Raw genomic sequence first — 55,168 nt, 5'->3', positions numbered from 1 at the left:
CGCCGGCCGCCTGTCGGTGACCGGTCCGGAGGTGTTCGCGGAGGATCCGACCAAGCTGTTGATCCTGTTCCGGATCGCCGACGACCACGATCTGGATCTGCATCCCGACGCCTTTTCGGCGGTCAGCCGGTCCTTGCCGCTGGTGACGCCGTCGCTGCGCCGCGATCCGGTCGCCGCGCGCGCCTTTCTCGACATCCTCGCCGAAGGGCAGAGGCCCTATCGCGTGCTGTCGATGATGAACGAGACCGGCCTGCTGGGGCGCTTCCTGCCGGAATGGGGGCGGATCGTCGGCCAGACCCAGTTCAACATGTACCACGCCTATACGGTCGACGAGCACACCTTGCAGGCCATCGGCCTGATCAACGACATCTGGCGGGGCAAGCTCAAGGCGGAGCACCCCAACGCCAGCGAGATCGTCCACCGCATCGACGATTTCGAGGCCTTGATGCTGGCCATGATGCTGCACGACGTCGGCAAGGGCGGCGACCGGGGCCAGCTCGAGGATGGCGCCATTGCGGCCCGCCGCGCCTGTGAAAGGCTCGGCCTCGACCCGCGCCGGATCGAGTTCGTGGTCTGGCTGGTGCGCAACCATCTGGCGCTCAGCGACTACGCCCAGAAGCGCGACGTGTCGGACCCGGAGACGGTGCGGGCCTTCACCGAACTGGTCGGCGATCCCGAGCGGCTGCGCACCCTGCTGATCCTCACCGTCGCCGACATCCGCGCCGTCGGCCCCGGGGTGTGGAACGCCTGGAAGGGGCAGCTGATCCGCGACCTCTACCAGCAGACCGAGCGCGCGTTCCGGGGCGAGACCCTGCATCCGGCCGACCCGTTGGACGACCATCCTGAGCTGATGCGCCGCGGCCGGTCGCAAGGGGCGGTGGCCGAGGTTCTGGCCTCCGGCCCGGGGGAGACGGAGGGCCCGACGGCGACCCGGGTCGCGGTGGCGGCGCGCGATCGGCCGGGGCTGTTCGCGGACCTGGCCCAGGCGTTGTCTGCGGCGGGCGCGGACGTCGTCGGGGCGCGGGTGGCGACGGCCGAGGACGGCGCGGCCCTCGACGTGTTCGAACTGCAGGACGGCGCCGGCGCCCCCTACGGCCAGGCCGAGCCCCGCCGGTTGAGCCGTCTGCTCAAGGCGCTCGAGGCCGCGGCGCGGGGACAGGCGGCCCGCCCCTCGCCGCCCTCGCCGCCGTTCAGCCCCCGCCGCGCCGCCTTCGACGTGCGCCCCACGACCATCATCGATCTCGAACAGAGCCCGTCCGCCGCCGTGGTCGAGGTGTCCGGGGCCGACCGGCCGGGCCTGCTGGCCGATCTGGCGCGGGTGCTGGCGGAGCATCGGCTGTCGGTGCGCTCGGCCCATATCGCCGGCTTCGGCGAGCGCGCCGTGGACAGTTTCTACGTCACCGACGCCCGAGGTCGGAAGCCGAAGGCCGGATCGGCGCTGGAGCGTCTGCGGGCCGATCTCGAGACGGTGCTGGACTGGAAAGACCGGCGCGTCGCGCGGGTCTCGACCCCGGTTCGCGCCAGCCTGCGCGACGTCTCCGAGGTGGGCCGGCTGCGTCCCGCCAAACGCCCCGTATCGCGTCCGCCGGAAGCAGGCTAAGGCGCTGATATGGCCGACAAGCGCAAGCCCGACCCCGCCTCCATGGAGCCTGCCCCGCCCGTGCCGTCGGCATCGGGGACGTCGGAGCCCGTGGCGCCGCCGCCGGCGTCGTCGCGCAAGGGCGGCGGCATGATGCGCAACTCGGCCATCTTCAGCGGCCTGACCCTGGTCAGCCGGCTGGCCGGCTTCGCCCGCGACATCGTCATCACCGCGGCCCTGGGCGGCTCGGTCGGGCCGGCGGCGGACGCCTACAATACGGCCCTGAACTTCCCCAACCTGTTCCGCCGCATCTTCGCCGAGGGAGCCTTCGCCGCCGCCTTCGTGCCGGCCTATGCGCGGACGCTGGAAACGGAGGGAGCCGAGGTCGCCGACAAGGTCGCCACCGACGCCCTCGCCGCCGTCGCCTTCGCCACCGTGGTCCTGACCGTCGTCGCCCAGCTGACGATGCCGTGGCTGATGACGGTGATCAACGTCGGCTTCCTCGACGACCCGGCGCGGTTCAAGCTGGCGGTGATCCTGACCCAGATCACCATGCCCTATCTGCCGTGCATGGCCATCGCCGCCCTGCTGTCGGGTGTGCTCAACGCCCGCGGCCGGTTCATCGTCTCGGGCGCCTATCCGATCCTGCTCAACCTGATCATGCTCGCGGCCGTCATCCCGGCGCGGGGCGATCAGGTCGGCGCGGCCTATGCGGCCTCGTGGGCGGTGCTGGCGGCGGGGGTGTCGCAGGCGGGCCTGTGCTGGTGGGCGGCGCGCAAGGCCGGCGCGAACATCCGCCTCGCGCTCCCGACGCTCAGCCCCCCGGTGAAGGCCATCATCATCACCGCCATCCCGGCCGCCGTCGGCAATTCCGCGACCCAGATCAACGTTTTCATCTCCGGCAACCTGTCCAGCTTCGTGGCCGGGGGGCGGACCTGGCTGGCGACAGCGGACCGGCTCTACCAGCTGCCGCTGGGCCTCGTCGGGGTGGCCATCGGCATCGCCCTGTTGCCGCGGCTGTCCCGCGCCGTGGCCTCGCAGGACCACCAGCAGCAGCAGGCCTCGATGGACGAGGCCCTCATCCTGTCGATGGCCCTGACCCTGCCGGCCGCCGCGGCCCTGATGGCCATGCCCTATTTCCTGATCGACGCCCTGTTCACGCGCGGCGCCTTCCTCGCCTTCGACGCCGCCAACACCGCCGACGCCCTGTTCCAGTTCGGCTGGGGCGTGCCGGCTTTCGTGCTGATCCGCATTCTGGCCCCCGCCTTCTTCGCCCGCGGCGATACGCGGACGCCGATGAAGTTCGCCCTCGTCTCTGTGGCGGTGAACGCGGCCCTGGCCATCGGCCTGTTCTTCGCCGGACTGGGCATAGCGGGCATTGCGGCGGCGGTGTCGGGCGCGGCCTGGACCAATGTGCTGCTGCTCGGCGGGGCGCTGTGGCGGCGCGGGCTGTACCGGCCGAGCGTGGCGGCCTTGTCGCGGCTGGCGCGGATCGCGGCGGCGGCGGCGGGGCTGGCGGTGATCGTCGGCGTCGCGGCCTCGCTGCGCCCGATGATCGAGGCGCCGGTGGCCGATTTGCTGGCCGCCCTGGGGACAGCGCATGGGGCCAAGGAGGCGGCCCTGCTGCTGGTCACGGGGGCGGGCGGGCTGGTCTATGTGGCCCTGGCCTTCGCCACCCGCGCGGTCACCGTGGCCGAGGTGCGCGGCCTGATCCGGCGGGGACGCTAGACCGGGACGCGAGTTCCGGTTGCCCTGACCGTCGCGGTGGGGCATTTGCCGCCTATGTCAGACGCGTCCTCCATCCCCCTCGCCTATACCGGCCCGCGCCGGGTGCTCAGCGGCATCCAGGCCTCCGGCGCCCTGCACCTCGGCAACTACCTCGGCGCGCTGAAGCGGTTCACCCAGCTGCAGGACGGCGGCGCGCCCTGCTTCCTGTTCGTGGCCGACCTGCACGCCGTCACCGTGTGGCAGGACCCGACCTTGCTGACCGCGCAGACGCGCGAGATCGCGGCGGCCTATCTGGCCTCGGGACTTGACCCGGCGAAGTCGGTGATCTTCCCGCAATCGGCGGTGCGGGCGCATTCGGAATTGGCGTGGATCTTCAACTGCGTCGCCCGGCTCGGCTGGCTCGACCGGATGACCCAGTTCAAGGAGAAGTCCGGCAAGCACAAGGAGCGCTCCTCGGTCGGCCTCTACACCTATCCGGTGCTGCAGGCGGCCGACATCCTGCTCTACAAGGCCACCGAGGTGCCGACCGGCGAGGACCAGAAACAGCACCTCGAGCTGACCCGCGACATCGCCGCCAAATTCAACAACGACTTCGGTGTCCCCGGCTTCTTCCCCCTGCCCGAGCCCCTGACCCAGGGTCCCGCGCCGCGAGTGATGAGCCTGCGCGACGGGGCGGCCAAGATGTCCAAGTCCGATCCGTCAGATCAGAGCCGAATCAACCTGACCGATGACGCCGACGCCATCGTCGCCAAGGTGCGCAAGGCCCGCACCGATCCCGAGCCGCTGCCGGACACGGTCGAGGCGCTCGACGCCCGCCCCGAAGCGAAGAACCTCGTCACCATCTACGCCGCCCTCGCCGACATCAGCCGCGAGCAGGTGCTGGCCGAGTTCGGCGGACAGGGCTTCGGCGCCTTCAAGCCGGCGCTGGCCGACCTGGCCGTGGCCTCGATGGCCCCGGTCACCGCCGAGATGCGCCGCCTGATGGCCGACCCGGCCGAGATCGACCTCGTGCTGAAAAACGGCGCCGACCGCGCCGCCGCCATCGCCGATCCCGTGGTCGACGAGGTCAAGAAGATCGTCGGCTTCTGGCGCGCCTGAGCGCGGTTTCCGGACGCGGCGGCAACGCACCCTCTGGCGAACGGCGAGGTCGGCGGTAGAAGTCGGCCATGACCCTCAACCACCCTCTTGACCGCCCCGTGTGGAGCGCCCTGACCAGCCGTCAGGCGCATCTGGCGCTTGGCGACGGGCGGGCGCTGCGCTTCGATCTGGACCACGCCCTGTTCGCAGCGGCGGCCGATGGCTCGATCGAAGCCACGGAGGCGCTGGCGGCGCTCAATGTCTCCCCCCACGGCATGGGCTTGGTGGAGGCCGGCGACATGCCGCTCCCGCCCGGGGCGAGGGTGCGGGCCAGCGCCGCCTGCGTCCAGATGGTGGCGTCGTCTCTGAACCCGGGCGGCAAGGCCGTGGCCTTCGAACCGCTGGGCGAGGCCGACGCGGCGGAGATGCTGGCGCTGGCCACCCTGACCGTGCCCGGCCCGTTCTTCGAAAGGACCCACCGGCTCGGCGACTTCATCGGGGTGAAGGTCGACGGCCGGCTGGTCGCCATGGCCGGCGAGCGGATGAAGCCCGACGGCTTCACCGAGGTGTCGGGCGTCTGCACCCATCCGGACCACCGCGGCCGGGGTTACGCCGGGGCGCTGATGCGGGTGGTGACGCAGCGCATCCTCGCGCGCGGCGAGCAGGCCTTCCTGCACGCCTATGCGGCGAACACCGCGACCATCGCCCTGTACGAGACGCTGGGGTTCCGGGTGCGGACGCCGATTACTTACACCGTGCTGGACGGGCCGGTGTGAGAGTCCGGGATGGCAGGGTTTGCACTGAAAAAAACTGACCTGTCGCTTCATGATCAATCGACCCCGATGTCCCGCTTGTGAGATCGCCACGCCTGAACGGCGGCGGCGGGTTCGGACGCTGTCAAAGACCAGGCCCTGTGGGCATTTGGCCATTATGCACGGGCCTGCGTCAGAAGCGGACGTGGGGTGGGAGATAGCGGCGGCCTGGCTCGGACCGGCGTGATCGGGAGTGTCGGATTCGACCGGAACTGGCCGGGATGACAGGGTCCGGGATGGTAGGGTTTGGGCCGCTTGGTCCAGGTTGCTGAACCTTGTCATCCCGGTCGAAGCGAAGCGGAGAGCCTGGATGACAAGGTGTCAACGCTCTCCCATCGGGAGAGGGATCAGCTGACCCGGTCCAGCCTTGCGATGAAGAAGCCGTCCAGTCCGCCCTTCTCGGCCCACATCGAGGGCAGGACGCGCAGCCAGCCTTCGGGGGTCAGGGCCGCGTCGGGGGCGCCGATGTCGGCGGGGACGGCGGGGGCGGTCCTGAAGTCCGGGTGGCGGCGCAGGAAGGCGATCACCTGGGTCTCGCCCTCCTCGCGCTCCAGCGAGCAGACGCAATAGACCAGACGCCCGCCCGGCTTCACGCGCCCGGCGGCGGCGTCGAGCAGCCGGTGCTGGACATCGGCCAGTTTTGCGACGTCGGCGGGCCGGGTGGCCCGCAGCACCTCTGGATTGCGCCGGAAGGTGCCGGTGGCGGTGCAGGGCGCGTCGAGCAGCACCGCGTCGAAGGTTCGGGGGTCGTCCCAGTCCTCGGCGGGCGTGGCCACGACCTCGGCGGTCAGGCCGGTGCGGGCCAGATTGGCGCGCAGCCGCTCGAGCCGCTTGTCCGAGCGATCCAGCGAGACCACGGCGGCGCCGGCGGCGGCGATCTGCAGGGTCTTGCCCCCTGGCGCGGCGCAGAAGTCGACGACAGCTTCCCCCGCCTTCGGGGCCAGCAGGCGGACGGGAAGCGCGGCGGCCGCGTCCTGCACCCACCAGCCGCCTTCCTCGAAACCGGGCCAGCCGGCGATGTCGCCGCGACGGCCGGTGCGGACCGTGCCGCCGGGCAGCGTCTCGCCCTCGACGGCGTCGGCCACGGCGGCGGCGTCGATGCCCGGCTTGAGGCTGAGGTCGGTGGTCGGCTCCTCGCGGGCGGCCAGGGCCAGCCCGGCCAGGGTCGGCTCGCCATAGGTCGCGCGCCAGCGGGCGGCCAACCAGTCGGGCAGGTTGGATTCGGCCGTGGTCAGGCCGGGCCCGTCGCGGTCGATGCCGCGCAGCACGGCGTTGACGAGGTTCTTGTATGGCCGGGTCTTGGGGTCGCGCTCGGCCAGTTTCACGGCCGTCGACACGGCGGCGAAGGCGGGCGTTTCGAGCACCAGCGTCTGGGCCAGGGCGACGCGCAATATCGTCCGCACCGCCAGCGGCGGAGCCTTGTTCAGGCGGCGGTCGAGGATCTGGTCGATCTCGCCCAGCCGGCGCAGGGCGGCCATGGCCACGGCGCGGGCGAAGGCGCGGTCGGGACCGGGCAGGGCGCCGAATTCGCGGAACGCCTGGGCGGCGTCGAGCCCGCCGCGCCCCTCGAGCGCCGCGTTGAGCAGCACGCCCGCGGCCAACCGGGCCTCTACGCCGATGTCGGCGGCCTCGTCGCGCGGCTGTTCGACCTGGGGCGATCGGGGGCCGCGGGACTTCTCAGCCATGCGACGCCCGCGCGCGGCCGAGCTGCGGCCCTGTTTCGGATCGCGGCTCACACCGACACCTGGGTGCCGAGCTCGACCACCCGTCCGGGCGGGATGTGGAAGAAGTCGGTCGGATTGGCGGCGTTGCGCATCAGGAAGATATACAGCCGGTCCTGCCACAACGGCATGCCCTGGCTCGACGATGGCACGACCGAGCGCCGACCGAGGAAGAAGCTGGTCGACATGATGTCGAACTTCAGCCCCTGCTGCTTGCGGCACAGGTTGAGCGCCTTGGGCAGGTTGGGCTGCTCCATGAAGCCGTAGGAGATGACCAGCTTCTTGAAGTCGTCCGAGATCGGCTCGATCCGGACCCGGTCGGCCTCGGCCACGCGCGGCCGGTCGGTGGTGCGCACGGTCAGGATGACGTTCTTCTCGTGCAACACCTTGTTGTGCTTGAGATTGTGCATCAGGGCGACCGGGGCGATCTCCGGATCGGAGGTCAGGAAGATGGCCGTGCCCGGGGCCCGGTGCGGCGGACGGGCGCGCAACATCTCGATCAGGTCGGCGAGCGGCAGGCTGTCCTTTCGGGTCTTGGCGGTGAGGATCCGGGTCCCCCGCGTCCAGGTCCACATCACCAGCACGATGAGGCCGCCCATGGCCAGCGGCGCCCAGGCCCCCTGCGGAATCTTGAGCAGGTTCGACCCGAAGAAGGCCAGGTCGATGATCAGGAAGGGGGTGATGGCCGCGATGCTGAGCGGCAGACTCCACTTCCACATCCGCCGCACGATGAACCAGGCCAGCAGGCTGTCGACCAGCATGGCGCCGGTCACCGCCACGCCATAGGCGCCGGCCAGCTGCGACGAGGTCGGGAACAGCATCAGCAGCAGCAGGACGCCGACCAGCATCAGCATATTGACCGAGGGCACGAAGATCTGACCGGCCTGGCTCTCGCTGGTCTGCATGATCTTGATGCGCGGGAAGAGGCCCAGCTGGACCGCCTGCTGGGTCAGGGAGAAGGCGCCGGTGATCACCGCCTGGCTGGCGATGATGGTGGCCATGGTGGCGAGGATCAGCACCGGCCAATAGATCATCTCGGGGATCATCTCCCAGAAGGGATTCACCCGCGCCGTCGGATCGCTCAGCACCAGTGCGCCCTGGCCGAGATAGTTCAGCATCAGACAGGGCAGGACGAAGGACAGCCAGCCGGTCCGGATCGGCGACTTCCCGAAATGGCCCATGTCCGTATAGAGCGCCTCGGCCCCGGTGACGGCCAGGAAGACGCTGCCCAGCAGGATGAAACCGAGGACGCCGTTGTCGATCAGGAACAGCGCCCCGTAGTGCGGCGACAGCGCCCGCAGGATCGACGGATCGTCGAAGATGTGCAGCACGCCGAGGCTGGCCAGCACCAGGAACCACACCGTGGTGATGGGGCCGAAGGCGCGCGCCATGCTGGCCGTGCCCCGCGCCTGGACCATGAACAGGGTGATCAGGATGCCGATGGCGATGGGCAGTATGAAGGGGGTCATCCGCCCGCCCACGCCGGGCGCGTCACCGAGGCCTTCGACCGCCGACAGCACCGACACCGCCGGGGTCAGCACCCCGTCGGCGTAGAACATGGCGGCGCCGCAGACGCCGAGGAAGAAGACGAGCGTCGAGCGTTTGCCGATGGCTCGCTGGGCCAGGGCCATCAGGGCCAGGGTTCCGCCCTCGCCCTTGTTGTCGGCGCGCATCAGGAAGAAGACGTATTTGACCGTGACCACGAGGATCAGGGCCCAGAACACGAGGGACACGGTGCCGAGAACGGCCAGCTCGGCCGTGCCGCCGCTGCGCGAATGGCTCAGCGCCTCGCGCATGGCGTAGAGCGGGCTGGTGCCGATGTCGCCGAACACCACGCCGATGGCGCCGATGATCAGGCCCCATTTGCCCGCCTTGACGTGACCGCCAGCGCCCGCCGCCGAGGGGTGAGGGTGGGCGGGGGCAACGGACTTGTCCTGGGGCTTTGCGGAGTTCGCGGCGGCGGGCTTGCCGTCTTCACCTTGGGGAGGGGCCCCGACCATGAAGTGCCTCCGGGGCGTCGCACGGCGCGGTCCCCATCAAACGAGCGGCGAGCCTTTAGGCCCTTTCGCCCGCCGGTTCAATCGTGCCGCAGGTGCGAAGGCGTCCGCGGGCGCCGCTCGGGGAATCACTTCGTTTGTGAAAGCACCGCCGTCGTCCTATCTTCCCATCAACGCCATGTCCGACAGTCAACGTTTCCCCGTCGCCGCCCACGCCCTGGCCTATCTGGCCCACAAGGGCGCCTACTCGCCGGCCGAGGCCGCGCCGAGCGCGGTTCTGGCCGCCTCGGTGCCGACCAATCCGGTGGTGGTGCGCCGGGTCACGGCCCTGCTGGCCAAGGCCGGGCTGATCGGCACGCGGCCCGGCGCCTCGGGCGGGGCCTGGCTGCTGCACCGGCCCGAGACCATCACCCTCGACACGGTGCTCCGGGCGGTGCACGGCTGCGCCCATCTCGGCTCGCCGCCGGCCGGCGCCAAGGGCTGCCCGGTCAGCACCCATATCCCGCGTCAGGTGGCCAAGGCCCTGACCGCCGCCGACCTCGCCGCCGGCGAGGCCCTGTCGAAGGTCACCATCGCCGATCTGCTGGCCGCCGACCCGCCGTCGCTGGCGGGCTTCGCGCCGCACCCGTCCTGTCCGGTCGCCGCCTGAGCGGCCAACGCCGGACCGTGCTGATCACCGGCGCCTCGGCCGGGATCGGGGCGGCGCTGGCGCGGGTCTATGCGGTTGAAGGCTGGGACCTGATCCTCACCGCCCGCCGCGAGAGGGCGTTGCAGGCCCTCGCGGGCGAACTGGCCGCCGGCGGCGCGACGGTCGCGGTCGTCCCCGAAGATCTCGCCGACCCCGCCGCCCCGCGCCGGCTGTTCGACGCCGTCGCCGCGCGCGGTCTGACCGTCGACGGCCTCGTCAACAACGCCGGTTTCAGCCGCACGGCCGGCTTTCTCGCCACGGAGCCGGAGGTCCAGGCGGCGATGATCCGCGTCATGCTGACCGCCCCGGTCGAACTGGCCCGGCTGTTCGCCCCCGGCATGGTCGAGCGCGGCTATGGCCGCATCCTCAACGTCGCCTCGCTGGCCGGCCGCATGCCGGCGACCGGCGGCGACACCCTCTACGGCCCGATCAAGTCCTTCCTGATCAAGGCCTCTCAGGGCCTGCATCTGGAGTTGCGCGGGACCGGCGTCCACGTCACCGCCCTGTGCCCCGGCTACACCCTGACCGAGTTCCACGACGCCAACGGCACGCGCGCCGAGGTGTCGGCGGCCTATCCCGCCTGGATGTGGCAGACGGCGGAGCATGTGGCCCGGGTGGGTTACGCGGCCTGCGAGACCAACCGGCCCGGCGTCACGCCGGGCGTCATGAACACCCTGCTCGCGGGCCTCGCCAAACACCTGCCCGACCGCCTGGCCCTCGCCATGGTGGGCGGCCATGCGAAACGGCTGAAGCGGATCTGATCCGGGCCGCCGGGAAAGACGTCTTCGTCGTCGCCGAATTCTCCGCTCGAGGTCGCGAATTCCCTGCCGGACTGTCCCCGAATTCCCTTGCCCGCCTAGCGCGTGGGACGCGGTCAGTGCCCGCCCGACGGATACGGCGCCGTCACATCCCCGCTGAACATCCCCGGCAGGGCCTCGCCGAGGCCGGCGAGCATGAACTGGATGGCCAGGGCGCACAGGATCAGGCCCAGCACCCGCACCACGATGGTCATGCCGACCTCGCCGAGCAGGCGGCTGATCGGTCCGGTCAGGGCGAAGATCAGGAAGGTGGCGACGCCGGCCGCGCCGATCGCCGTCAGGCCCGCCACCGTGCCGGCCGGGCCGATCTTCTGGGCTTCACCCGCCTGGATGATGATGGTCGAGATGGCCCCGGGGCCGATCAGCAGCGGCATGGCGAAGGGCACCACCAGCCGCTGGAAGCGCCGCTTGGCGTAGCCGCGCACATCGGCCGCGTCGGACACCGCGTCAGGATCGGCGAACATCTTGAGGAAGTCGCCCCGGGTCATGTCGAGGCCGAGCAGCAGCAGCAGGATGCCGCCGGCGATCCGGAACGCCGCCAGCGAGATGCCGAAGAATTGCAGCAGGCTGAGACCTGTGAAGAAGAAGAAGGTCAGGAAGCCGACGATGAACAGGCACAGCAGGCCGGTGACCTGCATCCGCTGCCGGGCGCTGGCCCCGGCGGTGGCGGCGGCGAAGATCGGGATGTTGCCGATCGGGTCGACCAGGGCGAACAGGGCCACGAACAGGTTGACGCCCAGATCGACCGCGTCCATGTGCTGACCTCGCCCTGCAATCCAACCGACCACGGCTAACCGGGCTGAACGCCGGTCCGTGCGTCCGGTTCTAGCTGAGCCGGAAGGCCGACGCCATGACCCCGCTGCTGACCGACCCGCGCCTGATCGTCGGCCTCGACCTGCCCTCGATCGAGGCCGCCCGGGCCATGGTCGACCGGCTCGAGGGCGCGATCACCAGCTACAAGATCGGCCTGACCCTGCTGGCCCGCCCCGGCGGCGTCGCCTTCGCCCACGAGCTAAAGGCCCGCGGCCTGACCGTCTTCCAGGACTGGAAGCTGCACGACATCGGGGCCCAGGTGGAGGGCGCGGCCCGGGCCGTGGCGGAGGGCGGCTGCGACCTGCTGACGGTCCACGCCGAGCCGCAGGTGATGCGCGGCGCGGTCAGGGGGCGCGACGCGGCCGGGACGCAGACGAAACTGCTGGCGGTGACGGTGCTGACCAGCCTTTCGGACGCCGACCTGGCCGACATCGGCTACGGCTTCACGGCCGCCGATCTGGTCGAGCGGCGGGTGCGCCAGGCCCTGGACTGCGGCGTCGACGGCGTGGTCTCCAGCCCGCTCGAGGCCGCGCGGGTCCGCCAGATCGCCGACGCGGCCGGGCGGCCCGACTTCCTGATCGTCACCCCGGGCGTCCGGCCCGAGGGCGCGGACAAGGGCGACCAGCAGCGCGTGGCGACGCCGCGTGAGGCGCTGCAGGCTGGCGCCACCCACCTCGTCGTCGCCCGACCGGTGGTGGCGGCGGCTGATCCGCTGCTCGCGGCCTCGGCCCTGGTCGAGTCGATCGTCGGCTTCGCTCGCTAGCCGCGCTCGCCGGGCTCCTGCCGGTACTGCTGGCGGGGCGGAGCCTCGCGGCGCGGCCGATACGGCCGTTCCGTCGAACGACGCGGCGGCTCGTAGCGCGGCGGCTCGGGCAGATAGGGCGGCGGATAGGGCGCCGGCTCGCGGCAGTCGCAATCGGCGCGACCGTCGATATAGCCCCGCTCGTAGTCGCCGATGCCGTAACCGCCCCCCGCGTTCCGCTCCCCATACGCGCCGTACTCGAAACTCCCGTATTCCTCGTAGCTTTCGTAGGATTCGTACGACCGCTCCTCGTAGCGGTCGTGACGCTCGCTGTAGCCGTAGCGGCCGCCCCGGTCGTAGCCATGGTCCTCGTAGCGGACGTAGCCGCCGCACGACGGCGGGCGGCGCTCGTCGCGGCCGAAGCCGGTGACCACATAGCCGAACGGCGCGCTGGCGCAGGCCAGCACCCGGCGGTCGATGTCGTAATAGACCGGCGCCCCGTAGCCGTAGCCATAGCCGACGTCGCCGCCGTAACCCCCGCCGCCGACATAGACGGTCCCGCCGCCGAAGCCGCCGCGCCGGCCGTTGTCGACGCTATAGGCGCGGGCGTTGAGGTAGGAGGCGGCCGAGGCTCCGGCGAAGGCCTGGGCGCTGGCGTTGGCGTTGGCGTTCACATTGACGTTCACATTGTGCGAGCCCCCGCCGTGGCCGCAGCACGGGGGCGGCGGCGGGCGGTGGTCGCAGCAGGGCGGAGGTGGCGGGCGGTGCCCGCCGCCCCCCCGGGGCTCGCCGGCGAAGGCGGGGCCGGCGGCGAGAAGGGCGACGACGGTGGCGGAAAGGGTTAACGCGCGCATGACGAGGACTCCGATGCTGGAGCCGTTGTAAGTCGCTGGAATGAAAAGGGTTCGGAATGCACCGAGGGCGCGAAATCAGGACGCCGGCATTCCCCGGACGGCGTCAAAATTAACCCTGATCGGTCTCAGCGGTCGTACAGATAGACGTCCGGGCAACCGCAGTCGCGGTCATGATAGCGGTGGTCGCGGCGATAGCGTCGGTCGCGGTCGTAGCCGCGCGCCGACGGATGCCGGTCGTCATTGTAGCCCCACTCGTCCCGATAGCCCTGATACGGCCGCCGCTCGTAGCGCCCATGGCCGTAGCGTCCCCGATCGTAGCCATATCCATAGCCGTAGCGGTGGTCGTGTCCGTAGCCGTAGCCGTAGCTGTAGTGCGCGCCGTACACCGGGGCCGGCACATACACATAGGCCTGATCGGAATAGCCGTCGGCCCAGCGCCCGGTGTTGACGTAGGACCGGGTCTCGATCTCGGACAGGGGCGTGCCGCCGACGACCCGTCCCCAGGGGCTGACATAGACCGGCTGGCCCCAGGTCTGGGCCGCGGCCGCGCCGGCGACGAGGGCGAGAGTCAGACCGGCGAAGGCCGGGGCGAGGGTGCGGACCATGACGGCGTCTCCTGTGCGACAGGGTTAACGCCGTTCGACGGCCCGGGTTCTCTGGCCGGGTTCTCTGGCCGGGTTCCCAGATCTCAGAAGTCGATCGCCAGACCCTTCTTCTCCCAGTCGCCGTAGCGGGTCGGCTCGGGACCGCGCGGCCCGCCGTGCTCGGGCTGCAGCGCGTACTCCCCGCCCGCGGCGCGGCGTTCGGCCGCCTCCATCAGCGCCCGGCGCGCGGCCTCGCTCAGCGGGCGGTCCGGCGTGGCGTGGGGCACGTCCGCATTGAGGATCGGCCGGTCGGTGTCGGGACCGGATTCGGGGGCGGAGGCGTCGGTGGTGGGATGATCGGTCACAGCGCGGGTGTCTTGAGCCAGACGGCGGGACTCCACAAGTTAGGGCGCGCGCGTTTCAGCGCCAGTGATCCCGAGTTTTGGCTGCCTATGAACCATCTCAAGACCTTCGCCCTGCTGGCCGCCCTGACGGCCCTGTTCGCCGGTCTCGGTTATCTGATCGGCGGCGCGACCGGCATGCTGATCGCCCTGGCCATCGCCGGGGCCATGAACCTGTTCAGCTACTGGAACGCCGACAAGATCGTGCTGAAGATGTACCGGGCCCAGCCGGTCGACGAGACCCATCCCAATGCGGTGGTGCGCACCTATGTCGCCGACATCGTCCAGATGGCCCGCGACGCCGGCCTGCCGCGCCCGGCCATCGCCATCATCCCCAACGACCAGCCCAACGCCTTCGCCACCGGCCGCAATCCCCAGAATGCGGCCGTCTGCGCCACCACCGGCCTGCTCGACATGCTGACCCGCGACGAGATTCGCGGCGTTATGGCCCACGAGCTGGCCCATGTGAAGAACCGCGACACCCTGGTCATGACGGTGACGGCCACGGTCGCCGGCGCCATCGCCGCCCTCGCCAATTTCGCCCTGTTCTTCGGCGGCGGCGGCGAGGACGACGAACGCCCCGGCGGGATCATCGGCGCCCTGGCCCTGATGATCCTCGCCCCGATGGCCGCCGGTCTGGTGCAGATGGCCATCAGCCGGACCCGCGAATACGCCGCCGACAAGGTCGGGGCCGAGATCGCGGGGGATCCCCACGCCCTGGCCTCGGCGCTGGAGAAGATCGAGGCCTACGCCCGCCGCATCCACAACCCGACCGCCGAACGCAATCCGGCCTCGGGCCAGCTGTTCATCATCAATCCTCTGGCCGGCAAGGGCGCCGACAGCCTGTTCTCGACCCACCCGGCCACCGGCAACCGGGTGCGGGCGCTAATGGCCCTGGGCGCGGAGATGGGCTTCGCTCCCCGCCGCGCCTTCGCCGAGGTCGCGCCGGGCCCGCTCACGACCAGCGTCCCGAGCACCCCCTCCCACACGCCGGGGCCGTGGGGGTGAGTCACTTTCCCTCTCCGTCCGGGGGAGGGAGAGCCGCCCCATTCCCGCCCTTGCATCGCGGGGCGTCTGGTCCTTTAAGCGCGCGCAACGCCACCGGCGCCTCCCCGCGTTCGTTGAAGGACCCTGCCATGACCCTGCCCGCCCCGAAGAAGGTCGTGCTCGCCTATTCCGGCGGCCTGGACACCTCGATCATCCTGAAATGGCTGCAGACCGAATACGGCGCGGAGGTCGTCACCTTCACCGCCGACCTCGGTCAGGGCGAGGAACTGGCGCCGGCGCGCGAGAAGGCGCTGAAACTGGGCATCAAGGAAGAAAACATCTTCATCGACGACCTGCGCGAGGAGTTCGTGCGGGACTACGTCTTCCCGATGTTCCGCGCCAACGCCCTGTACGAGGGTCAGTATCTGCTCGGCACCTCGATCGCCCGTCCGCTGATCGCCAAACGCCAGATCGAGATCGCCCGCCAGGTCGGCGCCGACGCCGTCTGTCACGGGGCCACCGGCAAGGGCAACGACCAGGTCCGCTTCGAGCTCGGCTACTATGCGCTGGAACCCGACATCCGCGTCGTCGCCCCGTGGCGTGAATGGGCCTTCAAGTCGCGCGAACACCTGCTCGACTTCGCCGAACAGCACCAGATCCCCATCGCCAAGGACAAGCGCGGCGAGGCCCCGTTCAGCGTCGACGCCAACCTTCTGCACTCGTCCAGCGAGGGCAAGGTGCTCGAGGACCCGGCGTTCGAGGCCCCGGAGTTCGTGCACCAGCGCACCCTGTCGCCCGAGGACGCGCCCGACACGCCGACCGTCATCACCATCGGCTTCGAGAAGGGCGACGCGGTCTCGATCAACGGCGAAGCCATGTCGCCGGCGACCCTGCTGACCGCCCTGAACCAGTACGGCCACGACAATGGCATCGGCCGCCTCGATCTGGTCGAGAACCGTTTCGTCGGCATGAAGTCGCGCGGCGTCTATGAGACTCCCGGCGGGACCATCCTGCTGGCCGCGCACCGCGGCATCGAGTCGATCACCCTGGATCGCGGCGCGATGCATCTGAAGGACGAGCTGGCGGTCAAATACGCCCACCTGCTCTACAACGGCTTCTGGTTCTCGCCCGAGCGCGAGATGTTGCAGGCGGCCATCGACCACTCGCAGGCCAAGGTGTCCGGCGAGGTCCGGGTCAAGCTGTACAAGGGCAACGCCACGGTGATCGGCCGCGAGAGCCCGAACAGCCTCTACGACCAGGAACTGGTCACCTTCGAGGACGGCGCTGTGGCCTACGACCAGAAGGACGCCGCCGGCTTCATCAAGCTCAACGCCCTGCGCCTGCGCGTGCTGGGCAAGCGCGACGCGCGGGACCGGGATCAGGCGTGAACTGACGGCGCGGCCCGTCGCCGCGAACGGTCTCGCCCTCGCGATGAGATGGCGCCACTCTGTCGGCCGGAGCGTCGGCTCTTTCGACTCCATCAGGACCTTCCAATGTCTCTTCGTATCGTTCTGGCCGCCGCCGCCGTGCTCGCCTTCGCAGCCCCCGCCGTCGCCCAGGAAGCCCCGGCCGCGCCCCCCGCCGAAGCGCCGTCCGCCGCCGAGATCGCCATGGAAGCCAGGGGCGAAGCCTTCAAGGCCCGCATGGATCAGATGCAGGGTGAGATTGAAGCCGCCATCAGCGGCGCCGGAGCCGACCAGGCCAAGGGCATGGCCGAGGTGGACGCCATCCTCGCCCGCTATCAGCCGGACATTGAGGGCTTCATTGTCGACTTCGAGGCCTTCATCGACGCCGAGGCCGGCGCCGAACCGGACGAAACCAAACACGCCGAGATGTCGGGCGCCAAGATGGGCGTGCGCATGGCCCTGAGCGGCCTGCCCGCCCAGATTCGCGCGGGCGCCCAAGCTGCGCTGGCGGCCCAGGTGACGGTGCCGGCCGCCTCCACGGCCGCCGAGTAGCGGCCATAGGGCAGGGCGGCGTCCACCGCCTTACCGCGATTTCACTTGAGACCGCACCGCGTTCGGCCGATTTTGCGCGGGTCCTTCAGGAGCCCCGCCATGATCAAGGCCCTTTCTCTCGCCGCCGCCCTCGCCGTGCTGCCGTTCTCGGCCGCCGTCGCCAGCCCCCAGGAGCCCGAGGCCGCCGAGGCGCCCGCCGCTTCCGCCGAGGCCGCCATCGAGGCCGCCGCGGAGCGGTTCGAGGCCCGGATGGAGGAGTTCGGCGAGCGCGCCGAGGCTGTCGAGGCCGACAAGACCCTGACCGATGAACAGCGCGAGATGCGTATCGCCGCCCTCTGGGCCGACTACGCCCCCGACGTGCAGGCCTTCACCAGCCTGGTCACCGAACACGCCGCGACCATCGCCGGCGAGGCTCTGGCCGGGATCGATATCGAGGCGCTCGTCGCCGAGGCGATGGCGGGGGTCGATATGTCCGGCGTCATGGCCATGGCGGGCGGCATGGCGGCCAACGGCTCGTGGGCCTCGAACGACCCGGAGCATATGGCGACCTATGGCCTGGTCGCCGACTACGCCATCGGCAGCGCCCTCGACGAAGTCGACGACGCCATGGTCGAGGTCAACGCCGCCACCGCCCGGACGACCGCGCCGAACGCCGCCGCCGACTGATCCCGCTTGACCGGACGGCCCGCCGGCCCGACAGGACCGGCCCATGTCCGGCCTGCCCGTCGATCCGCATCTCTATCTGACCTTTCTCGGGGTCATGGCCGTGATGGCCGTGACGCCCGGGCCCGCCAACCTGTTCTCGGTCGCCAACGGCGTTCAGCGGGGGCCGGCCGGGGCGCTGGCCGGCGTCATCGGCATGAACGCCGCCACCGTGGTCTGGTTCGGGGCCGCGGCGCTGGGGCTGGGGGCCCTCGTGGTCGCCTTTCCCGAGGCCTTCCGGCTGATCTCGATCGGCGGCGCCCTCTATGTCGCCTGGCTCGGAATCAACGCCCTGCGCGGCGCCTTCCGGACCGCCGCCGATCCAGACGCCCCGACCATCCGCCTCGGCCGCAGCGCGCTGCTGGACGGCTTCATGGTGCAGATCGCCAATCCCAAGGCGGTGCTGTTCTTCACCGCCGTGCTGCCGCCCTTCATGGATGTGACGCGGCCCGCGGCGCCGCAGCTGGCCCTGTTCGCTCTCGCCACCATCGGCATGGACGTCATCACCATGTCGGCCTACGGACTGGGCGGCGCCGCCCTGGCGCGCCGCATGTCGGAGCCCCGCTTCCGCCGCGGATTCGCCGTCGTCACCGGAGCTCTTCTGCTCGCTGCCTCGGTGCTTATTATCTCGCGATTATAAGGGCTTGTGATCGGGTGGAACTCGGTTGTTCATGTCCCGTTCAGCCAGAATGGCGCTTTTTGGGCGCAAAAGGAGAAACCCGATGAAGACTCGCCTCCTCAAGCCTGCCCTCCTCGCCGTGTCGGCGGCGGCGCTCGCCCTGTCGGCCTGCGCCACCGCGACCCCCTACGGCCCGGCCGGATACGGAACCCGCTACGGCTATTCCGACCAGCGCATCGACGCCGACCGCTTCCGCGTCGCCTTCGCCGGCAATTCGGTGACCACCCGCGAACAGGTCGAGATGTCCCTGCTGCTGCGCGCCGCCGAGGTGACGCTGGAGAGCGGCCACGACTGGTTCGCCACCGTCAATCGCGCCACCGACCGCGACGTGCGCTATTCGCCGACGCCGAGCCCGTTCTACTACGACCGGTACAGCCCCTACTGGGGGCCGTCGTGGCGCTACTACCGCCGCGGCTACTGGAGCCCGTGGAGCGACCCGTTCGGCCCGGACATGGATTTCCGCGAAATCGACCGCTACGAGGCCACCGCCGAGATCGTCGTCGGCAACGGACCCAAGCCCGCCGGCGACCCCAACGCGTTCGACGCCCGCGAAGTGGTCCAGAACGTCGGACCCCGCGTGCCGCGGCCGATGTGAGGTCGTAGGACTTAGGGCTTAGGAGTTAGGAAGCGAAAGCCGCCCTAACCCTAAGCCCCAGGCCCCAGGCCCCCTTTTCTACCCCAGCCTCGGCGACTTCAGCCGCCGCTTGTTCGCATGCGTCTCCGGCGCCGCGCCCAGTTCCTCGGGCAGTTCGCCCTTGAAGTAGAAGCGCTGCCACGCCTCCTTGGCCGCGTCCGGGTCGCCCGAGGCCAGCCGTTTGTTGAAGTCGGTGCGCTGGCGGTTCCAGGCCTCGAACTGGCCCTTCATAACCGGATTGGACTCCAGCGAACGGATCACCGGCTGGAACTGCTCGGCCTTGCGGTGTTCGATCGGGGTGATGAAGCAGAACGGCTCGCCGCGCTCGAACTTGACCCTTCCTGGCCGCGTGAACAGCCAGTTCATGGTGAAGGGGAAGGGCAGCCAGTCGGTCTCGATCAGCCCGGTAAGCGGCGCGATGCCGTCCTTGATGTGGTTGGGGGCCCCGGTCGCCAGCAGGCCCCAGCCCGGCGGGGTCCGGAATAGATACTGCGGATGCATGGTCATCACCCCGCGTGAGAAATGCGAGGTGACGATGTGGTGCAGGTTCGGGGCGTGCCGGTCGGCGGTGATGACCAGGTCGTTCTGGCTCGGCCCGCCGTTCCACTCGGCCGTGAAGCTGATCGGGCACAGGATCTCCCAGCCCGTGGTGTTGGCCATGTTCAGCGGCAGACAGCGGTACGGATGCCGGCTGGCGAAGGCGTCCATCCAGTCGCGCGACTGCCGGCCCGGCACCATGTCGCACGGCTGGTCCGACATCGGATAGCATTCCAGTTCCAAGGCGGCGCTCCGGGCGGTATCGAAAGGGGTCCTCATCCCTAACGGCGCCGCATGACCGAAGACAAGCCGCCCGCTCAACCTGCCCCCGAACCCGCTTGGGACCGCGCCCGCCTGCTGGCGTGGATGGCGGAGCAGGGGATCGATCAGACCACCCGCGACCATCCCGCCGTCTTCCGCGTCGAGGAGGGGCTCGAGCTCAAGGCTGCCATGCCCGGCGCCCACACCAAGAACCTGTTTCTCAAGGACAGGAAGGGCCGGCTGTGGCTGATCTCGGCCCGTCAGGACACGGTCATCGACCTCAAGCGCGCCGACGGATGGATCGGCTCGGCCCGCCTCAGCTTTGGAAACGAGACCCTGCTGTGGGAAACCCTCGGCGTCCGCCCCGGCTCGGTCACGGCGCTGGGCCTGATCAACGACGTCGACCAGCGCGTGACCTTCGTCCTCGACCAGGCCCTGTGGGACGCCGACATCGTCAACTTCCACCCCCTGACCAACACCGCGACGTCGGCGCTGACGCAGGCGAACTTCCGGCGGTTCCTCAAGCTGATCGGGCGGGAGCCGGTGGTGGTGGATTTCGGACGGCTGAGCGGTTGATCCCGCCCGCCTATTCCGCCTTCACCAGCAGACCGTCCACGGGCTGGACCACGCCGTTGGCCGCCACCGTCTCATCGCCTGTCAGTCGCGCGGTCGCCCCGTCAGCGGCGGTGACGGTCACCGCGTCGCCGTCCCTTGAGAAGGTCAGCAACCCGTCCGCCATGGTGCGCATCTGCACGCCGCCCGTTCCGCCGCGCTCGAGGGCGGCCAGGATGTCCGCCCGGGTCAGGGCGCCGGGCACGATGTGGGCGCGCAGCAAGGCGGCGCCCTGGGCCTTCATCGCCTCATCCGACAGGTCCGACCCGGCCGCCCCGAGCGCGGCGTCGGCGGGCGCGAACACAGTATAGGGGCCCTTCCCCGCCAGAACGTCTGACAGGCCCGCGTTCCTGATGACGCCCTCCAGGGTGTCCATCTCGCCCTTGTCGGCGATGACCTCGGCCAGCGTCTGGTTGGTCGGCGCGGGCGGCGCGCCGTCGGCGGACTTGTCGGCCTCGCCGCTGCAGGCGGCCAGGCTCAGGGCCATCAGGGGCGCGATCGCCCACGCGTTTCGGTTATGCATCATCGCCTCAGGTCAGCAGTTGGATGACGGCCTGCACCAGCCGGGTGGTGGGATCGACCTGGTAAACATAGCCGTCGCTGTACCGGTAATGCCGGTCGGCGCTGTCCACGTACTGGTCCCGGTAGTCATAGGGGATGTTGTAGACGTCGTACCCCGCCGGCATCCGCTGACCGACATCGATCTGCTGCCCGGTCAGCAGGGCGGCGACCTGGGCGATCGCCTGGGTCTTCGGATCCACGCCGTACAGGACCCCGTCCGAATATCGGTACTGATACCGGTCGTTCAGGCCATAGTACCGGGAATAGTACTGGGGCGGCTGCTGGTAGGTGTATTGGGTCGGCCAGACGTTGCCGGTCGACAGGATCCCGCCCAGAACCGGCAGATATCCCAGCAATCCGCCATCCGGAGCCGTTCGGTAAAGGTAGCCGTCCCGGTATTGGTAGCCGCCGTCGCCGCCGAACGAGCGCCAAAGGTAGTTATAGCGGTCGTACGATTGCGACCGGTCGATTTTCCGCGCCTGGCCCGGGGGCAGGCAGCCGTTGTCCTTTTTGGCCAGTCCGGGCGGGCAGCCTTGCAGCAGCGCCCGGACCTCGTCCCGGCGCGGGCCGATGACCTCCCGGCCGACAACAGACTCGCCCCGCTCCAGCCCGCGGCGCAGCTCGCGGACCGCGCGCTCCCCCTCCCGGGGCGGGTCGCCGACGATCTCGCGAACCCGCACTTCGGCCGATCTGTGATTCCTGGGGACGTCGCGCTCGGCGCGGTTCTCGCGGCCATTGCCGTTGCGGCGGCCTTCGCGACGGTCGTCATCGCCATCATCGTCCCGGTCCTGTTGCACGGGATTGCCCGCGCCGTGGCCTTTCCCGTGCCCGTTTCCATTGCCGTTCTGCGCCAAGGCGGGGCTTGATGCGCAGAGCGCCAAGACCAGCACGCTCGTCAGAGGGATCAGTCGCTTCATGGCGGGGCTCCTTGTCCAGCGTGACAAACGTCGCTGGCCCCGAGCCGTTCCGGCGGCAGGGCGGCCCTCCTACGGCTCCCGCCCGGCGCCTCCATTTGCAGGACTCCCGGTTCTCCCTCGCCCCGGACAATGCTAGAGCCGCCCCGCCTCCCCACCTCCAGACCACGGACGCCGCCATGCCCGCCGCTCCCGACTTTCCCCCCGCGCCCGACCGCGTGGCGCCGAAGCGCGCGCTGATCTCGCTGAGCGACAAGACCGGGCTGGAAGATGCGGCCCGCACCCTGCACGACCTCGGCGTCGAACTGGTCTCGACCGGCGGCACCCGCGCCGCCATCGCCGGCTTCGGCCTGCCGGTGAAGGACGTCGCCGACCTGACCGGCTTCCCCGAGATGATGGACGGCCGGGTCAAGACCCTGCACCCGGTGGTCCACGGCGGCCTGCTCGGTGTGCGCGACGAACCCTCCCACGCCCAGGCGATGAGCGAGCACAACATCGGCGGCATCGATATCGCCTGGATCGACCTCTATCCGTTCGAGGCCACCGTGGCGTCTGGCGGCGGCTTCGAGGCGGCGGTCGAGAACATCGACATCGGCGGCCCGGCCATGATCCGCTCGGCCTCCAAGAACCACGGCTACGTCGCCGTCTGCGTCGACAAGGACGCGGTCGATCAGGTGCTCGAGGCGCTCAAGGCCGAGGGCGCCACCAGCCTCGAACTGCGCAAACGCCTCGCCGCCCGCGCCTTCGCCCGCACCGCCGCCTATGACGCCGCCGTCTCCGGCTGGTTCGCCGGTCAGGTCGGCGACGCCGCCCCGGCCCGCAAGTCGATCGCCGGCGCGCTGGCCCAGACCCTGCGCTACGGCGAAAACCCGCACCAGACCGGCGCCTTCTACCGCACTGGGGAGCCGCGCCCGGGCGTGGCCAACGCCCGCCAGCTGCAGGGCAAGGCGCTGGGCTACAACAACATCGCCGACGCCGACGCCGCTTACGAACTGGTCGCCGAGTTCGAGGCCCCGGCCTGCGTCATCGTCAAACACGCCAACCCCTGCGGCGTGGCGGTCGGAAGCGACCTGACCGAGGCCTACGCCCGGGCGCTGGAATGCGACGCCGTCTCGGCCTTCGGCGGCGTCATCGCCGTCAACCGCACCCTGACCGGCGCCGACGCCAAACTGATCACCGACATCTTCACCGAGGTCGTCATCGCCCCCGGCGCGGATGAAGAGGCGCAGAACATCTTCGCGGCCAAGAAGAACCTGCGCCTGCTGCTGACCGAGGGCCTGCCCGATCCGCTGGCGGCCGGCGAGGTGTTCCGCTCGGTGGCCGGCGGCTTCCTCGTGCAGGGCCGTGACCGGTCGCGCATCGCCGCCTCGGACCTGAAGATCGTCACCCGCCGCGCCCCGACGCCGCAGGAGATCGAGGACATGCTGTTCGCCTTCACCGTGGCCAAACACGTCAAGTCCAACGCCATCGTCTATGCGAAGGACGGCCAGACCGCCGGCATCGGCGCCGGCCAGATGAACCGCCGCGACTCGGCCCGCATCGCCGCCATCCGCGCCCGCGAGGCCGGCGAGGCCAAGGGTCTGGCCCATTCGCTGGCCCAGGGCTCCGCCTGCGCCTCCGAAGCCTTCTTCCCCTTCGCCGACGGCCTGCTCGAAGCGGTCGCCGCCGGCGCCACCGCGGTGATCCAGCCGGGCGGCTCCATCCGCGACGAGGAGGTCATCGCCGCCGCCGACGAACAGGGCGTGGCCATGGCCTTCACCGGCGTGCGGGTGTTCCGGCATTAGGCGAAGGGGGGCGCGGCGTCTCCTACCCACGCAGTGGGGAGGGGGACCCCGAAGGGGTGGAGGGGCGAAACCCCATCCACCGGCCCGTGCTGCTTCGCCCCTCCACCGCTTCGCGGTCCCCCTCCCCATCGCTACGCGACAGGGAGGAGACGATAGTGCTGACTATTCTCCGCCAACCATCACACTTTCACGGCCAAACCCCCGCGATTCCAACGCCTTGAAAATTTTCCAGCGTCACGAACCCGCCTGAGGAAGCGGCGGCCCCATAATGCCCGCCGGTCTTTGACATCGCAGTCCCCGCGCCCGCCGCCCAGGCCGGCGTCCGTTTCACGGTCCACCCGGGTCGATGTCGACTCTGCCGACTCCGCCACAGCGAATTTTTCACGACACCTTGCCGACTCTGCCGACTCCGCCACCCCGAATTTTTGTATGGCGCCCGGGTAAGATCGCCGCCGCCCGATCCCCGCTTCCTCCGGCCCCGCGCTTCGTTATGGTGGCGCTTATGGACACCCTCTCCCAGCGCTGGGCCCGGCTCGAGCCCCACACCACCATGACCGGGCCCGATGACGACCGGCCGCGTCCGGCGGTGCTGCTGTTCCACGGCTGCGGCGGACTGCGCGGCCATCTGCCGAAATACGCCGAGGTGGCCAAACAGGCGGGCTGGCGCGCCTTCATCGTCGATTCCTACGGCCCGCGCGGCTGGAGCCGCCAGTTCGCCATGGCCACCGTCTGCACGGGCCTGCTGCTGCGTGGCGACGACCGGGCCGGCGACATCCTCGCGGCCCTCCACGGCATTTCCCAACGCCCCGACGTCGACGCCTCGAAAATCGCTCTGGCCGGCTGGAGCCACGGCGGCTGGGGCATCATGGAGGCGATGAGCGCCGACCGCTCGCGTTCGGCCCTCGGCCTCGCCGACCCCGGGAACGTCAGCCTCGACGGCGTCATCGCGACCTATCTCGCCTACCCCTATGTCGGGGTCGCCGCTTTCAACCGCATGCGCCCGTGGCGACACTGCCCGAAGACCCTGGCGGTGATCGCCCGCTCGGACCACCTGACCTCGGTGCGCAACGCCGAACGGGTCCACGCCATGATCCGCGACTGCGGGACCGAGCTGGAAACCTGGATCGCCGACGGCAGCCATAGCTTCGACGAGCCGATGACCGCCCCGCCGATGCGCTACGACGAACGGCTCAGCGACGAGGCCCTGCGCCGCTTCGGGGCCCTGCTCCACGACGTGGCGGTCGCGCCGGCCGCCTGATCGGTCTATGCACCGCGCCATGACGACCCTCCTCCATGGCCGCCCGCCCGCCGTCTTCGACCCGCCCGGCGACGCGATCCAGACCTCGCCCCTGATCCCCGGCTCCACGGCGCTCGAATCCGTGCCCGAAGGCTCGGCCGACGCCATCATGATCTACGCCCCGCCCGGCGTGCTGGAGCGCCGTCATACGCTGGCGCTGGCGCTGCGGGCCCTGAAGCCCGGCGGCCGCCTCGACGTCATGGCTCCCAAGGACAAGGGCGGCTCCCGGTTGAAGAAGGAGCTCGAGGCCTTCGGCGTCGAGATCGGCGAAACCGCCAAGGCCCACCACCGCCGCTGCGTGGTGATCCGCCCGCAGACGGTCGCCGGTCTGGACGCGGCCATCGAGGCCGGCGCGCCGCGGCTGGTGCCCGGGCTCGACGCCTGGTCGCAGCCCGGCGTCTTCGCCTGGGACCGGATCGACGCCGGCACCCTCCTGCTGGCCCAGGCCCTGCCGCCGCTGAAGGGCGCCGGCGCCGATCTCGGCTGCGGTTACGGGGCCCTGGCCACGGTCGTTCTGCGTTCCCCCGCCGTCACCGCCCTGCGCCTGATCGACCTCGACCGCCGCGCCGTCGAGGCGGCCCGCAAGAACGTCGACGACCCCCGCGCCAGCTTCGACTGGGCCGACGCCCGCACCGTCGAGGCCACCGCCGACCTCGACTTCGTGGTCATGAACCCGCCCTTTCACGACGGCGGCGCCGAGGACCGCCGTCTCGGTCAGGCCTTCATCCGCCAGGCCGCCGCCATGCTGGGCAAGGGCGGCGTCCTCTGGCTCGTCGCCAACCGCCACCTGCCCTACGAAGCTGACATCGCCGCCGCCTTCAAGCGCTTTCAGCCGATCGCCGACCAAGGCGGCTACAAGGTCATAGAGGCGGTCAAATGAAGACGCCGACGAGCCGCGTCGACAAGCTGCTCGGCTCGATGGGCTACGGTTCCCGCAGCGAGATGGCCCGATTGGTCAAGGCCGGCGGCGTCGTCCTCGACGGCGTCGACCTGACCGACGTGTCGAAGCGGATCGCGGTGACGCCCGACCTCTCCTCCCGCATGGAGATCGACGGCGAGCCGCTCGACCCCCCGCCCGGCCTCGTAATGATGCTCAACAAGCCGCTGGGCATGACCTGTTCGCACAAGGAGGACGGGGCGCTCGTCTACGACGTCCTGCCCGACCGCTGGCGCCGCCGCGATCCGGCCATCTCGACCATCGGCCGGCTCGACAAGGCCACCACCGGCCTGCTGCTGCTGACCGACGACGGAGCCCTGCTGCACCGGGTCATCAGCCCCAAACGCCATGTCGCCAAGGTCTATCGCGCCGGTCTGGCCCGCCCGCTGGCCGGAACCGAGGCCGAGCTGTTCGCCGCCGGCGGGCTGGTGCTGGAAGGCGAGGACAAGCCGCTCGCTCCCGCGGTGCTGGAGGTCGTGTCGCCGACCGAGGCCCGCCTGACCGTGACCGAAGGCCGCTACCACATGGTTCGCCGCATGTTCGCCGCTGTCGGCAACCACGTCGAGACCCTGCACCGCGAACGCGTCGGCGGCCTGGCCCTGCCCGACGATCTGGCCCCCGGCGACTGGCGGCTGCTGGACGCAGCGCAAATCGACGCCATCTTCGCCGCATGACCGCCCACGCCAAGATCTGCGGCCTGACGACGCCCGAAGCGCTCGACGCCGCCCTCGCCGGCGGCGCGGCCTTCGTCGGGGCGGTGGTCTTCCCCCGCAGCCCCCGCCACATCGAACCGCTCCACGCCGCGACCCTGTTCGAGCGCGCGCGGGGCCGGGCGAAGATCGTCGCCGTGACCGTCGACGCCGACGACGCCCGCCTGACCGAGATCGCCCTGATCCTCAAGCCCGACCTGATCCAGCTGCACGGCCATGAGACCCCGGCCCGGGCCGAACAGGTGCGGACCCTGACTGGGGCCGGGATCATCAAGGTCCTGCCGATCCGCGCCCATGAGGATTTCGCCGGGACCAATGACTGGGAGCCGTTCGTCGACCACCTGATGTTCGACGCGAAACCGCCCGAGGGCGCCGCCCTGCCCGGCGGGGTCGGCGCGCGCTTCGACTGGACCCTTCTGGCCGGCCGGGCCTTCCGCCATCCCTGGTTCGTGGCCGGCGGCCTGACCCCGGACAATGTGGCGCAGGCGATCCATATCTCCGGCGCGCCCATGGTCGACGTGTCCTCTGGCGTCGAAAGCGCGCCGGGTGTTAAGGACCCTGCCCTGATCGCGGCGTTCCTCGATACGGCGCGGTCGGCCTGATTTCCGCCGCTCCCCCGCGCGAGTTTGCCCCTGTGAACGCCATCCTGCCCAACCGCTATGCCATGCCCGACGCCGAAGGCCGCTTCGGCCCCTATGGCGGGCGGTTCGTGGCCGAGACCCTGATGCCGCTGATCCACGAGCTCGACGCGGCCTATGAGGCGGCCAAGGCGGATCCGGCGTTCCAGGCCGAGCTCGACGGCTTCCTGACCGATTACGTCGGTCGGCCCAGCCCGCTGTACCTGGCCGAGCGGCTGACGCAGCATCACGAGGCCGCGAACATCTGGTTCAAGCGCGACGAGCTGAATCACACCGGCGCGCACAAGATCAACAACTGCATGGGCCAGATCCTGCTGGCGATGCGGATGGGCAAGACCCGCATCATCGCCGAGACCGGCGCCGGCCAGCACGGCGTGGCCACGGCGACGGTCTGCGCCCGCTTCGGCCTGCAATGCGTCGTCTACATGGGCGCCACGGACGTCGAGCGGCAGTCGCCCAACGTCTTCCGCATGAAGCTGCTGGGCGCCGAGGTGGTGCCGGTGACCTCGGGGCGCGGCACGCTCAAGGACGCCATGAACGAGGCGATGCGCGACTGGGTGACGAACGTCGAGGACACCTATTATCTGATCGGCACCGCCGCGGGGCCGCACCCCTATCCGGCCATGGTGCGCGACTTCCAGAGCGTGATCGGACGCGAGACTCGCGCGTCGATGCTGGCGCGCCGGGAGAAGCTGCCCGACGCGGTGGTGGCGGCCATCGGCGGCGGGTCGAACGCCATCGGCCTGTTCCACCCCTTCATCGAGGACGCCGGCGTCCGTCTGATCGGGGTGGAGGCGGCCGGACGCGGTCTGGACGGCCCGGACCATGCGGCCTCGCTGCAGGGCGGGCGCCCCGGGGTTCTGCACGGAAACCGCACCTATCTGCTGCAGGACGACGACGGGCAGATTCTCGAAGGTCATTCGATCTCCGCCGGGCTGGACTATCCCGGGATCGGACCCGAGCACGCCTGGTTGAAGGATATGGGCCGCGCCGAATACCGAGCCGCCACCGACGCCGAGGCGCTGGAAGCGTTCCAGCTGTGCTCGAAGCTGGAAGGCATCATCCCCGCGCTGGAGCCCAGTCACGCCCTCGCCCGCATCGGGGAGGTGGCGAAGGAGGTGGGCAAGGGCGGCGATGTCGTGCTCAATATGTGCGGGCGGGGCGACAAGGACATCTTCGCGGTGGCGAAGCATCTGGGCGTGGAACTGTAAGACAATGAGCATGACGATACTGGCCGCCACGGCGGTGCTTGGCCTTCAGTCGGCTCCGGCGGCTCCGCTGGACCTGATCATTCCCGAACTGCCGGGCACGGCGGGCGACGCCACCTGCGGCGGCAACGCCGCTCTGGCGGCCCAGGCCTTCTGCGTGGCGACGACGCAGGCCGCTATGCAGGGCGTCGCCGATCAGTACGACGCCGCCTTTGCGGCGCAGGGCTGGCTGGCGGCCTCGGGCGAAGCCAATCTGACGGTCTACGTCCGCCGCAAGGAAGGCGGCGGCTGCGCGGCATTCCAGCTGCTGGCCTTCGCCGATCCGAACCGGCCGACTGCCCCGGGCTCCCCGGGCTATTTCGCCTTCGCCACCATTCCGGGCGATATCTGCGCGGGCTCGCCCGCGCCTGCCGGCCCCCAATGACCACCGCCCGTATCGACGCCCGGTTCGCGGCGCTGAAAGCCGAGGGCCGGGCCGGCTTCGTCGCCTATGTCATGGCCGGCGATCCGACCGGAGAGCAGGCGCTGGAGATCCTGCGCGGCCTCCCCTCGGCCGGGGCTGACATCATCGAGCTGGGCTTTCCTTTCTCCGACCCGATGGCCGAGGGGCCGCCGATCCAGCGCGCCGCGCTGCGCGGGCTGAAGGCGGGGCTGACGCTCAAGGGGACGCTGGCCTTGGCGCGGGCCTTCCGCGAAGACGACGCCGATACGCCCCTGATCCTGATGGGCTATCTCAACCCGATCGAGACCCACGGCTACGAGGCCTTCGCGCGCGATGCGGCGGCCGCGGGCGTCGACGGTGTGATCGTGGTGGACTGTCCGCCCGAGGAGGCCGGGCCGCTGTCAGATGCGCTGGATGCGGCGCAGGTGTCGCTGATCCGTCTGGCCACGCCGACCTCGGACGACGCCCGGCTGAAAATCATCGCCGAACGGACCTCGGGCTTCGTCTACTACGTCTCGGTGGCGGGCGTGACCGGTGTCAAGGAGGCGCAGGCCGGCTCGGTGGCTCCGGCGGTCGAGCGGGTGCGCCGGGCCTCAGGCCTGCCGGTCGCTGTCGGTTTCGGCGTCAAGACGCCGGAGCGGGCCGCGGAGATCGCCCGGATCGCCGACGCGGTGGTCGCCGGCTCGGTGCTGGTTGACGAGGTGGCGGCGGCGCTGGCGGCGAACGAACCGGCAGCGGAGCGCGTTCTGGCGAAGGTGAAGTCGCTCGCCGACGCCGTGCGGGGTGCGCGCGTCATGGAAACCGTCTAAAGGCCGCGCCATGGTCGACAAGAACAAGCCCCAGCAGGAAAAACGCGGCGGATGGCTGAGCCGCTTCGCCCCTGGCGTTCGCAAGATCGTCAGCCGGCGTGACACGCCCGACAATCTGTGGGTCAAGGATCCCGACACCGGCGAGATGCTCTACCGCTCGGACCTTGAGGGGTCGCTGTGGGTCACGCCGTCGGGCCGACACATGCGCATCGATGCGCCGACACGGCTGCGCTTCACTTTCGATGACGGCCGGTATGAAGGCATCGACACGCCCGACGTGCCCGAGGACCCGCTGAAATTCTCGGACGGCAAGCCCTACCGGGACCGGTTGGCCGCCGCCCGCAAGGCGGCCGGGCGCAAGGACACCATGGCCATTGGCTTCGGCGAACTGGACGGCACGCCGGCGGTGGTCATCGTTCAGGACTTCACCTTCATGGGCGGTTCGCTGGGCATGGCGGCGGGCGAGGCCTTCATCGCCGCGGCCCGGGCCGCGATCGAGCGGGGGGTTCCGCTGGTGTGCTTCACCGCCGCCGGCGGCGCGCGGATGCAGGAGGGGGCGCTCAGCCTGATGCAGATGGCCCGAACCACCCTCGCCATCCAGGAACTGAAGGCGGCCCAGCTGCCGTTCGCGGTGGTGCTGACCGATCCGACCACCGGCGGCGTCACCGCCAGCTACGCCATGCTCGGCGACGTCCATCTGGCTGAGCCGGGCGCCCTGATCGGCTTCGCCGGTCCGCGCGTCATCGAGGCCACCATCCGCGAGAAGCTGCCGCCGGGCTTCCAGCGCGCCGAATATCTGCAGGAGAAGGGCATGGTCGACCGCGTCGTGACGCGGGCCGAACTCCCGTCCGTGCTGGGCCGAATCCTGTCGATGCTCATGGGCGGGAAGCGCCGGGCGGCCTAGGTCCTTGGACCCGATCTCCGAACGGCTGCGCGCCCGCCACCCGCAGCGCATCGACCTGTCTCTGGAGCGGATGCGGGTTCTTTGCGCGGCCCTGGGCGATCCCCAACACCGGCTGCCGCCGGTCATCCATGTCGCGGGCACCAACGGCAAGGGCTCCACCGTCGCCTTCATCCGCGCCATCGCCGAGGCGGCGGGGCTGCGCGTGCACGTCTACACCTCGCCGCATCTGGTGCGCTTCAACGAGCGCATCCGGCTGGCCGGGACACTGATCGGCGACGCCGCGCTGAACGCGATCCTCGACCGGGTCGAAACCGCCATCGACGCCAGCGGAAGCGAGGCGACCGTGTTCGAGAGCACCACGGCGGCCGCCTTCGTCGCGATGAGCGAGGCTGCGGCCGATCTGGCGGTTGTCGAAGTCGGTCTCGGCGGCCTTCTGGACGCCACCAATGTGATCGAGCGACCGTTGCTCAGCGTCATCGCGCCGGTCGATATGGACCACGCCGAATTCCTCGGGACCACCTTGCGAGGCGTCGCGGTCGAGAAGGCGGGGATCCTGAAGCCGGGCGCGCGCGGGTTGATCGCTCGCCAGGCCGAAGAGGCCATGCAGGCCATTGAGGCGGCCGCCCAGGCCGTGCGCGCCCCTCTGACGGTGATGGGAGTGGATTTCGACGCCTGGGCCGAGCGCGGCGGCCTGGCCTTTCAGGACCAGAACCGATTCCTTGATCTGCCCGCTCCGGCGCTGGCCGGGCCGCATCAGATCGCCAACGCCGGGCTGGCGGTCGCCGTGGCCCTCGAACTGGACCTGCCGGAAAAAGCGATCGCCCATGGCTTGGGAGCCACGCGCTGGCCGGCGCGGATGCAGCGGCTCACGGCGGGTCCCTACGCCGAGGCGGCGCGCGCGGCCGACGCCGAACTGTGGCTGGACGGCGGGCACAATCCCCATGCGGGGGCGGCCCTGGCCGAAACATTGGCGGAACGTCAGGCGCGGGCCCCGAGGCCGACGGCTCTGGTCGTCGGCATGCTGGCGAACAAGGACGCCGGCGGTTTTTTCGAGGCGCTGAAGGCCTCAGGCGCGACGGTCTTCACCGTTCCCTTCGAGGGCGCGGCGGCCGAACCGGAAGCGTTGGCGGCGGTGGCGCGCGGCCACGGACTGGGGGCAACGGCCAGCGCCTCGGCGGCAGAGGCGCTGGAGCGAGCCCTCCGGCTCGGGGCCGGCCGGGTGGTCATCTGCGGTTCGCTGTACCTCGCGGGCGAGGTGCTGGGCGCGAGCCGCGAGACCTGGCCAGACTAGTTCAGGTCGCGGCCGAAATACCGGCCTCGGCCAGCCATTCGACGATCTTGCCCTTGGGCATGGCGCCGACCTTCATCGAGGCCAGCTGGCCGTCCTTGAACAGCATCAGGGTCGGGATGCCCTTCACGCCGAGGCGCGACGGGACCATCGGACTGTCATCGATATTGACCTTAGCGATCACGATCTGACCCGACAGTTCGTCGGCGATCTGTTCGAGCGCGGGGCCGATCTGTTTGCAGGGGCCGCACCATTCGGCCCAGAAATCCACCAGCACGGGGGTGGACGATTTCAGGACGTCGGCGTCGAAGCTGTCGTCGGTGACTTTGACGGTGGCCATGGGCTCTCCTTGGCGCGGATGCGATTTTGTCGGTCAACCTGGGATGATTCCGGCGGTTCGGCACCGATGTGGGGCGCGTCGCCGATCAAATCAACGCGCCAGCTTCAGCGCCGTGTCCATCAACGCTTGTGGAACTGGCATCAGCCTCGGCCCGTCGGTCCAGACAAGCGCCGCTTCGACCGGCTGATCCGGGTAGAGGCGGCGAAGCACCGCGGCATAGACAGCGAGTTGCAGCACATAGGCCGGGTCGGCGTCCTCGATCCGGTCGGGCGCGGGCCGGTTGGTCTTGTAATCGACCACCAGCACCCGCTCGGGCGAGATCACCAGCCGATCGATGCGGCCCGAGACAGCGACGCCTTCCGGAAATTCCGGCGCGCCGCCCGACAGGGCGACCTCGGCCCGCGAGCCCGGCCCGAAGACCGGCGCGAACCGGGCGTCGTCCAGCACCCGGAAGGCGGCGGCGATCATCTCCGACCGCTGGTCCACGGTCAGGTCCCGCTCCCGGGACAGCATGCGAACGGCCGCCTCGGCCCGCTCGGCGGGATCGATGTCGGGCAACCGCTCGAGGAGTCTGTGGATCAGGTCGCCGCGCCGGAACCGCCCCAGCGGCGTCCCCGAACCGGCGGCGGCCAGAGGCGACGGGGCGGGAATGCGGACCGCCCCCTCAATCTGCGACGGCGCGGCGAACCGGGCGGCCGCGTCGGACGCGGGCGGCGATGCTGCCCATGGCGGCCGTTCGACGATGACGCCACCTTCAGCCGTCTGTGGTGGCAGGCAGACAGGTTCGGCGCCGAAGCGGCGGACGCCGCCACCGACCTGCGGCGCGCGCGCGCCGAACCGGTCGAAGGTCTGGGTCAACACGTCCCACCAACTGCCCGGTTCGTAGCCCAGCTTGCCGTTGCCGCAAGCCCGGCCCAGCAGGATCAGCCGATCCCGCGTCCGGGTCAGGGCGACGTAGAGCAGGCGCAGGGTCTCGGCGTCGGCGCGGGCTTGCCGGGCGTCGCGGGCGGCGCGGGAGACCGGGCAATCCTCCTTCGATGAGCCGGGACACATCAACCAGGCCTCGGAACCGTCATCCAGCGCCACCGGCATCAGCGACGGGCCCTGCGCCTTCGCCCGAGAGGTGGTGTCGGGGAGGATGACGACGGGCGCCTCGAGCCCCTTGGCGCCGTGCACGGTCATGACCCGGACCTCGCCGCGCGGGCCCTCCAGCTCGCGCTTCACCTCCACATCCGCAGCCTCAAGCAGGGCCACGCAGGTTTCGAGATCGACCCCCCCGCGTTCCTCGGCGGACAGGATCTGGTTCAGCGTCTCGTCGATGGCCTCCTCGGCCTCGCGGCCCAGCCGTCGCAGGATGCGGCCCCGGCCCGACAGGCCCTGCCCGTCAATCCGGTTGAGCAGGCCGGAGAAGAAGGCGAACGGGTCGCGATCCCGCGTTTCGAGGGCGAAGGCCAGGAAATCCCGGGCGTGAGCCCACTCCAATCGCTGCTCCGCCCTGTCGCCGAGCTCGCGCCAAAGGCGGCTGCGCTTCTCGGTCCCCGCGAGATCGAACAGGCTGTCCTCGTCGACATCGCAGAACGGGCTGCGCAGCACTTCAGCGAGGCTGAGGTCGTCGTCCGGATAGAGGGCGAAGCGGGCGACGGCGATCAGGTCGTCGAAGACGATATGCGACGACAATTTCAGGCGGTCCGCGCCGGCCACCGGGACCCCTGCGCTCTTCAGGGCGCGGATGATCTCCTCGAAGGTCGCGTCCCGGCGTCTGACGAGGATCAGGAAGTCGCCGTAGCCGCAGGGACGCGGCTCCCCGGTCCTGCGGTCATACACCGCTTCGCCCGCCCCGACTTGCCGGCGGATCTCGCTCGCCAGCGCCGCCGCCAGCTGTTTGCGGCCGCTCGTGCCCGGCTCGTGGTCGACCGGGTCCCAGACATCGGGTTCCGGTGGTTTGACGTCCTCGAACAGGGGCCACAGTTCGACGGACCCCGCCTGCCCCTCGCGCCGGGCGACGTGCGGCGGGATGGCGGCGATCTCCTCGCCGACGAGGGCGGCGGTCCGTTGGGGTCCCTCGAAGACGGCATCGACAAAGGCCAGAACCTGCGGCGTCGACCGGAAGGAGGTGGCCAGTTCGACGCCCTTGAAGGACGCGCCCGAACCGGTGACCAGCGCGTCATAGCGCTGGGCTTCCCGCCGTAGCCGCTCCGGGCGCGCGCCCTGGAAGGAATAGATCGACTGTTTCTCGTCGCCGACGGCGAAGACCGTGCGGTCGAGCCTGCGGCCCGACGCCGGGACCGGGGTGAAGCGCCGGCCGCTGCTGCCGGCGAAGAAGTCCTCGGTCAGCGCCCGCAGTATGTCCCATTGCTGGGGCGCGGTGTCCTGCGCCTCGTCGACCAGCACATGCTCAATGCCGCCGTCCAGCTTGTAAAGCACCCAGGCGGCCGAGGCCTTCTCGGTCAGAAGATCGACTGTCCGGGAGACGAGGTCTCCGAAATCCAGCGCGCCCTTGGCAGCCTTGGCCTCGTTGTAGAGACGGGCATGAGCCTCGGCGAGCAGCAGGACATGACGGGTGTCTCGGGCCACCCGCGCCCTGCGCAGCGTCTCGAGGGCCGCGAGGTATTTGAGTTGCAGATCGGTCAGCCGGGACCCGGCGGCGGGCGGCGCCTTGGCCGTGGCCATCGACTTCCGCGGCTCGCCGTCGGTCAGGAAGACCCCGGCCAAGCCGGTGAAGGTCCAGTCCGCGGCTCGCATGCGGTCGGCGCATTTCTGATCATTGACCGAGCCGGTCGCCATAGCGGCGGCTGTATCCAGCCATTCCGCACGGTTGATCCAGCGCATGAAGCCGGTCTCGATCGACTCCGGCGTCTCCTTGGGGTCGGCGCCGGCGAGGACATGGGGGCCGGGCGCGCGGCCGTCGGCGACCCGGGCGGTGTAGTCGGTCAGCTTGTCCCGATCGGCCTCGATCATGGCCAGCAGCGACTGGAAGGCGTTCCAGTCCAGCTCGACCGCGAAATGGCTGTAGGCTCGTCCGACCGGCCCCTCGGGATCGGCCAGGGCCAGTCGGGCGAGGTCCTCGCGGGCGGCGTGCGACAGGGCGAGGGCGGCCTCATTCTCCAGCACGGTAAAGCCGGGGGTGACATCGGCCTCGATCGGGAAGCGTCGCAGCAGCTTTTCGCAGAAGGCGTGGATGGTCTGAATCTTCAGTCCGCCGGGCGTCTCCAGCGCCTTGGCGAACAGGCGGCGGGCCTTGGACAGGTCCGGGCCGGACAGCGCGGCGGGATCGCGACTGTCAAGATCGGCCAGCGACTGCGCCAGCTCCGCGTCGTCCATCACCGCCCAGGCGCCGAGCCGGTCGAACAGCCGCGCCTGCATCTCGGCGGCGGCGGCCTTGGTGTAGGTGACGCAGAGAATTTCGCCGGGCTGGACCTCTTCGAGCAGCAACCGGGCCACCCGGTCGACGAGGGTCGAGGTCTTGCCCGAACCGGCGTTGGCGGTGACGAAGACCGAGCGGCGCGGATCGGCGGCGGCGATTTGATGGGGATCAGGCAGGATGCGGGCGCTCATTCGGCCTCTCCCCCATCCTCGCCGCCGACCACATGCCATTCCCAGACGCGGGCGAGGTGATCGTAGTTGCCGCCGAACGAGCCCATGAACTGTGGCCCGACCCAGGACGGATAGGGGGTGGCGGGATCGTCGAAGCGGGCGATGCGCCGGGTGAGTCCGTCCAGCGCGGCTTCGGACAGGGCGACAGCCTCCACACCGACGGCGCGGACGGCGGCCTCGCCGGGAATTTTGCGTCCCACCACCCGGACATAGGTCAGTTCCTCGGGCTGCACGGGCCCGATATCCGACAGTCCGGCGCCGGCGAGGATGGCGCCGGTCAGGGTCAACTGGGGTGAGAATCCGGTCTTCACCTGCTTCGGCGACGGAATCTGTCCGGTCTTGAAGTCGAGCACGGCAGCCCCGGTCGCCGACAGTTCGATGCGGTCAGCCTTGGCGGTCAGCGTGAACGGGCCGAAGGGAGCCGGCAGCGTCATGCGAACCTTTTCCTCGACGCGGATTTCGACACCCCGGGCGCGCCGCTCCGCCTCCCAGCCGGTCAACCAGCGGGCGCAGTTGCGGGCCAACGGCGCTTCGCGCGCCATGGCCGCGTCCTCGAAGCCGTGCTGCGTAAGCTCCTCCAGCAGCAGGGTCTCCAGCTGGTCGGCGCAGTCGTCGGGCAGGGCCGCCGGCCAGGTGAGGGTCAGTCGCTCGATCGCCTTATGCACCGCATTGCCGCGGGCCAGGGCCTCGGCCGACTGGCCGGGCCGGTCCAACTGTCTCAGGTTCAGGACATAGCGCGCATAGATGGCGTAGGGGTCGCGCACCCAGCGTTCGACGCCGGTGACCGGCAGCTCGCGCGGACGGCGTTCGACGGGCGGCCGGGGTTCGGGCCGGGGGGCGTAGTCCGGCGTCCGGCGGACAGGAGCGTCGAGCGCCCGCGCCTGGCCGAGGTGAACCGACGGTCTTTCGAGCTCCACCGGCGTTTCCGTCGTATGCGCCCCCCGGGTCAGCATCTCCAGCCGCCACAGCCAGCGCGATTTGACCGCGGGCTGGCCGCCCCGGCGTTCGGAATGGACCAATATGGCCTCGTCGGCGCAGGCGGCCTGGACGAAGTCCTGGGCGGTCTGGCCCAGGCGGCGTTCGGGCGGCGGCAGACCGAGCGCCTTGCGCATCGGTCGCGACAGAAAGGGGTCGGTCGGCGCGGCGTTGGGCCAGACGCCCTCCTCCAGCCCGGCCAGGATCATACGGTCGGCGCGCACCAGCCGCGCCTCGATGGCCCCAAGGATGCGCAGGCGCGGCTGATTGGCTCCGCCGGTTCGAACCGTCTCCTCACCCAGCAGGCCACTGACCAATTCGGCGAACTCGGCGCGGGAGACGGCGCCCAGCGACCCGCCGCCCTCGATCAGTCCGGCAAGCAGGGACGCCGCGGCCTCGCCGTCCGGCCCGGCCCACACGGTTTGACCCGCCAAGGCTTCGATCAGTTCGGTCAGGGCGCAGGCGGCGGCGTCGAGGGGCGCGTCTTCCGCGAAGGGCGCGAGTGCCGCCTCGGACAGGACCTCAAGCCGGTCGAGCAGCCGGTGAGCGGCGGCCAGCCGGGCCAGGGTATGGTCCGACGGCGCGCGGCCGTCCTCGCGCGGCTCGCCGACCTTCAGCAGGGCGCGGCGCGCGCGGGCCCAGTCTCGCAGGCGAGGGCCGCGCAGGGCGTGAGCCTCCAACGCCTTGATCGCGATAGCCGGGTCCTCGCCGTCGAGATCGAGCTGCACCAGCGGATGCTTGAGCAGGCCGAGCAGGGCGTGGGGATCCAGCGGTCGGACGATGAAGCGGGCGCAGAGGTCGACGAGCCGACCCGCCGCCATTCTCGAGAGCGGCTGGCCGGAGGAGTTGTCGGCGACCACGCCCCAGCGTTCCAGCCGGGCGGCCACGCGGCGGCCAAGCGCGAGGTCGGGGGTGACGAGGGCGCAGGTTCGGCCGGGGGTCTCAAGCGTCTCGCGTATCATCAGGGCGAGGGTCGCTGCGGCGTCCTCCTCGGCCCGGACGGTGACGACGGACAAGCCTTCTAGCCCTTCGGCGATGGGGTCGGCGGACCGTTCCCGGAAGGCGTCGGCGCGCAGGGCGGTGATGACCTTTCGCCAGTCGTCGGTGGCGTCGGCCGGGCGCAGGGCCTCGTTCAACAGGCGCTGGCGGGCGCGGCCGCGCGCGGTCGGGGCCGGGTCGGCGGGCGGGTCGAACCACGGACGGACGGCCTCGCGTTCGACGGCATGCCGATCCAGCAGACGCCACAAGGCGTTCTGGGGATGCTGTTCATTGTCGCCGAGACCGGCCCAGACCAGCGGATCGAGGTCGCGGTCCAGACCCGGCAAGACGACGCAGCCCAGCGGGGCGCCGGCGACGGCCGCCAGCACATCGGCGGCGGCGGGGACGGTGCCGGTCGAACCGGCGGCGATGACCGGCCGGGTCGGCGGCCGTTCGGTCCAGGCCTCGGCCAGCAGACGCAACAGGCGGGCGCGGCGCCAGGCCGGATCGACCAGCCCCATGGCCGCCAGTCGCCTGGGCCAGGCCTCGACGGCGAGGCCGAGGAAGCGCGCCGACTCCTGCCAGTGCTCAGCCAGGTCGTCCTCAACCAGGGTCGCGACGAGACCGGGATCCTCGACCTCTTCCAGCTGGCTGGAATCGAGGAAGCCGCCGAGGGCGTCGGCCATCTCCAGTGCGCGCAACGGGCCGAGGCCGGGGCGGAACTCCTCGACGATCATCCGGGCCATTTCGAAGCGGCGGGTCAGGGGGGCGATGGCCGGCGGCAGGTCGAGGCCCAGTTCGCCCGGCGCGAACGGCGGTTCGTCTTCCTCGAGGTCGCCCAGCGGCCGGACCTGAGGCAGCAGAACCGGCCGGTCGCCGGTCAGCCGGGTAAGCGCGCCCGTGAAGGCGCGGGCGGCGCGTCGGTTGGGCAACAGGATGACCGCGTCGGACAGGGCCTCCGGCGGGAGCTCGCCGAGCCAGTCCAGAACGCCGGCCGCCAGATCCTCAAGGAATGGCCGGCGCGCCTCGATAGCATACCAGCGGGGCCCCGAACCGGCGAACGGGTCGAAGCGAGCGGTCATCCGCCTGCCGCCAGCCGGGCCTCGGCCTCGTCGCGGGCGCGGGGGTCGCCGACGTGCATCCAGTCGCCCTCGAGGACGCAGCCGTAGAGTCGCCCCGCCGCGGCGGAGCGGCGCCACAGGCCGCCAAGGGAGAAGGGGCCGTCCGGGCCGTCTGTCACATAATCGGGACGACAGATGTGAACGCCCATATAGGCGAAGGGCGCCGAGGGGGCGTCGCCGCGGAAGGTCAGCCGGCCGTCGTCATCGAGGAAGACATCGCCATCGCCCTCGAAGCCAATCGAGCCCTCGCGCCGCGCCAGCAGCAGGGCGGCGTCCATGATTGACGGATTCCACAGGCGAGCGAGTTGATTCAGCGCGGAATTCCCCGGCGAGGCGTGGTCGGTCCAGACGCTGTCTATATTGGCCACGAAAACCGGATCGGGACCCAGCAGAGGCGCGGCCTTCTTCAGACCGCCGCCGGTCTCGAGCAGTTCCGCCCGCTCGTCGGAGATGACGACGGCCGGACCCCGCCCGCGCGCGGCGAGGTGACGCTCCAGCCGGTCGGCGAACCAGTGCACGTTGACCACCGCACGCTCGACCCCCGCGTCGGCCAGCCGGTCCAGCACATGATCGATCAGCGCCCGGCCGCCTACCTCGACAAGGGCCTTGGGCCGATCGTCGGTCAACGGCCGCATGCGGGTGCCGAGGCCAGCGGCCAGCACCATGGCGGTCCTGGGGGCCTTGCCGAGGTCGGTGCTCATCCTCGTCTCGCGTCCGGGACATGGCGATTGAACCAGCTCGCGACGACCTCCAGTCCCGGCTTCTTCAGATTGGCGTTCAGATGGCCCCAGACGCGTGGCATGAATTGACGATAGCGCGGCTTGCCGTCGCGGGCGATCAGCCGGGCGAAGACGCCGAGGATGCGCGCCTCGTTCAGGGCGGCGAGGGCGGCGTAGTCGCGGCGGTAGGCTGCGCGGTCCACCATCATAACGTCGAAATAGTGATCGAGAGCCGCGTCTTCGATCTCGGGCGGCACGTCGCGACGGGCGTCCTGCAACAGGGAGTGGAGATCCCACACCGGATGGGCCAGCACCGCGTCCTGGAAGTCGATCATGCCGACCCGGCGGTGATCGGCCCGCCCAGGCAGCCAGATCAGGTTCTCGGCGTGATAGTCCCGGTGAGTCACGGTCCACGCCTTCGCCTCGCCCATGGCCGCGATCGGCGCCCAGGCGGCGCGCCATTCATCAACGGCCGCTTCGCCGAAATCGAGGTCCGGGTGCAGCTTCGGCATCCATTCGACGAACAGGTCCACGCCGCCCTGCAGCGCCACGGCGTCATAGGTCAGCAGCGGCCACCGCCCGGCGGGTCCGTCGATCTCGGACGGCAGGGTGGCGACGAGGTGCAGCCGGGCCAATGCATCGACGGCGGCCAGATACAGCGGCGCCTCGGGTTCGCCGGTCTCGATCACCCGGGCGAACAGGTCGTCGCCGTAATCCTCGATCACCGCGAGGCCGTTGGGCGCGTCGACGGCGATGATCTCCGGAGCTGACAGCCCCGCGTCGCGGAAGTGGGCCGCTACCGCCGCGAAGGCCTCAATGCGGCCGGCTGAGAGGCGAGCCACGGCGTTCCAACCGTGGGCGCGGCGTTCGTCGGCCGACCATGCCGGGTCGCACGGCGGCGATTCGGCGGCGGGGGCCTGATCCATCAGCATCAGGGTGGCGCCCCGCGGGGTGGTCAGCCGCTCATACCGGCGCGTCGAGGCGTCGCCGGGCAGGGGCGCACGGGCGGCGTCGGCAAGACCGGATGACTTAAGGAATTCGATACGTTGCTGTTCGCGATCAGACATGGAGGCTCATCAGTTTCGATTCCCACGCCCCTACGCCAGAAATGGTCGCAACGCGTCCAGCGCCCGCTTCCGCCAGCACGACAGACAGCCGGTCGGGGCCCAGCCAGGCGGCGGGTTCCTCGCCCAGCCGCTCGGGCCATTCGATCACCACGCAGCCGTCCTCGAGCGCTTCGTCGAGGCCAATCTCGGCCGCCTCGTCGGCGCGGGTCAGCCGGTAGAGGTCGAAATGCGCCACCGGCGGATCGCTCTCATAGAATTGCACGAGGGTGAAGGTCGGCGAAGGCACGTCCTCGTCCGGGCGGGTCAGAGCGCGGATCAGCCCGCGCGCCAGGGTGGACTTGCCCGTGCCCAGCGGACCATAGAGCAGCAGAGCCTCGCCCGGCGCCAGCAGCGGCGCGATGCGCCCGCCCAGCCGGGCGGTGGCGTCGGCGTCCGTCAGGGTCAGCGTCATGTTCCGCTCAGGCAAAGTCGGCGTCCGGCTGGCTGGGCAGGACCCGTTCGGTGAAGGCTTTCAGCCCATAGGTCGCCCGGGCCGCGTCGATATCGATCCGGGACGGGGGGATCGGCTTGCCCACCTTGAGATCGAACCGTTTGCGCTTCTTGTTGAGCAGTTCGTGGAAGAGGGTGATATCGCGCAACTCCGGCGACACCCGATCGAAGGCGTGGAAAAGGCGCGAGTTCGGTCCGGCCACATGAACCGGCACGATCGGCGCGTTGTACTTCCGGGCCAGAGAGGCGGCGGTCGGGGCCCATTCCGGATCGGTCACCGAGCCGTCGCGCCCCACCCGCGCCAGCCGGCCGGCCGGGAACATGACCAGGCAGCGCTCGGCCTCGAACGCCGCCTTGGCCGCCAGAAGGGTGGCCCGGGTCTTCTCGCGGGTGCGTTTCTCGACCACCCATTCGACGGGGATCACCGTCTCGCCCAGTCGGGGGGAGACGCGCAGGGCGTCGGCGTTGGCGAAGAAAACGGCGTCCGCCCGCCGCGCCCGGATCGCGTCGAACACAGCGATGCCGTCGGCGATGCCGGTGGGATGATTGGCGACGACGACACAGCGGCCGGACGCCGGGATCCGGTTCGCGTTCATCACCGAGACCTTCAGGTCGAGCAGGTCGCTCATATATTCCAGCGCCTCGGCCCCGGAGAGCGGTTGCACGGCGTCCGCCATGCGGACGGCGTGGCGGTAATTGAGCAGCTTGTAGAGAAAGGGGCGAACCAGGGGCCAGGCGATCGAGCCGGTCAGCCGCGGCGCCCGCTCGGAGATCAGCACATCGCAGATGTGCGCCGGGGCGGCGTCTGGCGGCGCTGCGGGTGAGATCCGGGCGGATGCGGTCATGCCGGAGGTTTGTCGCCGGTCCCGGGGCGCTCCGCAAGACGCGAGACGCGCCTCGGCATTGACGCGCGGCCCTCCCGGCGCCACCCCTTCGCGCCGAATAACCCCGCAAGCCGAGGACCCCGCGCATGATGTCCGTGACCCGCCTTCTGACCGGCCTCAGCGCCGTGGCCCTTCTCGCCGGGGCCGCCCTGCCGGCCATGGCCGAGGCCCCCGCGGTGCCGGTTTCGTCCGCCACCGCCACGCAAGCCGCCGAACCCTTCACCTGGCGCGACATGATCAGCGCCAACCGCCTGGGCGACCCGCAGGTGTCCCCGGATGGCCGGTGGGTGGTCTATTCGGTGACCACCACGGACGTGGAGGCCAACCGACGGCAGGGCTCGCTCCACATCATGGACCTGAACGACCCCGGCGAGGGGCGCCGGCTGGCGATCAACGATGGCGGCGCCAACACCGCGCGCTGGGGCTCGGACGGCAAGCTGTATTTCCTGTCGGGCCGTTCCGGCTCCAGTCAGGTCTGGCGCGCAGACGCCGGCGGGACCAATCCCGTGCAGGTCACCGACCTGCCGGTGGACGTCAACGCCTACCGGCTGAGCCGCGACGCCGGCAAGGTGGTCGTATCGCTATCCGTCTTCCCGTCCTGCGGCGACCTGGCCTGCACCGTCGACCGGATGAAGGCCGAGGCCGACAGCAAGAGCACCGGACAGGTCTACGACCGCATGTTCGTGCGCCACTGGGACACGTGGAAGGACGGGACCCAGAACCACCTGTTCGTGGTCAGCACCGACGGATCGGGTGAGCCGGTCTGGGTGACGAAAGGCTTCGACGGGGACACTCCCTCGAAGCCGTTCGGCGATGAGGGCGAGTTCACCTTCACGCCCGAGGGCGACGCGGTGGTGTTCTCCGCCCGACTGGCGGGCCAGAGCGAGCCGTGGAGCACCAATTTCGACCTCTACCGGACCAATGGGCTGAGCGGCGACGGCACGTTCGAGAATCTGACCGACGACAATGACGCCTGGGACACCGGCCCGGTGTTTTCACCCGACGGCCGCACCCTGGCCTACCGCGCCATGGCCCGGCCCGGCTTCGAGGCCGATAAATACGCCATCTTCCTGCGCGACATGGAGACCGGCCGGGTCCGGCAGATCGCGGCCAACTGGGACCGCTCGGCCGACAGCCTGCAATGGTCGCAGGACGGGAGCACCCTCTACGCCACCGCCGGCGACGTCGGTCAAACCCGTATCTTCTCCATCGACACCCGCAACGGCGTCGTCGTGCCGGTCACCGGTCCGGGCCACGTCTCGACCTTCCAGCAAACCCCGTCCGGTTTCGTCTTCGCCCAGGATTCTCTGACCCGACCAAGCGAACTGTATGTGAAGACCTTCCTCGGCCGCGAGATGCCGCGCCGCATCACCAATGTGAACCCGCAGCTCGACGACAAGGCGTTCGGCGAGCCGGAGCAGTTCACCTTCGAGGGCTGGAACGGCGAGACCGTGCACGGCTACGTCATCAAGCCGCCAAACCATGTCGAGGGGGAGAAATACCCGGTCGCCTTCCTGATCCACGGGGGGCCGCAGGGCTCGTTCGGCAACAGCTGGTCCTATCGCTGGAATCCGATGACCTACGCCGGCGCGGGCTATGGCGTGGTGATGATCGATTTCCACGGCTCGACCGGCTACGGCCAGGCCTTCACCGATTCGATCACCCAGCACTGGGGCGATCGCCCGCTGGAAGATCTTCAGAAGGGTTGGGCCCATGCCCAGCGCGCCTACCCCTTCCTCGACGGCGACAACGCCTGCGCTCTCGGCGCATCCTACGGCGGCTACATGGTCAACTGGATCGCCGGCAACTGGGCCGGCGAGTTCGACTGCCTGGTCAACCACGACGGCATCTTCGACACCTTCGGCATGGGCTACGCCACCGAGGAGCTGTGGTTTACCGAATGGGAGAACGGGGGCACGCCCTATGACAATCCCCGCGCCTACCAGCAGTTCAACCCGGCCAACCATGTCCACAACTGGCGCGACCCGATGCTGGTGATTCAAGGCGACCTCGACTTCCGCGTTCCCACCACCCAGAGCCTGTCGACCTTCACCGCCCTGCAGCGGCGCGGCGTCGACAGCCGGTTGGTGGTCTTCCCGGATGAGAACCACTGGGTGCTGAAACCGGCCAACAGCCGGCAGTGGCACACCGAGGTGTTCGGCTGGCTGGACAAACATCTGAAGCCGGCGGACTGAGGTCGTCTCTAGACGCGGAAAGGGGCGCTTCCATCCGGGGCACCCTTTTTCTTGCCCGCAGTTGGGGGAGGGCGGAGTCGGAAGGCGCAGGAGAGGCGGTCGCTGCTGAGCCTTTCCCGCCGCTCGTGCGTTGAGAAGGCTTCGACGGAGACGCGGAGCGTGCGCAACCCTTTGAAGGAGAAGCCCAACTGGCTCGTCGTGCGGGACCGCGCCCTCACTCCGGCTGGGGCGCGGATGCGCGAATGGCGCGATTGGGTGGTCGAGAACGATCCTCTTTATGCGGCCGCGCGTCGGCCGGGCCCGCCCGAGAAGATCGCAGCGACCGTCACCTTGCTGCTGATCGCCGGGATCGTCCTGTTTCTGCTGTTGTTCGACTGGAACCTGCTTCGCGGGCCGATCGGGCGCTGGGCGTCGGCGGAGTATGACCGCGAGATCGAACTGAACGGCGATCTCGACGTCAACCTGTTCAGCTGGACGCCGTCAGCGCGGGTGCGGGGACTGCGCATCGGCGGGCCGGACTGGGCGCGCGACCAGGACACCCTGACGGTCGAGGATTTGCGCGCCTCGATCAGGCTCCGGGCCCTGCTGGCGGGCCATGTCGAGATGCCGCTGGTCGCCGTCACCCGGCCCCGGGCCGTGCTGATCGCGACCGATGACGGGCGACAGAGCTGGCGGCTCGATCCGGACGCCCGGGATACCGGTGAGGGGCTGAAACTGCCGCCGATCAACCGGCTGCTGATCGAGGAAGGCCAAATATCGCTGGACGAGCAAGGCCGCAACATTCGACTTGAAGCGACAATCAACGCCCGCGAAGGCTCCGACGAGCAGGGCGGCTTTCATCTGGACGGCGAGGGGACGATCAATGGCACGCCTCTGACCGTGCTGGTTCGGGGCGGCCCCTTCATCAACATCCGCCGCGACCGGCCCTACGCCTTCCACGGAGAGATCGCCGGCGTAGGCGCCCGGCTGGTCGCCGACGGCTCCATCACCCGGCCCTTCGACCTTGGCCGGTTCGACGCCACCCTCCGGATGCAGGGGCGTGACCTGGCCGACATCTACCTGTTGACCGGCATCACCACGCCCAACACGCCGCCCTATCGGCTGGCCGGCAAGCTGACGCGTGACGGCGCCAAATTCAGCTTCGCTGATTTCACGGGCCGCGTCGGATCTTCTGACCTGTCTGGGGATATTGTGGTCGACAAGGTCGGCGACCGGCGCCGGGTGGACGCCGAACTGCGCTCCCGCCTGCTCGACATCGACGACCTGATGGCGGTGCTGGGAGCAGAACCCCGGGTCACCTCCGCGGGGAACACGGTGGCGTCGTCCGGCGCCCCGGGCCGCCTGCTTCCGGACGCGCCGCTCGACGTCCGGCGGTTGCGGGTGATGGATGGAACATTGCGCTACCGGGCGGCGCAGGTGAAGCGCAATGATCTCGACGTGCGCCAGGTCGACATCGGGGCGGACCTGAAGAGCGGCGTCCTCGCTCTCGATCCGGTCGCCTTCACCTTCAACCGCGGGGAGCTGCGCGGCACGGCGAAGATCAACGCCACGCGCGACACCCCTTACAGCGCCATCGATTTCCGCTTGCGCGGCTATCCGCTGGAATCGATCATTCCCGCCCGCGGCGGCGTACCGACCGTGACCGGGCAGGCGCTGGGCCGGGCCCGGCTCGAGGGTTCCGGCGCCTCGGTGCACGACTTCGCCGCCGGGTCGAAGGGAACTGTCAGCCTGGTCGTGCCACAGGGCCGGATGCGCGCTGCCTTCGCCGAGCTGATGGGCGTTCACGTTCTGGCGGGCCTGTTCAAACTGGATGACGCCTCGACGGCGGAAATCCGCTGCGCGGTGGCCGACTTCACCGTCAGCGGCGGCACGGCGACGGCCAAGACCTTCGTCATCGACACGACACCCGTTGTGGCCTAGGGCAGCGGCACGATCGATTTCGGGTCCGAAACCCTGAACCTGCGTATCGACGGCGAGACCAAGGAGGCGCGGCTGGTCCGCTTGTGGGCGCCGATCATGGTGACGGGTCCGCTGACCTCGCCGAAGGTCGACATCGACCGCGGCGCCGTGGCGGCCCAGGGCGGCGTCGGCGCGATTCTCGGCGCGCTGGTCAACCCGTTCGCGGCGCTGGCGGCCTTCGTGGACCCGGGCCTCGCCGACGACGCCAACTGCGGGGCATTGATCGCATCGGCGCGATGATTGAGCCGGAAGGGCGCTTCGTGCGTATCCTGTCGGCCGTCCGCCGGATTCGAGAGATTATGACCCGCAGAGGATTTCTGGTTCCCGCCGCCGCGGCCCTGGCGGCCGCCTGTTCGCCGCTCGCCGCCCTGAACGCGCTCGGCCCTCGCGATCGGGGAGCGCGCAAACTGGCGAGCGGCGTTCCCTACGGCGACGATCCGCGCCAGCGGATGGACGTGCTGGCCCCAACGGCGGCGGCGGACAGGCCGTGGCCGGTGCTGGTCTTCTTCTATGGCGGCGGCTGGGATTCGGGCTCGCGCGAGCACTACGGCTGGGCCGCTCACGCCTTGGCGGCGCGAGGGTTCTTGGTCGCTGTGCCCGACTACCGGCTGGTCCCGACGGTACGCTTTCCCGGCTTCATCGAGGATGCGGCGACGGCGACCGCCCGCGTCGGCGAGTTGGCGCGGTCCTGGGGGGGCGACCCGGCGCGGCTTGGCGTCCTCGGTCATTCGGCCGGCGCCCATCTGGCCATGATGATCGCGCTCGACCGCCGCTATATGGCCGGCGCGAGCGCGCCGGGGCTGATCAAGGCGGCCGCCGGTCTGGCGGGGCCGTATGACTTCCTGCCGCTCGACGTGGCGGCCTCGATCAACGCCTTTGGCCGGGCCCCGGACCTGACCCTGACCCAGCCCGTCACCTTCGTGCGTCCCGACGCGCCGCCACTGTGGCTGGGCCACGGGACGGAGGATGAGGTGGTCCACGCCGAGGACACGACTATCCTGTGCGAGCGCATGCTTGCGGCCGGCGGGCGTTGCGAGGCGAAGCTCTATCCGGGCCTGAACCACACCGATCTGATCGCGACCTTCTCGCCGCTGTTCCGCAAGAAGGCGCCGGTGCTGGATGACGTGACAGCCTTCCTGAAGCGCGAACTGATCTGACCGCGTCGCCAAGCCTCGCCATTGTCGTCTTCTTCCGTTATCGGAGGCCATGACAGACACGATCAAATCGGCCCTCAGCGGCCCCGAGGCGCTGGACCGTCTCGAAGTCCTCTACAATCAGGCCGTGGCCAACCTCCGCGAGGCGGTGAGCACCTTTCTCGCCACGGGCAAGCGGCCCGATCCCGAGGCGCGCGCACGCGGCCTGTTCTCCTATCCGCAGTTGCGCGTCAGCTGGTTCGGCGAGCGGCCCGCCAATTTGGCGACCCGATCCTATGCCCGGCTGTCGCGGCCCGGAGTCTATGCGACCACCATCACCCGGCCCGAGCTGTTCCGCCCCTATCTGACCGAGCAACTCGGCCTGCTCGAGGCCGACTACGGCGCGACCTTCGAGGTCGGGCCGTCGGAGCAGGAGATTCCGTTCCCCTATGTGATGGACGGCTCGGACGTGGCGCTGGATCGCAGCCAGACCGCTGCCGTGGCCCGCTATTTCCCGACCACCGACCTGGCCCATATCGGCGACGAGATCTCGGACGGGCTGTTCGATCTGGCCGACGATTTTCCGCTGGCCCAGTTCGACGGCCTGCGCACCGACTTCTCCCTGGCCCGGTTGCGCCACTACACCGGAACCCCGGTCGAGGACGTCCAGTCCTATATTTTGTTCACCAATTACAACAGATACGTCGACGAGTTCGTGCGCTGGGCTTGCGCCCAGCTGGCTGATCCGGACAGTCCCTATGAGACGCTGTCGTGCGCGGGCGGGGTGATCATCACGCGCGACACGCCCAATCCCGAACAGGCTGTGATGGACGCCGCCTGGAAGAAGCACCAGATGCCGGCCTACCATCTGACGGCGCCGGGCTGGAACGGCATCACGCTGGTCAACATCGGCGTCGGCCCGTCCAACGCCAAGACCATCTGCGACCACCTCGCGGTGACCCGCCCCCACGCCTGGATGATGATCGGCCACTGCGGCGGCCTGCGCGACAGCCAGGTGATCGGCGACTATGTGCTGGCCCACGCCTATCTGCGCGACGACCATGTGCTGGACGCCGTGCTGCCGCCGGACATCCCGATCCCCAGCATCGCCGAGGTCCAGCGGGCCCTGTACGACGCGGCCAAGATGGTCTCGGGCGCGCCAGGCGAGGAGGTCAAGCGCCGCCTGCGCACCGGCACTGTGGTGACCACCGACGACCGCAATTGGGAGCTGCGTTATTCCAAGTCAGCCCAGCGCTTCAACCAGAGCCGGGCCGTCGCCATCGACATGGAGAGCGCCACCATCGCCGCCCAAGGCTACCGGTTCCGTGTCCCCTACGGCACTCTGCTGTGCGTCTCCGACCGGCCCCTGCACGGCGAGATCAAGCTGCCCGGTCAGGCCAATCGCTTCTACGAAGGTTCGATCTCCGAGCATCTGCAGATCGGCATCCAGGCGGTGGACCTGCTGAGGGCCGAGGGTTCCCGCCTGCATTCCCGCAAGCTCCGGGCCTTCGACGAGCCTCCGTTCCGGTAGAATTACGAGGCGTTGAAGCCGATACATTTCGCGCGATACACGCGCGACACCTGGCCAGCGACATCGTCGACAAGACCAGCGACAAGCGCGACATTCGCTACAGACGGCGCCGGTGGGATGGGGGCGACATCCAACTGGCTGATTCCGTTCAGCGTTTCAGCCGCTTCGCGTTGGCCACGGCGGCGGCGTGGATGGGCGCGAGCGTCTCGGCCTGAAGCTTCATGATCGAGGCGCCGAAGGCCCAGCCGTCGCTCACGGCGCGACCCATGGCGGCCGTGACCCAGCTGCCCTGCGCCAGCGCGGCCTCGGCCGGGTTGCGGGCGGTCAGGACGGCGTTGAGCGCGCCCTGTGCCGCCGCGGTCTCGCGCGCGGCGACGGCGGCGGTCGTGGCGGCCAGGCTCATCGCGCCGTTGAGGCCGACGCCGGCCGAGGCGGTGAGGGCCTCGACCTTCTCGGACCCCATCAGGCTCATCTCGCGCAGGTCCGCCTTCAGCGGGTCGCGGAAACCATCGGCGACGATCTCGAGTCGCCGGGCGATGACGTCCCCTGAGGCCTGCAGAAGTTCCTGTCCGGAGCGGGCGGCGCGGTTGGCTTGATCGATCATGCCGCGACCGTGCGCCGCGCCGCCGCCTACGGCAAGGCCTCGGCGGAGAAGTCGGCCACGTCCCGGAGCAGGGCCGGGACGGCGACGTCGATGATCTGTTGTCCCTTTTCCGGGCTGGCCTGCAGCGGATCGGAGCCGATGCGGCCGTCGGGGAAACGGGCGCGGTAGTCCAGTGCGTCGCGGATCGGTCCCACCGGCGCGATCTTCGGGTCCAGATCGGCGGTCTTGACCAGCTCGGGATAGGCGGCCTGCGTCACGGCGATTTCGGACGGGGTAGCGTGCATGCCATGGCCGGTTGGAAACATCTTCGTACAGAAGCTGTGCACGCCCGGCAGGTCCCACCAGTTCTTCAGCTTCAAAACGAACGGCGGCTGCTCCTCGACGAAGCTCCATTCGGCGTAGATTTCGGCGAAGGTAGCCTCGATGGTGGCCACGTTGCCGCCGTGGCCGTTGAGGAAATAGATCCGCTCGAAGCCGTGCCGGCTCAGCGACGAGACCCAGTCGGTGATGGCCGCCATGAAGGTCGAGGGCCGCAGGCTGATCGTTCCGGCGAAGGCCAGATGATGTTGGGCCATGCCGATGTTGAAGGTCGGGGCCACGACCAGGGATTCATCCTGTTTTTCGGCGGCGTGGGCGATGATCTCCGGGCACAGCCAGTCGGTGCCCAGCAGGCCGGTCGGCCCATGCTGCTCGTTCGATCCGATGGGAACGACGACGGTCTTCGTCGTGTTCAGCCGGGCATCGATCTCGGGCCAGGACGACAGGTGAATCAGCATGGGGAACTCCGGAGCACAGACCGGGCGTCCCTAGACCCCCATCGCCTCCGCGCCAACCCCGGCCCGCCGCCTGTCGGGTCAGATGCTCTGCATGTTGATCGGCAGCAGACTGAGAGCCTCGGCCATGCTGGTCGCCACCAGATGCCGGCGGCGGACGAACTTCGGCCCCAGCAGGGCGCATCGGTCGTAGGTCCCCGGGTCGTTGCTGATGAAGATCGTGTAGCTCTGCTGACTGGTCGCGGCGTTGAAGGCCGCGGCGATGCTTTCGATCTCCTCGAGGGTCGCCTGGACGTGGGGGTTGCGGATGTCGATGATCCAGTCCCAACCGCCCAGCGCCGGACGCTTTGTCGTCAGTCCAAGCACGGCGTCGGCGACGGTCTTGGTCTGCGGGCCGGGCAGAACGGTGACCGAAGCCCGGCGGAGGCCTTCATTCAGTTTTACGTCGATGGACATGGCCTCCGTTTGCCATCCGCGGGCCAACAAACCCTTAACATTGCTACACAAGTTGATGACGCCTTGACCCGGCCGTGGGAACCCCGACCTTGCACTGCGACATCCTCCTCGAACGACAGGCCCATGGCTGACCCCGCGAAATCCAGGACGCGCCGCCGCGCCGCCGGTCCCGCCCCCAAACGTCCTGCCGTCATGACCGGAGCCGTGGTTCCCGTGCTCGGCTGGCCGCCGGACGAGGAGCGGGTCGAGGCCGTCTTCGAATACCTGGCGCGGGTCATGCCCGACCCGAAAACCGAGCTGAACTTCTCCAGCCCCTTCACCCTTGTCGTCGCCGTCGCCCTGTCGGCCCAGGCCACCGACGTCGCGGTGAACAAGGCTACCGACCAGCTGTTCGCGGTGGCGAATACGCCGGAGACGATGCTGGCCTTGGGAGAAGAAGGGCTGACCCCCTTCATCTCGTCGATCGGTCTGTATCGCGGCAAGGCGCGCAACGTCATCGCTCTCAGCCGCATCCTGCTGGATGAGCACGGCGGCGAGGTCCCGCTGAACAGGGCGGCGCTACAGGCCCTGCCCGGCGTCGGCCGCAAGACCGCCAGCGTGGTGCTGAACGAACTGGGCATCGAGCCGGCCATCGCGGTGGACACCCATGTGTTCCGCGTCTCGCATCGACTCGGCCTCGCCAACGCCGCCACTCCCGACAAGGTCGAGGCGCAGCTGCATCACGTTGTGCCTGGTCCGTGGCTGCCCAAGGCCCACCACTGGCTGATCCTGCACGGCCGCTACACCTGCACGGCGCGCAAGCCGAAATGCAGCGCCTGCGTGATCAGCGACCTGTGCCCGTCACGCGCGGGGCTTCAGGCGCTGGGGGCGGCGGGCTAGGGTAGGAAGAATATTGGGGACAGGGGTGCGCCGCTTCCAACCTCTTTGGATGTCATCCATTGGTCTGATCATGGCCTTGACGACGACAGCGGTCGTGGCCTCGATGGTCGCCGGCAGCGGTAATGACGCGAGCGATGTTGTCCTCTCCGTTTTGACCAGCCTCTATCCAGACGAACTCATTCCGAGGCTGTTGCTGGCGGCGCTCCTCGCCTTTGGCGGATTCAGCTTCCTCCGATCAGAAACGCGCCGGTATGTTCGGGTGATTGCGGCAGCGTGTGCGATCACTGGACTCCTCGCCGGGGCGCTTCTCGTCGTTCGGGTGGAGATTGCGTTTGCCGAAGTCTTCCCCGATGGCGGGGCTGACCTTGGCTGGGCGCCTGGACAGGCCCGCGCGAAATTCCTTCCGCCCAGCTATCTGACTGCCTCGACCCAGGTTGCCCTTAGCTTCATGGCCAGCATGACGTTGCTGGCAATCGACCAACTCAAGCGGCGCGCTCCCGCAAGAGGCGGACCATCATAGCCGCGCCTTGACCGCCTCCGCGAACCGGGCCCCGCCCTCCGGGGCCGAGCCCAGATAGAAGTCCGGCTCGATCAGCTCGGCCTCCATCAGCAGCCAGCCGCCGTCGGGGCCGCGGGCCATGTCGATGCGGGCGTAGAGCAGGTCTTCGTCTATGGCGGCCAGGGTCTGCCGCGCCAAGGCCATTGCACCGGCGGGCGGTTCGGCGAGGGCCTGATATTTGCCGCCGTACTGGACCTGGATGCGGAACTCGCCGGTCACCGGCCGCTTGTTGACCGCGTGACTAAGCGCCCCGCCGAAGAACAGCAGCGAGGTCTCGCCCTCGGTCTCGATCGAAGGCAGGTAGGGCTGGATCATCGACGGGCCGTCGGGGGCGTCCGTCAGAGCCTCGCCGCGCGACACACGCAGGGTCTTCCACGCCCCGCCCGACACGCGCGGCTTGACGATGATCGTATCGGTCCCGAAGCGATCAAAGGCGGCGTCGGCGTCGCCTTGGACCATGCTCTCGACCCAAAGGGTTTCGGGGATAGGCACGCCCTTGTCCGCCAGCCGCCCGAGGTAGGATTTGTCCGAGTTCCAGCCGATCACCGACGGCGGATTGAGCATCCGCACGCCCGCCGCCGCCCAGGTCTTGCAGCCGAGCAGCCAGCGCGGGTGGTCGCGGTGATAGCCCCAGGCGAGCAGCGGCAGGACCAGCGGGTAGCCGGTCAGGCCGGACGCGTCCTCGACATGGTCGATCCAGGGGGCGGCCTCGGCGGTGATCCCGGCCTCCGACAGGGCGGTGGCGAGTCGCTCCAGCACCCCGGGCCACTGGCCGGCGAAGGACGGGTCGGCGGGGTCGGGAGTCAGGACGGCGACACGGGTCATGAGGCCGCTATAGCGATGTGCGACGATCCCATAAAGATATCCTTATGGGTTTTTCGTTGGCTTGGCCCGACCGGTCCGCTAAACGCCGCCGCATGACCCAAAGCCATTCTCGCGCCGCCCCCACCTATGACGTCTGCGCCGTCGGCAACGCCATCGTCGACGTCCTCGCCCCCTGTGACCCCGCCTTCCTCGAAGTGCAGGGGCTGACCGCCGGCTCGATGCAGCTGGTCGACGCGGAGCGCAGCGCCGCCCTGTATGCGGCGATGAACGCCGGGGTCGAGGCCTCGGGCGGCTCGGCGGGCAACACCGTGGCGGGGATCGGCTCGTTCGGCGGGCGGGCGGCCTATATCGGCAAGGTCGCCGACGACCAGCTGGGCGGCGTGTTCATCCACGACATCCGCGCGGTCGGGGTGCGGTTCGAGACTCCGCCGCTGGAGGACGCCGCCACCGGCGTCTGCATGATCAATGTCACCCCTGACGGCCAGCGCACCATGTGCACCTTCCTCGGCGCCGCCAACCAGTTACGGGCCGACGACATCGACGCCGACCTGATAGGGGCCTCGGCCATCGTCTATCTCGAGGGCTATCTATTCGACCCGGCCCCGGCCCGCGCCGCCTTCGAAGCCGCCGCCGCCGCCGCCCACGCCGCGGGCCGGAAGGTCGCCATTACCCTGTCAGACAGTTTCGTGGTCCACCGCTGGCGGGCCGAACTGCTGGCCTTCATCGAGGCCTCGACCGACATCGTGTTGGCCAACGAGGCCGAGCTGGCGGCCCTGTTCGAAACCGAGGACTTCGACGCCGCCGCCGCTCATCTGGGCCGGATCGTCGAGACCGCCGCGGTGACGCGCGGGGCGAACGGCTCGGTGGTGTTCGGAAGCGGCGGGGCGGAGCGGGTCGAGGTCGCCGCCTGTCCGGTCGACAAGGTGATCGACACCACCGGCGCCGGCGACCAGTACGCCGCCGGCTTCCTGCTCGGCCTCGCCCGCGGCCTGTCCCTCGAGGACGCCGGCAAGCTCGGCTCCCTCGCCGCCGCCGAGGTCATCGCCCACTGGGGTCCGCGGCCGATGGTGTCCCTTGAGGCGCTGGCGAAAAACGCGGGGCTGCGGCTCTAGCGCCGCCGGATCGTCACGTAGAGCGCTCCCTCGCCGCCGTGATGGCGGGCGGCCGCCGCGAAGCCTGACACCACGCCGCGCAGCGCAGGCGCCTGCAGCCACTCGTGCACCGAGGCGCGGATCACGCCGCTGCCGCCGCGCCGGCCCTGACCGGTGATTACCAGCACCGAGCGATAGCCCCGCGCCTGCGCCCCGATCAGGAAGGCGGTCAGGGCGTCCTGGGCCTGGAAACGGCCGTAGCCGTGCAGGTCTATACGGGCCTCGATCGGATCGCGCTCGCGCGATAGCCGGCGCTGCCGGCGCGGCTCCAGCGCCTCGGGCAGGCCGCGCGCGCGGGCGGGCGCCGTGGGTGGCGGGGCATAGGGCGGCGTGGCGGCGCGGGCTTTCACGGGCCCCTTGGGCAGAGGCGCGGCGGGCGGGCCTGGATCGGCGGCGCCGGGGACGACGCGGAGGGCCTTCTTCGGCTTCGACGGCGTCACCGAGCCGGCGACCCGGGCCCAGATGCGGCGGTCCTCCGGGCTCAGGTCGTCGCGGCGGCTCATGTGGAGCCGGGGGCGTCCCCGTCGGCGTCCTCGTCCGAGCCGGCGTCCTGCGGCCCCGGCTCCTGCGTCAGCAGGTCGCCCGGCTGGCAGTCCAGCTCGCGGCACAGGGCGTCGAGGGTGGTGAAACGGATGGCGCGGGCCTTGCCGGTCTTGAGGATCGACAGATTGGCCAGGGTGACGCCGACGCGATCGGCCAGCTCGGTCAGCGACATGCGCCGTTCGAGGAGGATGCGGTCGAGCTGTACGCGAATGGCCATGGGGGTTCTCTATACCGGCGGGCGCGGAGACGGAAAGCCGACGCGCGATCCTTTCAGATGGTCAGTTCGGATTCGCGGCGCAGACGGGCGCCTTCGCGGAACACCTCGGCGATAACCACGATGATGACGACGGCGAAGGAGGGGGTGATCAGGTCGAACAGGCTCGGGGCCGCCATGGCTCCGCGCACGAAGCGGGCGACGAGGAACTGGCCGACCCAGACGCCGACGGTGACCGTGGCGAAGGCGGCGCCGATCTGGTGCAGCCGGCGGACGTTGAGCGGATGGAAGGGATCGCCCACGCGCAGGGTGGCGACGATGCGCAGCAGCAGGCGGAAAATCAGGGCGGAGGTGGCCAGATAGGCGAAGGCGGCGACGGCCACCAGCAACACATAGGCCCACGGCAGGGGAAGCTGGATGGCGTTCTCGCCTTCGCCCGCGATCAGCATGGTGTCCGGCGAGAGGAGTTTGCGGCCGATCACGGCGGCGGGCACCAGGACGGC

At 70.0% G+C, this 55,168-nt stretch carries 55 protein-coding genes (2 of these 55 running past the window's edge); 32 read left to right on the top strand and 23 right to left on the bottom strand.

Annotated elements, in window-relative coordinates; all coding sequences use genetic code 11:
* From glnD to HNQ67_RS05805, 4 genes are all read left to right on the top strand, one after another.
* A protein-coding gene (gene glnD, locus HNQ67_RS05820) for a [protein-PII] uridylyltransferase (protein ID WP_183253310.1) crosses the window boundary here: on the top strand, nt 1-1,600 show its 3' portion. 1,130 nt of this gene lie to the left of the window's left edge; the window shows 1,600 of its 2,730 coding nt (coding positions 1,131-2,730); its start codon lies off the left edge, out of view; it ends in the stop codon at nt 1,598-1,600.
* A 9-nt stretch (nt 1,601-1,609) separates the two neighbouring features.
* Complete coding sequence (murJ, locus tag HNQ67_RS05815; RefSeq protein ID WP_246347465.1) at nt 1,610-3,307, top strand: murein biosynthesis integral membrane protein MurJ; 1,698 nt, start codon at nt 1,610-1,612, stop codon at nt 3,305-3,307.
* 54 nt (nt 3,308-3,361) lie between these two features.
* On the top strand, nt 3,362-4,405 hold the full coding sequence (gene trpS / locus HNQ67_RS05810; protein WP_183253307.1) for a tryptophan--tRNA ligase: 1,044 nt from the start codon (nt 3,362-3,364) through the stop codon (nt 4,403-4,405).
* A 68-nt stretch (nt 4,406-4,473) separates the two neighbouring features.
* The gene (locus HNQ67_RS05805) at nt 4,474-5,160 is read left to right on the top strand and encodes a GNAT family N-acetyltransferase (RefSeq protein ID WP_183253305.1); all 687 of its coding nucleotides are present in this window, start codon (nt 4,474-4,476) and stop codon (nt 5,158-5,160) included.
* Nucleotides 5,161-5,543: 383 nt separating this feature from the next.
* On the opposite strand, the gene HNQ67_RS05800 is transcribed toward HNQ67_RS05805, so the two are convergent.
* Nucleotides 5,544-6,881, bottom strand: a complete 1,338-nt coding sequence (locus tag HNQ67_RS05800; RefSeq protein WP_183253303.1) for an RsmB/NOP family class I SAM-dependent RNA methyltransferase — start codon at nt 6,879-6,881, stop codon at nt 5,544-5,546.
* Between the two features lie 47 nt (nt 6,882-6,928).
* On the bottom strand, nt 6,929-8,917 hold the full coding sequence (locus HNQ67_RS05795) for a potassium transporter Kup (protein WP_183253301.1): 1,989 nt from the start codon (nt 8,915-8,917) through the stop codon (nt 6,929-6,931).
* A 175-nt stretch (nt 8,918-9,092) separates the two neighbouring features.
* Here HNQ67_RS05795 and HNQ67_RS05790 point away from each other — a divergent pair, with 175 nt between their 5' ends.
* Nucleotides 9,093-9,563, top strand: a complete 471-nt coding sequence (locus tag HNQ67_RS05790; protein WP_183253299.1) for an Rrf2 family transcriptional regulator — start codon at nt 9,093-9,095, stop codon at nt 9,561-9,563.
* 17 nt (nt 9,564-9,580) lie between these two features.
* Entirely contained in the window at nt 9,581-10,363 is a 783-nt protein-coding gene (locus HNQ67_RS05785; RefSeq protein WP_343054829.1) for an SDR family NAD(P)-dependent oxidoreductase, read from the top strand.
* Between the two features lie 113 nt (nt 10,364-10,476).
* On the opposite strand, the gene HNQ67_RS05780 is transcribed toward HNQ67_RS05785, so the two are convergent.
* Nucleotides 10,477-11,175 carry a MarC family protein gene (locus tag HNQ67_RS05780; protein ID WP_183253297.1) on the bottom strand — a complete coding sequence of 233 codons (699 nt, stop codon included), beginning with the start codon at nt 11,173-11,175 and terminating at the stop codon, nt 10,477-10,479.
* A 104-nt stretch (nt 11,176-11,279) separates the two neighbouring features.
* Between HNQ67_RS05780 and pyrF the strand changes: the two genes are divergently transcribed.
* Nucleotides 11,280-11,996: an orotidine-5'-phosphate decarboxylase gene (gene pyrF, locus HNQ67_RS05775; protein WP_183254001.1), complete on the top strand. Its 717-nt coding sequence runs from the start codon at nt 11,280-11,282 to the stop codon at nt 11,994-11,996.
* Here pyrF and HNQ67_RS05770 read toward each other — a convergent pair.
* The 3 genes from HNQ67_RS05770 to HNQ67_RS13520 form a co-directional block, all read right to left on the bottom strand.
* Nucleotides 11,993-12,829 (bottom strand): hypothetical protein, encoded by an 837-nt coding sequence (locus HNQ67_RS05770; RefSeq protein WP_183253295.1) that lies wholly within the window; start codon nt 12,827-12,829, stop codon nt 11,993-11,995. The two genes, pyrF and HNQ67_RS05770, sit on opposite strands and share 4 nt — an antisense overlap.
* Nucleotides 12,830-12,954: 125 nt before the next feature.
* Nucleotides 12,955-13,434 carry a hypothetical protein gene (locus HNQ67_RS05765; protein ID WP_183253294.1) on the bottom strand — a complete coding sequence of 160 codons (480 nt, stop codon included), beginning with the start codon at nt 13,432-13,434 and terminating at the stop codon, nt 12,955-12,957.
* Between the two features lie 83 nt (nt 13,435-13,517).
* Nucleotides 13,518-13,778: a DUF1674 domain-containing protein gene (locus tag HNQ67_RS13520; protein WP_343054828.1), complete on the bottom strand. Its 261-nt coding sequence runs from the start codon at nt 13,776-13,778 to the stop codon at nt 13,518-13,520.
* Between the two features lie 87 nt (nt 13,779-13,865).
* Here HNQ67_RS13520 and htpX point away from each other — a divergent pair, with 87 nt between their 5' ends.
* From htpX to HNQ67_RS05730, 6 genes are all read left to right on the top strand, one after another.
* Nucleotides 13,866-14,822, top strand: a complete 957-nt coding sequence (gene htpX / locus HNQ67_RS05755) for a zinc metalloprotease HtpX (RefSeq protein WP_183253292.1) — start codon at nt 13,866-13,868, stop codon at nt 14,820-14,822.
* Nucleotides 14,823-14,950: 128 nt separating this feature from the next.
* Nucleotides 14,951-16,189 (top strand): argininosuccinate synthase, encoded by a 1,239-nt coding sequence (locus HNQ67_RS05750; RefSeq protein ID WP_183253290.1) that lies wholly within the window; start codon nt 14,951-14,953, stop codon nt 16,187-16,189.
* A gap of 105 nt (nt 16,190-16,294) precedes the next feature.
* Entirely contained in the window at nt 16,295-16,759 is a 465-nt protein-coding gene (locus tag HNQ67_RS05745; protein WP_183253288.1) for a hypothetical protein, read from the top strand.
* 99 nt (nt 16,760-16,858) lie between these two features.
* Nucleotides 16,859-17,425 (top strand): hypothetical protein, encoded by a 567-nt coding sequence (locus tag HNQ67_RS05740; protein WP_183253286.1) that lies wholly within the window; start codon nt 16,859-16,861, stop codon nt 17,423-17,425.
* Nucleotides 17,426-17,468: 43 nt separating this feature from the next.
* Entirely contained in the window at nt 17,469-18,101 is a 633-nt protein-coding gene (locus HNQ67_RS05735; protein ID WP_183253284.1) for a LysE family translocator, read from the top strand.
* Between the two features lie 82 nt (nt 18,102-18,183).
* On the top strand, nt 18,184-18,735 hold the full coding sequence (locus HNQ67_RS05730) for a CC0125/CC1285 family lipoprotein (protein ID WP_183253282.1): 552 nt from the start codon (nt 18,184-18,186) through the stop codon (nt 18,733-18,735).
* A gap of 78 nt (nt 18,736-18,813) precedes the next feature.
* On the opposite strand, the gene HNQ67_RS05725 is transcribed toward HNQ67_RS05730, so the two are convergent.
* Nucleotides 18,814-19,554, bottom strand: a complete 741-nt coding sequence (locus HNQ67_RS05725) for a DUF6065 family protein (RefSeq protein WP_183253997.1) — start codon at nt 19,552-19,554, stop codon at nt 18,814-18,816.
* Nucleotides 19,555-19,605: 51 nt separating this feature from the next.
* Here HNQ67_RS05725 and HNQ67_RS05720 point away from each other — a divergent pair, with 51 nt between their 5' ends.
* Entirely contained in the window at nt 19,606-20,148 is a 543-nt protein-coding gene (locus HNQ67_RS05720; protein WP_183253281.1) for a prolyl-tRNA synthetase associated domain-containing protein, read from the top strand.
* Nucleotides 20,149-20,158: 10 nt separating this feature from the next.
* Here the strand turns inward: HNQ67_RS05720 and HNQ67_RS05715 are convergent, their stop codons facing one another.
* Nucleotides 20,159-20,707, bottom strand: a complete 549-nt coding sequence (locus tag HNQ67_RS05715; RefSeq protein ID WP_183253278.1) for a fasciclin domain-containing protein — start codon at nt 20,705-20,707, stop codon at nt 20,159-20,161.
* A 7-nt stretch (nt 20,708-20,714) separates the two neighbouring features.
* Complete coding sequence (locus HNQ67_RS05710; RefSeq protein ID WP_183253276.1) at nt 20,715-21,662, bottom strand: hypothetical protein; 948 nt, start codon at nt 21,660-21,662, stop codon at nt 20,715-20,717.
* A 176-nt stretch (nt 21,663-21,838) separates the two neighbouring features.
* On the opposite strand from HNQ67_RS05710, the gene purH reads away from it, so the two are divergent.
* From purH to HNQ67_RS05660, 10 genes are all read left to right on the top strand, one after another.
* The gene (gene purH / locus HNQ67_RS05705; RefSeq protein WP_183253274.1) at nt 21,839-23,443 is read left to right on the top strand and encodes a bifunctional phosphoribosylaminoimidazolecarboxamide formyltransferase/IMP cyclohydrolase; all 1,605 of its coding nucleotides are present in this window, start codon (nt 21,839-21,841) and stop codon (nt 23,441-23,443) included.
* A gap of 502 nt (nt 23,444-23,945) precedes the next feature.
* Nucleotides 23,946-24,701, top strand: a complete 756-nt coding sequence (locus HNQ67_RS05700) for a dienelactone hydrolase family protein (protein WP_183253272.1) — start codon at nt 23,946-23,948, stop codon at nt 24,699-24,701.
* Nucleotides 24,702-24,720: 19 nt separating this feature from the next.
* Nucleotides 24,721-25,620 (top strand): class I SAM-dependent methyltransferase, encoded by a 900-nt coding sequence (locus HNQ67_RS05695; protein WP_183253271.1) that lies wholly within the window; start codon nt 24,721-24,723, stop codon nt 25,618-25,620.
* Nucleotides 25,617-26,351 (top strand): 16S rRNA pseudouridine(516) synthase, encoded by a 735-nt coding sequence (locus HNQ67_RS05690; RefSeq protein WP_183253269.1) that lies wholly within the window; start codon nt 25,617-25,619, stop codon nt 26,349-26,351. The genes HNQ67_RS05695 and HNQ67_RS05690 overlap by 4 nt, the downstream gene beginning before the upstream one ends.
* Nucleotides 26,348-26,989 (top strand): phosphoribosylanthranilate isomerase, encoded by a 642-nt coding sequence (locus tag HNQ67_RS05685; protein ID WP_183253267.1) that lies wholly within the window; start codon nt 26,348-26,350, stop codon nt 26,987-26,989. The genes HNQ67_RS05690 and HNQ67_RS05685 overlap by 4 nt, the downstream gene beginning before the upstream one ends.
* A 62-nt stretch (nt 26,990-27,051) precedes the next feature.
* Entirely contained in the window at nt 27,052-28,236 is a 1,185-nt protein-coding gene (gene trpB / locus HNQ67_RS05680; RefSeq protein ID WP_221247787.1) for a tryptophan synthase subunit beta, read from the top strand.
* A gap of 10 nt (nt 28,237-28,246) precedes the next feature.
* Complete coding sequence (locus tag HNQ67_RS05675) at nt 28,247-28,657, top strand: hypothetical protein (RefSeq protein WP_183253263.1); 411 nt, start codon at nt 28,247-28,249, stop codon at nt 28,655-28,657.
* On the top strand, nt 28,654-29,484 hold the full coding sequence (gene trpA / locus HNQ67_RS05670) for a tryptophan synthase subunit alpha (protein WP_183253261.1): 831 nt from the start codon (nt 28,654-28,656) through the stop codon (nt 29,482-29,484). The genes HNQ67_RS05675 and trpA overlap by 4 nt, the downstream gene beginning before the upstream one ends.
* 10 nt (nt 29,485-29,494) lie before the next feature.
* Nucleotides 29,495-30,388 (top strand): acetyl-CoA carboxylase carboxyltransferase subunit beta, encoded by an 894-nt coding sequence (locus HNQ67_RS05665; RefSeq protein ID WP_183253259.1) that lies wholly within the window; start codon nt 29,495-29,497, stop codon nt 30,386-30,388.
* Between the two features lie 4 nt (nt 30,389-30,392).
* The gene (locus HNQ67_RS05660) at nt 30,393-31,679 is read left to right on the top strand and encodes a bifunctional folylpolyglutamate synthase/dihydrofolate synthase (RefSeq protein WP_183253258.1); all 1,287 of its coding nucleotides are present in this window, start codon (nt 30,393-30,395) and stop codon (nt 31,677-31,679) included.
* A 1-nt stretch (nt 31,680) separates the two neighbouring features.
* On the opposite strand, the gene trxA is transcribed toward HNQ67_RS05660, so the two are convergent.
* From trxA to HNQ67_RS05625, 7 genes are all read right to left on the bottom strand, one after another.
* Nucleotides 31,681-32,016: a thioredoxin gene (trxA, locus tag HNQ67_RS05655; RefSeq protein ID WP_183253256.1), complete on the bottom strand. Its 336-nt coding sequence runs from the start codon at nt 32,014-32,016 to the stop codon at nt 31,681-31,683.
* 90 nt (nt 32,017-32,106) lie between these two features.
* A complete protein-coding gene (gene addA, locus HNQ67_RS05650) occupies nt 32,107-35,571 on the bottom strand; it encodes a double-strand break repair helicase AddA (protein ID WP_183253254.1) in 3,465 nt (1,154 codons plus the stop codon).
* Nucleotides 35,568-38,645 (bottom strand): double-strand break repair protein AddB, encoded by a 3,078-nt coding sequence (addB, locus tag HNQ67_RS05645; RefSeq protein WP_183253251.1) that lies wholly within the window; start codon nt 38,643-38,645, stop codon nt 35,568-35,570. Before addB ends, addA begins: the two co-directional genes overlap by 4 nt.
* Nucleotides 38,642-39,349 carry an N-acetylmuramate alpha-1-phosphate uridylyltransferase MurU gene (gene murU / locus HNQ67_RS05640; protein WP_183253995.1) on the bottom strand — a complete coding sequence of 236 codons (708 nt, stop codon included), beginning with the start codon at nt 39,347-39,349 and terminating at the stop codon, nt 38,642-38,644. The genes addB and murU overlap by 4 nt, the downstream gene beginning before the upstream one ends.
* Nucleotides 39,350-39,381: 32 nt before the next feature.
* Nucleotides 39,382-40,470, bottom strand: a complete 1,089-nt coding sequence (gene amgK, locus HNQ67_RS05635; RefSeq protein ID WP_183253249.1) for an N-acetylmuramate/N-acetylglucosamine kinase AmgK — start codon at nt 40,468-40,470, stop codon at nt 39,382-39,384.
* Nucleotides 40,463-40,921, bottom strand: coding sequence for a tRNA (adenosine(37)-N6)-threonylcarbamoyltransferase complex ATPase subunit type 1 TsaE (tsaE, locus tag HNQ67_RS05630; RefSeq protein ID WP_183253247.1), 459 nt, complete (start codon nt 40,919-40,921; stop codon nt 40,463-40,465). The genes amgK and tsaE overlap by 8 nt, the downstream gene beginning before the upstream one ends.
* A gap of 7 nt (nt 40,922-40,928) precedes the next feature.
* Entirely contained in the window at nt 40,929-41,804 is an 876-nt protein-coding gene (locus tag HNQ67_RS05625; protein WP_183253245.1) for a GNAT family N-acetyltransferase, read from the bottom strand.
* Between the two features lie 125 nt (nt 41,805-41,929).
* Here HNQ67_RS05625 and HNQ67_RS05620 point away from each other — a divergent pair, with 125 nt between their 5' ends.
* The 5 genes from HNQ67_RS05620 (at nt 41,930) to HNQ67_RS05605 (ending at nt 48,661) form a co-directional block, all read left to right on the top strand.
* Nucleotides 41,930-44,038 (top strand): S9 family peptidase, encoded by a 2,109-nt coding sequence (locus HNQ67_RS05620; RefSeq protein WP_183253244.1) that lies wholly within the window; start codon nt 41,930-41,932, stop codon nt 44,036-44,038.
* 159 nt (nt 44,039-44,197) lie between these two features.
* On the top strand, nt 44,198-45,958 hold the full coding sequence (locus HNQ67_RS05615; protein ID WP_343054827.1) for an AsmA family protein: 1,761 nt from the start codon (nt 44,198-44,200) through the stop codon (nt 45,956-45,958).
* 96 nt (nt 45,959-46,054) lie between these two features.
* Nucleotides 46,055-46,237, top strand: a complete 183-nt coding sequence (locus HNQ67_RS13600) for a hypothetical protein (RefSeq protein WP_246347464.1) — start codon at nt 46,055-46,057, stop codon at nt 46,235-46,237.
* 59 nt (nt 46,238-46,296) lie between these two features.
* On the top strand, nt 46,297-47,154 hold the full coding sequence (locus HNQ67_RS05610) for an alpha/beta hydrolase (RefSeq protein ID WP_183253242.1): 858 nt from the start codon (nt 46,297-46,299) through the stop codon (nt 47,152-47,154).
* A gap of 49 nt (nt 47,155-47,203) precedes the next feature.
* On the top strand, nt 47,204-48,661 hold the full coding sequence (locus HNQ67_RS05605; RefSeq protein WP_183253240.1) for an AMP nucleosidase: 1,458 nt from the start codon (nt 47,204-47,206) through the stop codon (nt 48,659-48,661).
* Between the two features lie 148 nt (nt 48,662-48,809).
* Here the strand turns inward: HNQ67_RS05605 and HNQ67_RS05600 are convergent, their stop codons facing one another.
* The 3 genes from HNQ67_RS05600 to HNQ67_RS05590 all read right to left on the bottom strand — a co-directional run bounded on the left by HNQ67_RS05600 (nt 48,810) and on the right by HNQ67_RS05590 (nt 50,494).
* On the bottom strand, nt 48,810-49,265 hold the full coding sequence (locus tag HNQ67_RS05600; RefSeq protein ID WP_183253238.1) for a phasin family protein: 456 nt from the start codon (nt 49,263-49,265) through the stop codon (nt 48,810-48,812).
* 26 nt (nt 49,266-49,291) lie between these two features.
* Entirely contained in the window at nt 49,292-50,041 is a 750-nt protein-coding gene (locus tag HNQ67_RS05595) for a creatininase family protein (protein WP_183253236.1), read from the bottom strand.
* Nucleotides 50,042-50,119: 78 nt separating this feature from the next.
* Nucleotides 50,120-50,494 (bottom strand): hypothetical protein, encoded by a 375-nt coding sequence (locus HNQ67_RS05590; protein ID WP_183253234.1) that lies wholly within the window; start codon nt 50,492-50,494, stop codon nt 50,120-50,122.
* A 123-nt stretch (nt 50,495-50,617) separates the two neighbouring features.
* Here HNQ67_RS05590 and nth point away from each other — a divergent pair, with 123 nt between their 5' ends.
* Nucleotides 50,618-51,373, top strand: a complete 756-nt coding sequence (nth, locus tag HNQ67_RS05585; RefSeq protein ID WP_183253232.1) for an endonuclease III — start codon at nt 50,618-50,620, stop codon at nt 51,371-51,373.
* Nucleotides 51,374-51,398: 25 nt separating this feature from the next.
* Nucleotides 51,399-51,893: a hypothetical protein gene (locus HNQ67_RS05580; protein WP_183253230.1), complete on the top strand. Its 495-nt coding sequence runs from the start codon at nt 51,399-51,401 to the stop codon at nt 51,891-51,893.
* Here the strand turns inward: HNQ67_RS05580 and HNQ67_RS05575 are convergent.
* Entirely contained in the window at nt 51,888-52,757 is an 870-nt protein-coding gene (locus HNQ67_RS05575; RefSeq protein ID WP_183253228.1) for an ATP-grasp domain-containing protein, read from the bottom strand. The genes HNQ67_RS05580 and HNQ67_RS05575 overlap by 6 nt on opposite strands.
* Before the next feature lie 92 nt (nt 52,758-52,849).
* Here HNQ67_RS05575 and HNQ67_RS05570 point away from each other — a divergent pair, with 92 nt between their 5' ends.
* Entirely contained in the window at nt 52,850-53,869 is a 1,020-nt protein-coding gene (locus HNQ67_RS05570) for an adenosine kinase (RefSeq protein WP_183253226.1), read from the top strand.
* Here the strand turns inward: HNQ67_RS05570 and HNQ67_RS05565 are convergent.
* The 3 genes in view from HNQ67_RS05565 to HNQ67_RS05555 are tightly spaced (at most 53 nt apart) and all read right to left on the bottom strand, a layout consistent with a single transcriptional unit that may run on beyond the window.
* On the bottom strand, nt 53,866-54,411 hold the full coding sequence (locus tag HNQ67_RS05565; RefSeq protein ID WP_183253224.1) for a Smr/MutS family protein: 546 nt from the start codon (nt 54,409-54,411) through the stop codon (nt 53,866-53,868). The two genes, HNQ67_RS05570 and HNQ67_RS05565, sit on opposite strands and share 4 nt — an antisense overlap.
* A complete protein-coding gene (locus HNQ67_RS05560; RefSeq protein ID WP_183253222.1) occupies nt 54,408-54,668 on the bottom strand; it encodes a helix-turn-helix domain-containing protein in 261 nt (86 codons plus the stop codon). Before HNQ67_RS05560 ends, HNQ67_RS05565 begins: the two co-directional genes overlap by 4 nt.
* A 53-nt stretch (nt 54,669-54,721) precedes the next feature.
* Nucleotides 54,722-55,168, bottom strand: the 3' portion of a protein-coding gene (locus HNQ67_RS05555) for a DUF2975 domain-containing protein (RefSeq protein ID WP_183253220.1). It continues 123 nt past the right edge of the window; the window shows 447 of its 570 coding nt (coding positions 124-570); the start codon falls outside the window, past its right edge; its stop codon occupies nt 54,722-54,724.

The organism is Brevundimonas basaltis, from assembly GCF_014202075.1.
Classification (GTDB): domain Bacteria; phylum Pseudomonadota; class Alphaproteobacteria; order Caulobacterales; family Caulobacteraceae; genus Brevundimonas; species Brevundimonas basaltis.
The sequence above is the reverse complement of the archived record's forward strand: the minus strand, read 5'-3'. Positions and strand labels throughout refer to the sequence as shown.

Excerpts from the sequence above, each read along its gene's own strand:
- HNQ67_RS05695 (WP_183253271.1), top strand. The coding sequence starts at position 24,721 with ATGACGACCCTCCTCCATGGCCGCCCGCCCGCCGTCTTCGACCCGCCC.
- HNQ67_RS05605 (WP_183253240.1), top strand. The coding sequence starts at position 47,204 with ATGACAGACACGATCAAATCGGCCCTCAGCGGCCCCGAGGCGCTGGAC.
- HNQ67_RS05600 (WP_183253238.1), bottom strand. The coding sequence starts at position 49,265 with ATGATCGATCAAGCCAACCGCGCCGCCCGCTCCGGACAGGAACTTCTG.
- HNQ67_RS05740 (WP_183253286.1), top strand. The coding sequence starts at position 16,859 with ATGATCAAGGCCCTTTCTCTCGCCGCCGCCCTCGCCGTGCTGCCGTTC.
- HNQ67_RS05700 (WP_183253272.1), top strand. The coding sequence starts at position 23,946 with ATGGACACCCTCTCCCAGCGCTGGGCCCGGCTCGAGCCCCACACCACC.
- HNQ67_RS05610 (WP_183253242.1), top strand. The coding sequence starts at position 46,297 with ATGACCCGCAGAGGATTTCTGGTTCCCGCCGCCGCGGCCCTGGCGGCC.
- HNQ67_RS05560 (WP_183253222.1), bottom strand. The coding sequence starts at position 54,668 with ATGGCCATTCGCGTACAGCTCGACCGCATCCTCCTCGAACGGCGCATG.
- HNQ67_RS05565 (WP_183253224.1), bottom strand. The coding sequence starts at position 54,411 with ATGAGCCGCCGCGACGACCTGAGCCCGGAGGACCGCCGCATCTGGGCC.
- HNQ67_RS05675 (WP_183253263.1), top strand. The coding sequence starts at position 28,247 with ATGACGATACTGGCCGCCACGGCGGTGCTTGGCCTTCAGTCGGCTCCG.
- murJ (WP_246347465.1), top strand. The coding sequence starts at position 1,610 with ATGGCCGACAAGCGCAAGCCCGACCCCGCCTCCATGGAGCCTGCCCCG.
- amgK (WP_183253249.1), bottom strand. The coding sequence starts at position 40,470 with ATGTCTGATCGCGAACAGCAACGTATCGAATTCCTTAAGTCATCCGGT.
- htpX (WP_183253292.1), top strand. The coding sequence starts at position 13,866 with ATGAACCATCTCAAGACCTTCGCCCTGCTGGCCGCCCTGACGGCCCTG.
- HNQ67_RS05745 (WP_183253288.1), top strand. The coding sequence starts at position 16,295 with ATGTCTCTTCGTATCGTTCTGGCCGCCGCCGCCGTGCTCGCCTTCGCA.
- HNQ67_RS05715 (WP_183253278.1), bottom strand. The coding sequence starts at position 20,707 with ATGCATAACCGAAACGCGTGGGCGATCGCGCCCCTGATGGCCCTGAGC.
- murU (WP_183253995.1), bottom strand. The coding sequence starts at position 39,349 with ATGGTGCTGGCCGCTGGCCTCGGCACCCGCATGCGGCCGTTGACCGAC.
- HNQ67_RS05620 (WP_183253244.1), top strand. The coding sequence starts at position 41,930 with ATGATGTCCGTGACCCGCCTTCTGACCGGCCTCAGCGCCGTGGCCCTT.
- HNQ67_RS05795 (WP_183253301.1), bottom strand. The coding sequence starts at position 8,917 with ATGGTCGGGGCCCCTCCCCAAGGTGAAGACGGCAAGCCCGCCGCCGCG.
- tsaE (WP_183253247.1), bottom strand. The coding sequence starts at position 40,921 with ATGACGCTGACCCTGACGGACGCCGACGCCACCGCCCGGCTGGGCGGG.
- HNQ67_RS13600 (WP_246347464.1), top strand. The coding sequence starts at position 46,055 with ATGGTGACGGGTCCGCTGACCTCGCCGAAGGTCGACATCGACCGCGGC.
- HNQ67_RS05730 (WP_183253282.1), top strand. The coding sequence starts at position 18,184 with ATGAAGACTCGCCTCCTCAAGCCTGCCCTCCTCGCCGTGTCGGCGGCG.
- HNQ67_RS05770 (WP_183253295.1), bottom strand. The coding sequence starts at position 12,829 with ATGCGCGCGTTAACCCTTTCCGCCACCGTCGTCGCCCTTCTCGCCGCC.
- HNQ67_RS05685 (WP_183253267.1), top strand. The coding sequence starts at position 26,348 with ATGACCGCCCACGCCAAGATCTGCGGCCTGACGACGCCCGAAGCGCTC.
- HNQ67_RS05800 (WP_183253303.1), bottom strand. The coding sequence starts at position 6,881 with ATGGCTGAGAAGTCCCGCGGCCCCCGATCGCCCCAGGTCGAACAGCCG.
- HNQ67_RS05780 (WP_183253297.1), bottom strand. The coding sequence starts at position 11,175 with ATGGACGCGGTCGATCTGGGCGTCAACCTGTTCGTGGCCCTGTTCGCC.
- HNQ67_RS05595 (WP_183253236.1), bottom strand. The coding sequence starts at position 50,041 with ATGCTGATTCACCTGTCGTCCTGGCCCGAGATCGATGCCCGGCTGAAC.
- HNQ67_RS05570 (WP_183253226.1), top strand. The coding sequence starts at position 52,850 with ATGACCCAAAGCCATTCTCGCGCCGCCCCCACCTATGACGTCTGCGCC.
- nth (WP_183253232.1), top strand. The coding sequence starts at position 50,618 with ATGGCTGACCCCGCGAAATCCAGGACGCGCCGCCGCGCCGCCGGTCCC.
- HNQ67_RS05625 (WP_183253245.1), bottom strand. The coding sequence starts at position 41,804 with ATGACCGCATCCGCCCGGATCTCACCCGCAGCGCCGCCAGACGCCGCC.
- HNQ67_RS05720 (WP_183253281.1), top strand. The coding sequence starts at position 19,606 with ATGACCGAAGACAAGCCGCCCGCTCAACCTGCCCCCGAACCCGCTTGG.
- trpB (WP_221247787.1), top strand. The coding sequence starts at position 27,052 with ATGCCCGACGCCGAAGGCCGCTTCGGCCCCTATGGCGGGCGGTTCGTG.
- HNQ67_RS05590 (WP_183253234.1), bottom strand. The coding sequence starts at position 50,494 with ATGTCCATCGACGTAAAACTGAATGAAGGCCTCCGCCGGGCTTCGGTC.
- HNQ67_RS05790 (WP_183253299.1), top strand. The coding sequence starts at position 9,093 with ATGTCCGACAGTCAACGTTTCCCCGTCGCCGCCCACGCCCTGGCCTAT.
- HNQ67_RS05735 (WP_183253284.1), top strand. The coding sequence starts at position 17,469 with ATGTCCGGCCTGCCCGTCGATCCGCATCTCTATCTGACCTTTCTCGGG.
- trpA (WP_183253261.1), top strand. The coding sequence starts at position 28,654 with ATGACCACCGCCCGTATCGACGCCCGGTTCGCGGCGCTGAAAGCCGAG.
- HNQ67_RS05575 (WP_183253228.1), bottom strand. The coding sequence starts at position 52,757 with ATGACCCGTGTCGCCGTCCTGACTCCCGACCCCGCCGACCCGTCCTTC.
- trxA (WP_183253256.1), bottom strand. The coding sequence starts at position 32,016 with ATGGCCACCGTCAAAGTCACCGACGACAGCTTCGACGCCGACGTCCTG.
- trpS (WP_183253307.1), top strand. The coding sequence starts at position 3,362 with ATGTCAGACGCGTCCTCCATCCCCCTCGCCTATACCGGCCCGCGCCGG.
- addB (WP_183253251.1), bottom strand. The coding sequence starts at position 38,645 with ATGACCGCTCGCTTCGACCCGTTCGCCGGTTCGGGGCCCCGCTGGTAT.
- HNQ67_RS05805 (WP_183253305.1), top strand. The coding sequence starts at position 4,474 with ATGACCCTCAACCACCCTCTTGACCGCCCCGTGTGGAGCGCCCTGACC.
- HNQ67_RS05665 (WP_183253259.1), top strand. The coding sequence starts at position 29,495 with ATGGTCGACAAGAACAAGCCCCAGCAGGAAAAACGCGGCGGATGGCTG.
- HNQ67_RS05765 (WP_183253294.1), bottom strand. The coding sequence starts at position 13,434 with ATGGTCCGCACCCTCGCCCCGGCCTTCGCCGGTCTGACTCTCGCCCTC.
- HNQ67_RS05750 (WP_183253290.1), top strand. The coding sequence starts at position 14,951 with ATGACCCTGCCCGCCCCGAAGAAGGTCGTGCTCGCCTATTCCGGCGGC.
- HNQ67_RS05710 (WP_183253276.1), bottom strand. The coding sequence starts at position 21,662 with ATGAAGCGACTGATCCCTCTGACGAGCGTGCTGGTCTTGGCGCTCTGC.
- purH (WP_183253274.1), top strand. The coding sequence starts at position 21,839 with ATGCCCGCCGCTCCCGACTTTCCCCCCGCGCCCGACCGCGTGGCGCCG.
- addA (WP_183253254.1), bottom strand. The coding sequence starts at position 35,571 with ATGAGCGCCCGCATCCTGCCTGATCCCCATCAAATCGCCGCCGCCGAT.
- HNQ67_RS05690 (WP_183253269.1), top strand. The coding sequence starts at position 25,617 with ATGAAGACGCCGACGAGCCGCGTCGACAAGCTGCTCGGCTCGATGGGC.